Annotated in this window: 50 protein-coding genes and 1 pseudogene (1 of these 51 cut by a window edge); 30 read left to right on the forward strand and 21 right to left on the reverse strand. The window is 69.4% G+C overall.

Features of this window, described 5'->3' with window-relative positions; genetic code table 11:
* Positions 1-116: 116 nt before the first annotated feature.
* Positions 117-527 carry a hypothetical protein gene (locus tag Q7A36_RS42095; protein WP_305106302.1) on the forward strand — a complete coding sequence of 137 codons (411 nt, stop codon included), beginning with the start codon at positions 117-119 and terminating at the stop codon, positions 525-527.
* Between the two features lie 49 nt (positions 528-576).
* On the opposite strand, the gene Q7A36_RS41625 is transcribed toward Q7A36_RS42095, so the two are convergent.
* On the reverse strand, positions 577-927 hold the full coding sequence (locus tag Q7A36_RS41625) for a transposase (RefSeq protein WP_370655702.1): 351 nt from the start codon (positions 925-927) through the stop codon (positions 577-579).
* 661 nt (positions 928-1588) lie between these two features.
* On the opposite strand from Q7A36_RS41625, the gene Q7A36_RS24065 reads away from it, so the two are divergent.
* Complete coding sequence (locus tag Q7A36_RS24065) at positions 1589-2818, forward strand: acyl-CoA dehydrogenase family protein (RefSeq protein ID WP_305106304.1); 1230 nt, start codon at positions 1589-1591, stop codon at positions 2816-2818.
* A 46-nt stretch (positions 2819-2864) separates the two neighbouring features.
* Here Q7A36_RS24065 and Q7A36_RS24070 read toward each other — a convergent pair whose 3' ends face one another.
* Genes Q7A36_RS24070 through Q7A36_RS24095 form a run of 6 tightly spaced genes read right to left on the reverse strand, consistent with a single transcriptional unit; the run spans position 2865 to position 9759 of the window.
* Positions 2865-4091: an SfnB family sulfur acquisition oxidoreductase gene (locus Q7A36_RS24070; protein ID WP_305106305.1), complete on the reverse strand. Its 1227-nt coding sequence runs from the start codon at positions 4089-4091 to the stop codon at positions 2865-2867.
* The gene (locus Q7A36_RS24075; protein ID WP_305106306.1) at positions 4088-5425 is read right to left on the reverse strand and encodes an NtaA/DmoA family FMN-dependent monooxygenase; all 1338 of its coding nucleotides are present in this window, start codon (positions 5423-5425) and stop codon (positions 4088-4090) included. Before Q7A36_RS24075 ends, Q7A36_RS24070 begins: the two co-directional genes overlap by 4 nt.
* A gap of 31 nt (positions 5426-5456) precedes the next feature.
* A complete protein-coding gene (locus Q7A36_RS24080; RefSeq protein WP_305106307.1) occupies positions 5457-6461 on the reverse strand; it encodes a type 2 periplasmic-binding domain-containing protein in 1005 nt (334 codons plus the stop codon).
* A gap of 25 nt (positions 6462-6486) precedes the next feature.
* Positions 6487-7176, reverse strand: coding sequence for an ABC transporter ATP-binding protein (locus Q7A36_RS24085; RefSeq protein ID WP_305106308.1), 690 nt, complete (start codon positions 7174-7176; stop codon positions 6487-6489).
* 22 nt (positions 7177-7198) lie between these two features.
* Positions 7199-8104 carry an ABC transporter permease gene (locus tag Q7A36_RS24090; RefSeq protein ID WP_305106309.1) on the reverse strand — a complete coding sequence of 302 codons (906 nt, stop codon included), beginning with the start codon at positions 8102-8104 and terminating at the stop codon, positions 7199-7201.
* On the reverse strand, positions 8101-9759 hold the full coding sequence (locus Q7A36_RS24095; RefSeq protein WP_305106310.1) for a rhodanese-like domain-containing protein: 1659 nt from the start codon (positions 9757-9759) through the stop codon (positions 8101-8103). Before Q7A36_RS24095 ends, Q7A36_RS24090 begins: the two co-directional genes overlap by 4 nt.
* A gap of 642 nt (positions 9760-10401) precedes the next feature.
* Here Q7A36_RS24095 and Q7A36_RS24100 point away from each other — a divergent pair.
* From Q7A36_RS24100 to Q7A36_RS24140, 9 genes and pseudogenes are all read left to right on the forward strand, one after another.
* Positions 10402-11574 carry an LLM class flavin-dependent oxidoreductase gene (locus tag Q7A36_RS24100; protein ID WP_305106311.1) on the forward strand — a complete coding sequence of 391 codons (1173 nt, stop codon included), beginning with the start codon at positions 10402-10404 and terminating at the stop codon, positions 11572-11574.
* A gap of 2 nt (positions 11575-11576) precedes the next feature.
* Positions 11577-13160 (forward strand): annotated as a pseudogene (locus Q7A36_RS24105) (ABC transporter substrate-binding protein).
* Positions 13157-14743 carry an ABC transporter substrate-binding protein gene (locus Q7A36_RS24110; RefSeq protein ID WP_305106312.1) on the forward strand — a complete coding sequence of 529 codons (1587 nt, stop codon included), beginning with the start codon at positions 13157-13159 and terminating at the stop codon, positions 14741-14743. Before Q7A36_RS24105 ends, Q7A36_RS24110 begins: the two are co-directional and overlap by 4 nt.
* A complete protein-coding gene (locus Q7A36_RS24115) occupies positions 14740-15714 on the forward strand; it encodes an ABC transporter permease (protein WP_305106313.1) in 975 nt (324 codons plus the stop codon). The genes Q7A36_RS24110 and Q7A36_RS24115 overlap by 4 nt, the downstream gene beginning before the upstream one ends.
* The gene (locus Q7A36_RS24120) at positions 15711-16559 is read left to right on the forward strand and encodes an ABC transporter permease (protein ID WP_305106314.1); all 849 of its coding nucleotides are present in this window, start codon (positions 15711-15713) and stop codon (positions 16557-16559) included. The genes Q7A36_RS24115 and Q7A36_RS24120 overlap by 4 nt, the downstream gene beginning before the upstream one ends.
* A complete protein-coding gene (locus Q7A36_RS24125; protein WP_305106315.1) occupies positions 16556-17530 on the forward strand; it encodes an ABC transporter ATP-binding protein in 975 nt (324 codons plus the stop codon). Before Q7A36_RS24120 ends, Q7A36_RS24125 begins: the two co-directional genes overlap by 4 nt.
* A complete protein-coding gene (locus tag Q7A36_RS24130; RefSeq protein WP_305106316.1) occupies positions 17527-18507 on the forward strand; it encodes an ABC transporter ATP-binding protein in 981 nt (326 codons plus the stop codon). The genes Q7A36_RS24125 and Q7A36_RS24130 overlap by 4 nt, the downstream gene beginning before the upstream one ends.
* Before the next feature lie 16 nt (positions 18508-18523).
* Positions 18524-19897, forward strand: coding sequence for an LLM class flavin-dependent oxidoreductase (locus Q7A36_RS24135; RefSeq protein WP_305106317.1), 1374 nt, complete (start codon positions 18524-18526; stop codon positions 19895-19897).
* On the forward strand, positions 19894-20559 hold the full coding sequence (locus tag Q7A36_RS24140) for a dimethylsulfonioproprionate lyase family protein (protein WP_305106318.1): 666 nt from the start codon (positions 19894-19896) through the stop codon (positions 20557-20559). Before Q7A36_RS24135 ends, Q7A36_RS24140 begins: the two co-directional genes overlap by 4 nt.
* Here the strand turns inward: Q7A36_RS24140 and Q7A36_RS24145 are convergent.
* From Q7A36_RS24145 to Q7A36_RS24175, 7 genes are read right to left on the reverse strand one after another with little or no spacing between them, the layout of a single operon-like run.
* The gene (locus Q7A36_RS24145; protein WP_305106319.1) at positions 20499-20864 is read right to left on the reverse strand and encodes a 4Fe-4S dicluster domain-containing protein; all 366 of its coding nucleotides are present in this window, start codon (positions 20862-20864) and stop codon (positions 20499-20501) included. The genes Q7A36_RS24140 and Q7A36_RS24145 overlap by 61 nt on opposite strands.
* Positions 20861-21709 (reverse strand): FAD-binding protein, encoded by an 849-nt coding sequence (locus Q7A36_RS24150; RefSeq protein ID WP_305106320.1) that lies wholly within the window; start codon positions 21707-21709, stop codon positions 20861-20863. Before Q7A36_RS24150 ends, Q7A36_RS24145 begins: the two co-directional genes overlap by 4 nt.
* Positions 21710-21736: 27 nt before the next feature.
* Positions 21737-22483, reverse strand: coding sequence for an FAD-binding protein (locus tag Q7A36_RS24155; RefSeq protein ID WP_305106321.1), 747 nt, complete (start codon positions 22481-22483; stop codon positions 21737-21739).
* Between the two features lie 50 nt (positions 22484-22533).
* A complete protein-coding gene (locus tag Q7A36_RS24160; RefSeq protein ID WP_305106322.1) occupies positions 22534-23445 on the reverse strand; it encodes a TauD/TfdA dioxygenase family protein in 912 nt (303 codons plus the stop codon).
* A 33-nt stretch (positions 23446-23478) separates the two neighbouring features.
* Positions 23479-24309: an ABC transporter permease gene (locus Q7A36_RS24165; protein ID WP_305106323.1), complete on the reverse strand. Its 831-nt coding sequence runs from the start codon at positions 24307-24309 to the stop codon at positions 23479-23481.
* Positions 24309-25112: an ABC transporter ATP-binding protein gene (locus tag Q7A36_RS24170; protein WP_305106324.1), complete on the reverse strand. Its 804-nt coding sequence runs from the start codon at positions 25110-25112 to the stop codon at positions 24309-24311. The genes Q7A36_RS24165 and Q7A36_RS24170 overlap by 1 nt, the downstream gene beginning before the upstream one ends.
* The gene (locus Q7A36_RS24175; RefSeq protein ID WP_305106325.1) at positions 25109-26113 is read right to left on the reverse strand and encodes an ABC transporter substrate-binding protein; all 1005 of its coding nucleotides are present in this window, start codon (positions 26111-26113) and stop codon (positions 25109-25111) included. Before Q7A36_RS24175 ends, Q7A36_RS24170 begins: the two co-directional genes overlap by 4 nt.
* An 816-nt stretch (positions 26114-26929) precedes the next feature.
* Between Q7A36_RS24175 and Q7A36_RS24180 the strand changes: the two genes are divergently transcribed.
* The 13 genes from Q7A36_RS24180 to Q7A36_RS24240 all read left to right on the forward strand — a co-directional run bounded on the left by Q7A36_RS24180 (position 26930) and on the right by Q7A36_RS24240 (position 40313).
* Entirely contained in the window at positions 26930-27910 is a 981-nt protein-coding gene (locus Q7A36_RS24180) for a tripartite tricarboxylate transporter substrate binding protein (protein ID WP_305106326.1), read from the forward strand.
* Positions 27911-27935: 25 nt separating this feature from the next.
* Complete coding sequence (locus Q7A36_RS24185) at positions 27936-28928, forward strand: ABC transporter substrate-binding protein (protein ID WP_305106327.1); 993 nt, start codon at positions 27936-27938, stop codon at positions 28926-28928.
* The gene (locus tag Q7A36_RS24190; RefSeq protein WP_305106328.1) at positions 28925-29767 is read left to right on the forward strand and encodes an ABC transporter permease; all 843 of its coding nucleotides are present in this window, start codon (positions 28925-28927) and stop codon (positions 29765-29767) included. The genes Q7A36_RS24185 and Q7A36_RS24190 overlap by 4 nt, the downstream gene beginning before the upstream one ends.
* Positions 29764-30468 carry an ABC transporter ATP-binding protein gene (locus tag Q7A36_RS24195; RefSeq protein WP_305106329.1) on the forward strand — a complete coding sequence of 235 codons (705 nt, stop codon included), beginning with the start codon at positions 29764-29766 and terminating at the stop codon, positions 30466-30468. The genes Q7A36_RS24190 and Q7A36_RS24195 overlap by 4 nt, the downstream gene beginning before the upstream one ends.
* 16 nt (positions 30469-30484) lie before the next feature.
* Positions 30485-31837 carry an LLM class flavin-dependent oxidoreductase gene (locus Q7A36_RS24200; RefSeq protein WP_305106330.1) on the forward strand — a complete coding sequence of 451 codons (1353 nt, stop codon included), beginning with the start codon at positions 30485-30487 and terminating at the stop codon, positions 31835-31837.
* A 50-nt stretch (positions 31838-31887) separates the two neighbouring features.
* Entirely contained in the window at positions 31888-33519 is a 1632-nt protein-coding gene (locus tag Q7A36_RS24205; protein WP_305106331.1) for a TIGR04028 family ABC transporter substrate-binding protein, read from the forward strand.
* Complete coding sequence (locus Q7A36_RS24210) at positions 33516-34439, forward strand: ABC transporter permease (RefSeq protein ID WP_305106332.1); 924 nt, start codon at positions 33516-33518, stop codon at positions 34437-34439. The genes Q7A36_RS24205 and Q7A36_RS24210 overlap by 4 nt, the downstream gene beginning before the upstream one ends.
* Entirely contained in the window at positions 34439-35239 is an 801-nt protein-coding gene (locus Q7A36_RS24215) for an ABC transporter permease (RefSeq protein ID WP_305106333.1), read from the forward strand. The genes Q7A36_RS24210 and Q7A36_RS24215 overlap by 1 nt, the downstream gene beginning before the upstream one ends.
* Positions 35236-36834: a dipeptide ABC transporter ATP-binding protein gene (locus Q7A36_RS24220; protein WP_305106334.1), complete on the forward strand. Its 1599-nt coding sequence runs from the start codon at positions 35236-35238 to the stop codon at positions 36832-36834. The genes Q7A36_RS24215 and Q7A36_RS24220 overlap by 4 nt, the downstream gene beginning before the upstream one ends.
* Positions 36831-37841, forward strand: coding sequence for a putative FMN-dependent luciferase-like monooxygenase (locus Q7A36_RS24225; protein ID WP_305106335.1), 1011 nt, complete (start codon positions 36831-36833; stop codon positions 37839-37841). Before Q7A36_RS24220 ends, Q7A36_RS24225 begins: the two co-directional genes overlap by 4 nt.
* 13 nt (positions 37842-37854) lie before the next feature.
* Entirely contained in the window at positions 37855-38436 is a 582-nt protein-coding gene (locus Q7A36_RS24230; protein ID WP_305106336.1) for a CMD domain protein, read from the forward strand.
* 16 nt (positions 38437-38452) lie between these two features.
* Positions 38453-39025, forward strand: a complete 573-nt coding sequence (locus Q7A36_RS24235) for an alkylhydroperoxidase domain protein (RefSeq protein ID WP_305106337.1) — start codon at positions 38453-38455, stop codon at positions 39023-39025.
* A 339-nt stretch (positions 39026-39364) separates the two neighbouring features.
* A protein-coding gene (locus Q7A36_RS24240) for an IS630 family transposase (RefSeq protein ID WP_305106338.1) occupies positions 39365-40313 on the forward strand; the annotation gives its coding sequence in 2 pieces (ribosomal slippage) (positions 39365-39700 and positions 39702-40313; 948 coding nt in all).
* Positions 40314-40354: 41 nt separating this feature from the next.
* On the opposite strand, the gene Q7A36_RS24245 is transcribed toward Q7A36_RS24240, so the two are convergent.
* Genes Q7A36_RS24245 through Q7A36_RS24275 form a run of 7 tightly spaced genes read right to left on the reverse strand, consistent with a single transcriptional unit; the run spans position 40355 to position 49494 of the window.
* Entirely contained in the window at positions 40355-42073 is a 1719-nt protein-coding gene (locus Q7A36_RS24245) for a hydantoinase B/oxoprolinase family protein (protein ID WP_305106339.1), read from the reverse strand.
* Positions 42070-44157: a hydantoinase/oxoprolinase family protein gene (locus tag Q7A36_RS24250; protein ID WP_305106340.1), complete on the reverse strand. Its 2088-nt coding sequence runs from the start codon at positions 44155-44157 to the stop codon at positions 42070-42072. Before Q7A36_RS24250 ends, Q7A36_RS24245 begins: the two co-directional genes overlap by 4 nt.
* Positions 44158-44170: 13 nt before the next feature.
* Positions 44171-45094 (reverse strand): ABC transporter ATP-binding protein, encoded by a 924-nt coding sequence (locus tag Q7A36_RS24255; RefSeq protein WP_305106341.1) that lies wholly within the window; start codon positions 45092-45094, stop codon positions 44171-44173.
* The gene (locus Q7A36_RS24260; protein ID WP_305106342.1) at positions 45075-46055 is read right to left on the reverse strand and encodes an ABC transporter ATP-binding protein; all 981 of its coding nucleotides are present in this window, start codon (positions 46053-46055) and stop codon (positions 45075-45077) included. The genes Q7A36_RS24255 and Q7A36_RS24260 overlap by 20 nt, the downstream gene beginning before the upstream one ends.
* Positions 46052-46918: an ABC transporter permease gene (locus Q7A36_RS24265; RefSeq protein ID WP_305106343.1), complete on the reverse strand. Its 867-nt coding sequence runs from the start codon at positions 46916-46918 to the stop codon at positions 46052-46054. Before Q7A36_RS24265 ends, Q7A36_RS24260 begins: the two co-directional genes overlap by 4 nt.
* Positions 46915-47901 carry an ABC transporter permease gene (locus Q7A36_RS24270; protein ID WP_305106344.1) on the reverse strand — a complete coding sequence of 329 codons (987 nt, stop codon included), beginning with the start codon at positions 47899-47901 and terminating at the stop codon, positions 46915-46917. The genes Q7A36_RS24265 and Q7A36_RS24270 overlap by 4 nt, the downstream gene beginning before the upstream one ends.
* The gene (locus Q7A36_RS24275; protein ID WP_305106345.1) at positions 47902-49494 is read right to left on the reverse strand and encodes an ABC transporter substrate-binding protein; all 1593 of its coding nucleotides are present in this window, start codon (positions 49492-49494) and stop codon (positions 47902-47904) included. It abuts the gene before it with no gap.
* A gap of 821 nt (positions 49495-50315) precedes the next feature.
* On the opposite strand from Q7A36_RS24275, the gene Q7A36_RS24280 reads away from it, so the two are divergent.
* The 6 genes from Q7A36_RS24280 to Q7A36_RS24305 form a co-directional block, all read left to right on the forward strand.
* Positions 50316-51905: a rhodanese-like domain-containing protein gene (locus Q7A36_RS24280; RefSeq protein ID WP_305106346.1), complete on the forward strand. Its 1590-nt coding sequence runs from the start codon at positions 50316-50318 to the stop codon at positions 51903-51905.
* An 89-nt stretch (positions 51906-51994) separates the two neighbouring features.
* On the forward strand, positions 51995-52972 hold the full coding sequence (locus Q7A36_RS24285; RefSeq protein WP_305106347.1) for a Bug family tripartite tricarboxylate transporter substrate binding protein: 978 nt from the start codon (positions 51995-51997) through the stop codon (positions 52970-52972).
* Positions 52973-52998: 26 nt separating this feature from the next.
* On the forward strand, positions 52999-53970 hold the full coding sequence (locus Q7A36_RS24290; protein ID WP_305106348.1) for a Bug family tripartite tricarboxylate transporter substrate binding protein: 972 nt from the start codon (positions 52999-53001) through the stop codon (positions 53968-53970).
* A 199-nt stretch (positions 53971-54169) separates the two neighbouring features.
* Positions 54170-55168: a tripartite tricarboxylate transporter substrate-binding protein gene (locus tag Q7A36_RS24295; protein WP_305106349.1), complete on the forward strand. Its 999-nt coding sequence runs from the start codon at positions 54170-54172 to the stop codon at positions 55166-55168.
* Positions 55168-55965, forward strand: a complete 798-nt coding sequence (locus tag Q7A36_RS24300) for a class I SAM-dependent methyltransferase (RefSeq protein WP_305106350.1) — start codon at positions 55168-55170, stop codon at positions 55963-55965. Before Q7A36_RS24295 ends, Q7A36_RS24300 begins: the two co-directional genes overlap by 1 nt.
* 35 nt (positions 55966-56000) lie before the next feature.
* Positions 56001-56788, forward strand: partial view of a flavin-containing monooxygenase gene (locus tag Q7A36_RS24305; RefSeq protein ID WP_305106351.1) — the 5' portion only. It continues 646 nt past the right edge of the window; the window shows 788 of its 1434 coding nt (coding positions 1-788); its start codon is at positions 56001-56003; its stop codon lies beyond the right edge, outside the window.

Consider the following 56788-nt stretch of genomic DNA (forward strand, 5'->3'; position numbering starts at 1 on the left):
AGTCGTGCGGTTTCGAATGAACCGGTTCGAAATTGGAACCCGTTCAATTCTCACCGAAAAACAAAGCCTTTCCAATTGGGCGCTGCGACTTTGACAGGACGAAGGTGGATCAGGCAGTGACGGGCAGGATCTCTGGGCGTGTAGTCTCCAAGGCCTCCCTTCTCCGCTTTGCCGCGTCGGCAGAAGAGGTATCCGGACAGCATGCACGGACTGCCGACTGCCAGGGTGGTGACGACAAACCGCGTGTCGGTGCCGAGCGGTCCGGCCTCGATGCGGGCGATGATGCGCTCGACCCACGACTAGCTGCGAGCACCTTCAAGAAACGCCTTGTAGCGGCGCAACTTGCCGCTGCCCGGGCGGGCAGCCTGTCGGACTGCGGTGCTCTGCTCGAGCGCCAGGACGTGCTGGCGCAGTGTGCTGCTGGTGATCACGCCCAGTATGAATTCGGGGCGGGCCTGGCAGCAGAAATCCCGCACCTCCGGCGTGCAGAAATGGCTGTCGCCGCGGAGCAGGAATTCGATCCTTGATCATTGGTAGCAATTCGCGTGGATGAGGCGCCGGACGAAGGCACAGGCCTCAAGGCCGGTCGGGCGATGGGCTGGGCGAAGCATGGCGCAGGTGCCGGGCAGGTTCTTCAACCGCGAGATGGTCGGCTGCGAGCACAGCGCCGCCACCCCGGGCAACCGGTCGAGCGCCAGCTCGAAGGCCGGGTCGTGCCGTAACGCCGTTGCCGTCCTCGTAGCCGGCGGCGATCATGGACAGACGGAAGCGGATGATGTCGGCCAGCCAGTGCGTGACTGGCGCAGGCGCCCGTCGATTTTCGAGGCAAGCCGCGAGCCGGTTGGCGGCGCCGAGGCTCCGCTCAATCTCATGCAGCGCCAACACGCCGCCAGTCGAGAACGACTGCCCGCCGTCGAAACGGGCCACCCGCGACTTGCCGTCGACCGGTGACGGACGGGCAGCGGCAGGGCGTTCTCAACCTTGACGGGCATGACCTCCGGCAGGCGAAGGCTTCTGAGGTCGCCGCCGAATCTTGCATAGCCTTAACGGCTTGCACCGTGCCCGTTAGATCGCGTGAATGATCCGGGTTGGCGATCAGGCGCCTCTCCACACCCCACAGGAGCAAATGAGCCATCGGGGAACGCCTTCTGAGCGACTCACAAGAATGATCACACGGCACCACCATCGACGGGTTTACAACTATTATTTTTCGCGTTATCAATTTTCACACTACGTTATAACGTAAAATGTGAGCGTTTGCGACAGCGGGGAGCAGGCCGCGTGAACAGGATCAGGCCGCTGGTACGACAGAGTCCCGGTGCGGCCCATGCTCGATGTCGGCGCTCCGCTGCCTAGCGCTCCGTCCATGTCACGGTGGACCGGCGGCGGTCCCGCTCGGTTGCCGTTGCCCCATCCTCCGGCTGTGCCTTCCGGTCAGGCTATCCCATAGCGCTGCCATGCGACGCACGGGACCTGCCACCATTCCTCCCAGTCGCTCCGGGGCACGCGGTGGTTTGACCACCTGCTCGCCACAGCGGAGGCCAGAGCCGGCCACCCCGTTCCTGCCACCCCGTGGAGGTCGCCACCCATGCCCGACACCCTAGCCTTCGCTGCTCTTGACGGCCCTCAGCCCGGCCCCTTGCCGCTCAACGCCTATCGTTCGATCTATGACGAGATCGCCGCCGGCGCCGCCCAGCGCGATGCGGAACGCTCGCATCCGCACGCTGCGCTCGACTTGTTGCGGCGTGCCCGGTTCGGCGCCATTCGCCTGCCGGTCGAGGAGGGCGGCGGCGGAGCCAGCCTGCGCGACGTTATCCAGCAGGCGATCCTGCTCGGCGAGGCGGACACCAATGTCGCGCATATTTACCGCAACCACTTCAGCTTCGGCGAACGCCTGCTGATTGCCTCAGGTGACCCGAAGCGCCTACCCTGGCGGCAGGTGGTGCTGGATGGCGGAATCATCGGCGTGGCGACGACCGAGATCGACCGCCCGGTCATTGGCGGTACCCTGCCGCTGCGGACCCGGCTGACCGCCGATGGCGAGGGCTACCGGCTGAACGGCACGAAATTCTACAGCACCGGCAGCTTCTATGCCGAACTGATCTATGTTCGCGCCATAGGGCCGGACGATGAGAACCTTGCGGTCATCGTGCCGACCCGGCGAGAGGGCGTCGAACTGGTCGACGATTGGGATGGCATCGGCCAACGCGTGACCGGCACCGGCACCACCAATTTCCACAATGTGCGGATCGAGGCCGAAGACATCGTCTTCGAACGTGAGACGCCGGACTATCTCCTGCCCTATAGCAGCACCGTCGCGCAGCTCTTCGTCACCGCGGTGAATGCGGGCATCCTGCGTGCCGCGCTGCGTGATGCAAAGGCGCTGATCCGCGGGCGGACCCGTAACTTCTACTACGCGCCGGCAGAGGTGGCGGCCGAGGACCCGATCCTCCAGCAGACCATCGGCCGCATCGCCGCCGATGCCTTCGCGGCCGAACTGGTGGTCCTGGCAGCGGCCGAGCACCTCGACCGCGCCGCCGAGGCGCGGTTGGCAGGACAGCCGGTGGCGACGGCGGCGCATGCCGCCTCGGTCGCCACGGCGAAGGCGAAGGTGATCGTCGACGAACTCGTCCTGCGCTCGACCAACGCGCTGTTCGACGTCGGCGGGGCGAGCGCCGCGACACGCCCGAAGAATCTCGATCGCCACTGGCGCAATGCGCGGACGCTCGCCTCGCACAATCCGGCTGCCTATAAGGCGCAGCTTCTGGGCAAGTATGAGCTGCATGGCACCCTGCTACCGGGCCTCGGCTTCTTCTGATCGCGTCGGGCGCCGCGAGGACCATCCTCGTGACGCCCGCCTGCCCCTATCCCAGTGTCGGCGTATAGGGATGGCCGAGTGTCCATGGGTCGCAGAGCCGGCCGTTCAGCACGAATTCGCCGAGGGCATGGTATTTCCAGCGGACGCCATCATGCAGGGTATGGGTCCTGGCGTTGCGCCAATGCCGATCCAGCCCGTGCTCGAGCAGAGTCGACTGTGTCCCAGCCAACTCGAACAGCTTGTTCGTAGCGGCAAGAGCGATCTCCGTCGTGACGATCTTCGCTTCCACCACCGCAATCAGCGCAGCGGCCGCATCGGTGGGCGCGGTGGAAGCCTGCGCCGCATCGACAAGCCGGCCGGCGCGTTCCACCAAGGCCTCGGCGGCATGATATTGGAGGGTGAGCGCGCCGATCTCCCGGAGTGCCAAGGGATCGTCGGTCGGCATGGCCACGCCGCTGCCACGCGCCGGATGCGCCAGCACCCTGAAGAAATGCAGCGTGTCGTCGATCGCCGCGCGAGCGATCCCGAGATCGATGGCTGTATGCACCAATTGCGATACCGCATTGCCGGTATCGACCGGCGCGCCAGCCTGGGCACGTCGCAGCACCCAGAGCGGCTCCACCGCCACATCCTCAATGATCACCGTGCCGCTTGCCGTGGTGCGCTGCCCGAAGCTGCTCCAGTCATCGACGATGGTCAGGCCCGGCGCCCCGCGCGGCACGAAGACCGTGACATGCGCACCGGCCTCGTCCGTCGCCGAGACCGGCACCCAGTGCGCGAACAGCGCGCCGGTCGAATAGAGTTTGCGGCCCTGCAGCCGGAGCCGGCCTGCAGTCCGATGGAGACTGGTGGCGTGGTCCTTCGGTCGCTTGTCGCCTGGCTCCGCCGTGGCATTCCCCATACGGTCTCCCGCGAGGACCCGCCGGAAGAAGAAGTCCTGCTGATCGGGTGTGCCATGCAGGCGCAACGCCTCCAGGACCGCGAAATGGTTCTGCGGAATCTGCCCGAGCGATCCGTCGGCCGCCGCTATCAGGGCGATGACGCGGGCCAGGGTGACGTTGGACAAAGCGGGCCCATCAAAGGACCGGGGAACCGTGATCGCCCAAAGGCCACTGGCGCTGAAGGCTTCCACCTCCGCCCAGGGCAGGATGCGGTCACGGTCGCGCTGGGCTGCACCGGGCGCAAATTGCGCGGCGAGCACGATGGCCGTCTCGATCGCCTCTGCATCGCCGGCGATGCGGCGCGCGGCGGGCCGCGTTACCGGGGCGTTCATGCCGGCACAGCTTCAGCACCGATGCGGCTATGCGGGCTGAGCGGCCGCGACAGACCGAAGTGGTCACGCAGCATCGTGCCGGCATAGTCCGAGCGGAAAATGCCGCGCCGGCGCAATGCGGGCACGACATGCTCGGCGAAATCCTCGAAGCCGGAGGGTATGACATCCGGCATGATGTTAAAGCCGTCGACGGCGCCGGACCGGAACCAGGCCTCGATTGACTCCGCCACCTGCTCCGGCGTCCCGATGAGGATGCGGTGGCCGGTGCCACCGCCTTGGGCGCGAATCAACTGACGAACGGTCAGCCGGCCGCGCTCCGCCAGCGTCAGCGCGCCGCGGAAGAAGGTGTGATTGTGGTCGGGCGGCAGCGGGATATCCGCCGGCAGCGGTTCATCCAGGCGCAGGCGTGCCGGGTCGATCTGCAGCGTGCCGGCCAGGCGGCCCAGCCCGTACTCGATCGGCACCAGGTCCCACAAAGCCTCTTCCCGGCGCCGCGCCTCGGCCTCGGTGCTGCCGAGCACGGTGACCAGTCCGGGGAAGATCAGGATATCGTCCCGCCTGCGGCCGAAGCGGCGGGCGCGGCGAGCGAGATCGGTGGCATATTCCTCGGCGTCCGCCAGGGCATGCGCCACCGAGAACACCGCATCGGCGTGCTCGGCCGCCAATTCACGGCCATCCTCCGAGCCACCCGCCTGCACCAGGATCGGCCGACCCTGCGGCGGGCGCGGCACATTGAGCGGCCCGCGCACGGAAAAATACGTGCCCTCATGGTCGATGCGATGGACGCGCCCGATATCGACGAAGCGCGCCGTGTCGGCATCACCGATCAGCGCGTCATCCTCCCAGCTATCCCATAGGGCCTTCACCACCTGGGTAAATTCGCCCGCACGGGCATAGCGGTCCTGGTGCGGTTGCACGCCGCGCTGGCCGAAATTCGCCGCCGTCTGCCGGTCGGCCGTGGTGACGACGTTCCAGCCCGCCCGACCATGGCTGGTATGGTCGAGGGTCGCAATGCGCCGCGCCAGGTTATAGGGCTCATTGTAGGTGGAGGAGATGGTGGCGATCAGCCCTATGCGCTCGGTCGCAGCGGCGATCGCCGCCAATAGGATGGTCGGCTCGAGCGATTGGAAGGGGCGGTACTCAGGCCGGTCGGACAGCGCGGGATTATCCGCCAGGAACACGGCATCGAAGGTCGCGCGCTCAGCCAGCCTGGCAGTGCGGATATAGAACGCGGGATCGGCGAAATCCCCCGGGGCTCCGCCTGGCCATCGCCAGGCGGAGCCATAGGTGCCGGCATTGAGGAAGTTCAGGTTCAGATGAAGCTGTCGGGACATGCGTCCGATATCCTGCTGGTGGCGCGACGGCTCAGGTCGTCGGTCCGGTCACCGCGTTGAAGCGGCGGCTGAACTCGACCGAAACATCGATGCGGCGGGGGATGTCGCCGCTTTCGGCGAGAATCTCAGCGAGCCGCTGCTCGCGGCGAATCAGCGCATCGTCCAGCGCCACGAAGCGGGAATTATGGCTCGGTGCGGAATAGGCGGCCCGTTCCGGTGTCTGCTTCAGCTTCTCCCGGAAGATCGCCTCGACGCTCGGCTGGTTCGCCGCGACCCAGTCCCAATGCTGCCGGATCCGCCCCAGCAAATCGGCCAGCGCCGCCGCCTTGCGCTCGTCGCGGATCACCTCGCCACGGGCCGTGAATACCGTGAGCGCTGGAATCTCGAGCTCATCACTGCGGATCAGGATACGCGCCTCGCCCTTGTCGATGCCGGGCTTCACCGGGCCGAGGCCGCCCGAATAGACGTCCGTGCGGCCGCTATTGAAGGCAGCCGCCGCCGCGTTGCCATCGACCAGCTGCACCGGCTGGATATCCTCCGGCCGTAGCCCCGCGCGGATACGAGAGGCGAGGTATTGCAGGTAATTGTAGCCGCCGAAGTTGAAGGCCCAGCGCTTGCCGCGAAGAACGGCGAGGGTCGCTATATTGGCGCTGCTGCGCACCGCCGTGACGATCGGCGGAAAGGCGGGGTCGGGGTTGCGCCAGCCAGCCACGATCTGCAGCGGCGCGGTTTCTTCAGTCCATTCCACGCGGGCCCGCGCCTGCTCGATGATGAGAGAGGTATCGCCCATCAACCCGACATCGAGCGCCTTCGAATAGAGCCCCGAAAGCTGTGCGGCGGGTCCCGGCAAAGTAGCCCATTGCAACTCGAAGGGCAGGCCGGCGAGGACGCCGGAGGCATTCACCGTCTCCTGTAGGGCGGTGTCCTGGGTGCCAACGACCAGGCGCAGCCGATCGGCCTGGGCGACGGCAAGCCGGGGCGAAGCAAGGCAGCTACCGGCCAGCATGGCGAGTGTGGCGCGACGGGATAGGGTCATGGGCGATCTCCTGGGTCCGAGACGTTCAATGCGGTTGGCCGACGCCGAGCTCGCCGAGCAATTCGCGGCGCAGCGCCGCGAAAGAGGGGTCCGATCGCTCCCGTGGCGGGGCGATCGCCACCTCGCGGTCGATGCCCCACCGGCCGCCCGACAGCACCAGCACGCGATCCGCGAGCAGGATCGCCTCATCGACATCATGCGTGACGAGCACGACCGCCGGATGGTGGCGTCGCCAGAGCTGTGCGACGAGCTCATGCATACGGATGCGGGTCAGCGCATCGAGTGCGGCAAAGGGTTCGTCCAGCAGCAGCAGATCGGGTTCCCGCACCAGGGCACGAGCCAAGGCGACGCGCTGTGCCTCGCCGCCTGAGAGCGTTCGTGGCCAGGCATCCGCCTGCGCCGCGAGCCCGACTTCCTCCAGCGCGGCAAGCGCCGCTTGCCGTGCGGCCCGCCCGCGCTCGCCCAGCACGACATTCTCCCAGACCCGGCCCGCCGGCACGAGGCGCGGTTCCTGGAATACCACAGAGCGTGCCCGCGGCACGCGCAGCCTGCCGCCATCGGCGCTATCGAGTCCGGCGAGCAGCCGGAGCAGCGTCGTCTTGCCGGTGCCGGACGGCCCCAGCACCGCGACGAATTCGCCGCGGCGCAACGACAGGTCGATACCGTCCAGCACGGCGCGCTGGCCGAAGACCCGGCGCACTCCCTGCAGCAGCACGGCTTCACCCCCGGCAGCTATGTCAGTTGAGGGCAATGTTTGGCCTCCAGGGCAGGGCCAGGCGTTCGATCCCGCGCATGACCAGGTCGGTGACGATGCCGAGCGCCGCATAAACCAGGATGCCGACGATGATGATGTCGGAGCGCTGGTTCATGTTCGCGTTGTTGAGGATGTAGCCGAGCCCGGTGCGGGCATTGATCTGCTCCGCCACCACCAGCGCCAGCAGCGACACGCCGGCGGAATAGCGCAGGCCGACCAGGATGGCCGGCAGCGAGACCGGCAGGATGACATGGCGGATGGTCCGCCAGCCGCCGAGGCCGAAGGTGCGTGCCGCCTCGAGCAGCTTCGGATCGATCCCGCGCACGCCGGCATAGGTATTGAGGTAGATCGGGAAGATCGTCGCCGCGGTGATGACGACGATCTTGGCGTATTCGTCGATGCCGAACCACACGATGAACAGCGGCACCAGGGCGATGAAGGGAATGGTGCGCAGCATCTGCAGCGGCGCGTCGAAGATCTCCTCACCCAATCGCCAGAGCCCGGAGACCAGCCCGAGCGTCAGGCCGATGCTGCCACCGATCGCCAACCCGGTCAGCGAGCGGGACAGCGAGACCGGCAAGGCCGCCTGCAGGTCGCCGAGCGTGAGCAGTTCCACGAAGGCGGCGGCGATCGCAGTCGGGGGTGGCAGCACCTCCGCGACCACCAGACCGGAGACCGATGCAAGCTGCCAGGCCACCAGCAGCAGGGCAGGCACGACGACGCGCAGCAGCCGGCCACGCCAGCGCAGCAGGCGGTCCCGCAGCCGCGACCGCTCGCCCACCGGGCTGAGGTCGATCAGCTCGGGCCATGGTCGGGCCTGCTGGCCTGCCATCGCTGCCGTCGGCGGCAGCGCCCGGACCGCGAGATCCGGGACGGTATTGCCGCTCATGCCGCGGAGCCGAAGCCCGCTGTTGCGTCGGCCGGCGGGAAGCGGCGGAACCGCGTCGTCCCGTCGCGCTCCAGCTGCTCGACCAGGCTGAGTTCCCAATCGAGATAGGCGCGGAAGGCAGCGAAGCGGTCGCCATCGGCAAGGTAGGCGCTGCGCGCGACATCCTCGGTCGGATGGAAGGCCGCGGCGCGTCCGGTCGCCAGCGGCCGTCCGGCCTGGGTCCAGCCTGCCGTGCCACCCGCCAGCACCAGCACCGGGCGGTCGGTCGCCCCCTGCAACTCCGCCGCGGCAAAGGCAGCCAGCAGCCCATCGGGCGAGGTCAGGACCAGGGCACCGTCGCCAGGCAGCGAGGCCGCATCCTCGACAAGTCGCGACCGTATGACGAAGAGCGCACCAGGGATATGTGCCTTCTCATAAGCGACGCTGCTGCCGAGATCGAGCAAGGTGACGTCACGCGCCTGCAGCCGTGTTGCCAGGGACGTCGCATCGATCGTCTCCACCGCAGGGATGGGTGCCGCCAGCAGGGACTGTTCCGGCCCGACGGCGAGCGGACCTTCCAGCGCGTCGGTCAGGACATAGACCTCCGCCTGGTTGATCTGGATGAGCCAGGAGGCGGTGATGGCGGCGCGCACGCCATCCGGCTCGTCGATCAGCACAATGCGCGCGCGCTGGGTGCCGACCCAGTCGCCGCTCTGCTGCACCAGCTGGCCGCCGGGCGCGGACCGCGAGCCCGGCAGGTGGCCGCGTTCGAATTCCTCCGTCGTGCGGACATCCAGCAGATAGAGGCTGCGCCGTTCCGCCGCGGCCTCCGCCTCGAAGGCGCGCAAGGCGGTGCGGTCAACCCGACGGATGCCGAAGTGCTCCACCAGGCGCCGGGTGGCCGCCTGCGCGCGCACCAGCGCCTTACCGGCCGGCGCAGGGCCGAGGTTGTCGCGGCCGCTGTCGAGTGCATGACCGGCGATCAGCCAGTCCATCGTGCCGTTGGCGAGCGACACCACGCGATTCGGCACGCCGGCATTGATGAGCGCCTGCGCTCCGATGATGCTGCGGGTGCGGCCAGCGCAGTTTACCACGACGAGGGTATTCTCGTCGGGCACCGCCGCATGGAAGCGATGGACCAACTCCGCCCCCGGCAGGTCGACCGCACCAGGAATGCTGAAGTTGCGGAACTCGGCGACCGGTCGGCTGTCGATCACCACCACGTTGTCGCCGGCATCGATACGAGCCTTCGCCTCGGCGACCGAGATATGCGGCGTGCCATATTCATGCTCGACATACTCGCCGAAGGCCTTGCCGATCACGTTGACGCCGGTGAAGAGTGCATATCCGGCCTCTACCCAGGAGGCGGTGCCGCCGGCGAGAATCGCGACGTCACCATAGCCCAGCGTGCGGAGCCGCTGCGCCGCACGCGCAGCGAGCGGACCACCATCGGCATCATAGACGACGACGCGGGTATTGCGGCGCGGCACCAGGCTGGCAACCCGCAGTTCAATCTGACTGAGCGGCAGGCTGACGCTGAGCAGGATATGCCCGTCGCGCGCATGTACCCCGGCTTCTCGTGCGTCGAGCAGGGCGATCTCCACACCGGGATCGACAAGCAGGGTACGGAGTGTGGTTGCGTCGATGGTGAGCGTTGACGTGGATGCTAGGGTCATCGCGGTGCCTCATGAAGGTGCTCGGGGACGTGCCGTCTTGGCAGCGCCGCTGCATGGGTGGCCTCGACGGCGCAGGGATATCCGGGACGCTGGTGCGCGGCTGTCGTTCATCCGGCGGGACATGCTCGGCAGCGGCGGCATGCAAAGATGCTCGACTCTGTTGCCTGGGACATCGACGGTGCCATGGTCACGCTGTTCACCATGCGGATCTGATGCACCCTAACTTCCACATTCATTTTTCGTCAAATTCATATTTACATCCTTTTGGATCGTGAATATAGGATGGTGGAGTTCCTCGCGGCAATCCGAGCAGGCGTGCATGACTCTTCCCAAACAATGCAAATCCCGGATCGAGGCACGATTCCGTCAAGCAGATCGGAATGTCTGTTTGGCCTGTCAGGCACCTCGGGTGCCTCTCGGTGACCGCGGGCAAGCCGACGGGCCAAGGTGCCCGCCACGTTTCAAAGGCGGTTTCTATTCAACTAATTTGAACCGTAATAAGAGTTTCGACGCAAGTTCTGGTCGTCGCGCGTTGTGTGACCGGCGGCCAGGCGAGGCGATAGTTCACCGCCTCTCGCGCGATGCCGGCGCGATAGCCGCGCCGAGAGTCGGGCGAGGTCGCAGTGCGATGGGGGCGATTGGATGATGGCCACGGAAGCCCGTCCGGGCCCCGCCGACTTCGCCGATAGTCCCTTGGCCCGGGTGCTTCGTCAGCCCCTGATCCTCGGCCTGTTCCTGCCGATCCAGGATGGCGGATGGTCGACCTCCACCCTACCGCGCACGACCACCTGGACCTTCGACTACAATGCGCAGCTTACCAAGCGTGCCGAAGCCCTGGGCTTCGATCTGGTATTCGGGTTGGCTCAATGGACCAGCAAGGGCGGCTATGGCGGCGCGATGCGGTATCGCGAGACGTCGCTGGACAGTTTCATGACAGTCGGCGCACTCGCCGCCGTCACTCGGCGCATCCTGCTGATCTCGACGCTGCACGTGCTCTACGGACCCTGGCACCCAGTGCATCTGGCGAAATTCGGCGCCACGCTGGATCATATCTCCGGCGGGCGCTGGGGCGTGAATGTCGTCACCGGCTATGCGGCCCGCGAGCCGCTGATGTTCGGCATGGTGAGGATCGAGCACGACCTGCGCTACCGCATGGCCGATGAGTTCGTCACCTTGCTCGAGCGCCTTTGGAGCGAGACCGAGAACCTGACCGTGCGCGGCGAGTGGTGGCAGATGGAGGATGCCTTCATCACCCCGAAGCCGCGCTATGGCAGGCCGATTTTGGTGAATGCGACCGGGTCGCCCGCGGGCATCGACTATGCCGTCCGCCATTCCGACCTGGTCTTCATCACCAGCCCTGGCGGCAATCAGCTGGCCGATGCGCTGGAGAGCCTGCCCGCGCATACCGCGACCCTGCGCGGGGAGGCCCGCAAGCTCGGCCGTTCCATCCGCACCATCCTCAACCCGATGGTGATCTGCCGCGAGACCGAGCGCGAGGTCCTGGCCTATCGCGATGCTATCGTCGCCGCCGCCGATGCCGAAGCGACCGAAGGGTTCGCAGCGCATGGCCGCGCCGGGGACGCCCAAGCCTGGCGCAACCAGAAGCGCTTGAATCGCCCGGTCGGCGGCAACCTGCATCTGGTCGGTACGCCGGAACAGATCGTCGACGGCTTCCGCAAGCTGCGGGCCGCCGGCTGCGACGGGCTGCAGATCACCTTCTTCGACTTCGCGCCGGACTTGGAACACTTTGGCGCAAAGGTTCTGCCCCTGCTGCACCAGGCGGGACTGCGACTGGCACCGGAGACAGACGCGTGACCATGACATCGTTGCGGCGCAGGACAGCCCTCTCGCTACTCCTCGCTGGTGGCGCTGCCACCACCGCGGCGCAGGGTACACCCATCCGGGGAGGTACCCTTGTCGCCAATATCGTGCCGGAGCCGCAGAATCTTGTCGGCGGCATCGCAATCTCCGCCCCGGCCGTGGCGATCTCGGCCAATATCTTCGACACGCTGGTCGAATACGGTCCCGATCTCAGCCTCAACCCTGGCTTGGCGGAAGCGTGGGAGGAAGCGGATGGCGGCCGCACCATTACCTTCCGTCTCCGCCAGGGCGTCCGTTGGCATGACGGCGCGCCCTTCACCGCGGCGGATGTCCGCTTCTCGCTACTGGAACTGATGCAGAAGGTGCATCCGCGCGGCGGCGCCTACTACGCCCAGTTGCGCTAGGTCGAAACGCCGGACGCGCATACCGTGGTCCTGCGACTGGCGCAGTCGGCGCCGGTGATCTGGTCGGTACTGGGCGGTGAGACGCAGATCCTGCCGCGCCATCTGTACGAAGGCACGCCTGTCCAGACGAATCCCTGGAACATGAAGCCGGTCGGCACGGGCGCCTTCGTGTTCAAGGAATGGGTACGCGGCAGCCATGTCCTGGTCGAGCGCAATCCGCACTACTGGGACCGCGAGAAGCCCTATCTGGGTCGCATCCGCTTCCGCTTCATCCCGGATTCCGGGGCCCGCGCCGCCGCGCTGGAAACCGGTGAGGTCCACTACACGCCGCTGAGCCCCGTCCCGCTGGCCGATACCGAGCGCCTGAAGCGCCTGCCGCAGCTGGTGATCGAAACCCGCGGCCAAGAGTACAACGCACCGGTCTTCTTTCTCGACTTCAACCTGCGCAAGCCGGTCTTCCAGGATGTCCGGGTGCGCCGGGCCGTTGCGCATGCCATCGACAAGGAGGCGCTGGCCAAGATTGTCTGGCAGGGTTTCGCGCAGCCTGCGACCGGCCCGGTGCCAAGCTATCAGCGTGCCTTCTACACGCCCGACGTCCCACGCTACGCCTTCGATCCCGCCCGCGCCGAGCAATTGCTGGACGAAGCCGGGCTACGCCGCGGCGCAGGGGGCATCCGGCTGCGCTTCACCCATGACACCATGCCCTATGGCGACGAATGCATGCAGAGCGGGGAATTCATCCGACAGTCGCTGCGCCGCGTCGGCATCGAGGTGACGCTCCGCAATCACGACCTGCCGACCTTCCTGCGGACCATCTTCACCGACCATGCCTTCGACACCTTCAAATCTTTCTATGCCGCCTTTCCCGATCCGCAGATCGGCGTGCATCGACGCTTCTGGAGTGAGGCGATCAAGCCGGGCACGCCGTGGTCCAATGGGTCGGGCTATGCGAGTGCGGAAGCGGACAGGCTGATCGGGGACATCCAGTTGGAAGGCGACCGGGACCGCCGCCAGCAGCTGATCTTCGCGCTGCAACGCCTGGCGCAGACCGACCTGCCCAGCATCAGCCTGCTGGAGCTGAAACCCTACCGCATCTTCTCCAGCCGGCTGCGCGGGGTGAATGTCGATCCGGACGGCAATGCCCGCTCGCTCAAGACCGTGTGGTTCGCCGCATGAGGCGCCGTGCATGGCTCGGCCACGGCGCTGCCCTGGCGGCGCTGCCCTGGCTGACGGCACCCGCCGTCGTCCTTGCGCAGGCTGCCGTTCGGGGCGGGACCCTGGTGGTCAATCTGGAGCCGGAGCCGTCGAGCTTCCTGTTCAACGCCGCGACCGCGACCATCCTGTTCGGATCGGTGAATGACGGGCTGGTGACCTATGATGCCGAGTTCCGCCCGGTGCCGAGCCTGGCCGAGAGCTGGTCGCAGTCGCCGGATGGTCTGAGCATCACCTTCCACCTCCGTCGCGGGGTGAAATGGCATGACGGCCACGACTTCACCTCAGCCGATGTCGCTTATTCGGTGCTGGAGGTGGTGAAGAAGGTCAATCCACGCGCCGGTGCCGCCTATAGCGCGGTGGTCGCGGTCGATACGCCGGATCCCCACACCGCCATCTTCCGGCTCTCCGAGCCTTCGCCCGTGATCTGGTCGATCCTCAGCAGCGCCGAGACCACGATCCTGCCGCGGCACCTCTATGAAGGGACCAATCCCCTCATCAATCCCTGGAATCAGAAATTCATCGGCACCGGGGCTTTCGTGTTCCGCGAATGGGCCAGGGGCCAGCATATCCTGGTGGAACGCAACCGCAATTACTGGCAGGGCGACGTGGTCCCCCTCGACCGCGTCCGCTTCCGGGTCATCCCCGATCCCGGTGCCCGGCTGGCCGCGTTGGAGGCGGGGGAGGTGCACTACACGCCGCTCAGTGTCGTGCCGCCCTCCGACGTCGCCCGGCTTCGCGGCGTGCCTGGCCTGACCGTCGAGACCCGTGGCTATGGCACCTTCGTCCCGGTCTTCTTCTTCGACTTCAATCTCCGCCGGCCGGTGTTCCAGGATCACCGGGTGCGGGCCGCCTTCGCACATGCGATCGACCGGCAAGGCTTGGCCGACACCGTCTGGTACGGCCTCGCCAAGCCCGCCACCGGCCCGATCCCGAGTGCTCAGGCCCAATTCCACACGGCGGAGACGCCGCAATACCCCTTCGATCCGGGCCGGGCGGAGGCGCTGCTGGACGCGGCTGGGCTGCGGCGCGGGCCGGATGGCGTGCGGCTGCGCATCAACCACTTTGCGATGCCCTATGGCGACGTGCTGCGGCGCGCAGCGGAGTACCTGCGGGAATCCCTGAAGCGCGTCGGGGTGGACCTGCAACTCGTCAATCTCGATGTCGCGCCCTTCCTCCGCCGCATCTATGCCGATCGGGACTTCGATACCTATAGCAGCTACTACTCGGCCTCGGCCGATCCGCAGATCGGCGTCACCCGCCGCTTCGCCACGGCGGCGATCCAGCCGGGCGTCGCCTGGTCGAACGGCACGGGCTACAGCAACCCCGAAGCCGACCGCATCATCGACGCCAGCCGGACGGAGATCGACCCGGAGCGCCGGCGGCACCTGCTTATACGCCTCCAGGACCTCGCCCAGCGCGACCTGCCCTCGATCAATCTGCTCGAATTGCAGCATTTTAGTGTCCTGTCGCGGCGCGTCCAGGGCCTCAGCACGGCGGTCGACGGCTATGCGAAATCGCTCTCATCGGTCTGGCTCGCGCGATGACGCCGCCGCGCTACCTGGCCGCCCGGCTGGCGCAAGTGCTGCCGGTCGTCCTGATGATCGTCACCGCCAATTTCTTCCTGATGCAACTGGCGCCGGGCGACATGGCCGATGTGATGGCCGGCGAGGCCGGTGCGGCTACCCCTGAATTCCTCGCCAGCCTGCGTGCGGCCTTCGGTGCGGACCAACCCCTGGCAACGCGCTTCCTGCAATACCTCGGCCGAGTGCTGACCCTGGATCTTGGCTTTTCCTTCCGGAACGGCAAGCCGGTGCTCGACCTCATTCTCTCCCGCGCCCCGGCCACGGCGCTGCTGCTCGGCAGCAGCTTGGTGGTCGCGCTCGCAGTCGGCGTGAGCCTCGGCTGGGTGGCGGCAAGGGGCCGCGGCGGCTGGGCCGACCGGGCGGTGTCGCTGGTCACCACCATCGGCTTCGCGACGCCGCTGTTCTGGGTCGGGCTGATGATGATCGTGCTCTTTGCCGTTGAGTTGCGCTGGTTGCCGACGGGCGGCATCTATGACGCCGATGCGGATTTGACCGGCATGGCCTTCCTGCTCGATGTCGCGCGGCACCTGGTGATGCCGGTCATGACCTTGGCGATCTTCTACGTCGCCATCTACGCCCGGCTCTCCCGCGCCGCGGTGCTGGAGGTGGAGCAACTCGACTTCGTCCGGACGGCGCGGGCGAAGGGGCTGTCCCGGCGGCGCATCGCCCTGGCCCATGTGCTGCGCAATGCGCTGCTGCCGGTGGTGACCATGACGGGGCTGCAACTGGGCACGTTGCTCAGCGGCGCGCTGGTGGTGGAGACGGTCTTCGCCTGGCCGGGCATGGGGCGCCTGACCTTCGATGCGGTCAACCAACGCGACCTCAACCTGCTGCTCGGCATCCTGTTCTGCACCTCGCTGCTGGTGATCCTGGTGAATCTGGCGACCGATCTTGTCTATGCCCTGCTCGACCCGCGGATCGAGTTGCGATGAGCGGCGGGCACAACGCTTTGCGGCGGCGCCTGCTGGGCGATCCATCGGTCCGTACCGGCGTCGCCATGCTTTCGCTCGCGCTGCTCACCGCGGCCGGTGCGGGCTGGCTCTTTGGCGAGGATCCCTTCGCCATGGTCGGCCGGCCCTTCCTCTGGCCGGGCACCGATCCGCGTCACCCGCTCGGTACCGACATGTTCGGGCGCGACATCCTCACCGGCCTTGCCCATGGCGCGCGGGTTTCCCTGCTGGTCGGCCTTACGGCCGCCGGCCTTTCCATCGGCCTCGGCGTCGCCATCGGCGTGACGGCGGGGTATTTCGGCGGCCTGGTCGACCACGCGCTGATGCGGCTGACCGAGATGTTCCAGACCATGCCGCCGCTGATCCTGGTGGTCGCGCTGGTGGCGGTGCTGCAACCCTCGATAGGCAGCATCGTGCTGGCGATCGGCCTGACCAGCTGGACGCAGAGTGCGCGCCTGGTGCGGGCGGAGACGCTGCGGGTGCGGGACAGCGAATTCGTCCAGGCGGCGCGCGTCATGGGAATGGGGCATGGCCATATCATCCTGGCGCATGTGCTGCACAACGTGCTGACCCCGGTGATCGTCACCGGCTCCATCCTCGTGGGCACGGCCATCCTGACGGAGGTGGCGCTGTCCTTCCTCGGCCTGGGTGATCCGAACGTCATGTCCTGGGGCAGCATGATCGGCGCGGGCCGGCAGGTGCTGCGCACCGCCTGGTACATGACGGCGCTGCCCGGCCTCGCCATCGTCCTGACCGTGGTCGCCTTCACCGCCATCGGCAATGGCCTCGGCCATGTGCTGAATCCGCGCGGGGAGGCGCCGCGATGAGCCAGGTGCCGATCCTCGAGGTCCAGGACCTGACGGTGCGCTTCGGTGCGCTGACCGCGGTGGACAGGCTTTCCTTCGCGCTCGCAGCGCGGGAGACGCTGGCGATCGTCGGTGAGTCCGGTTGCGGCAAGTCGGTCAGCGCCATGGCGATCCTGCGCCTGCTGCCGGCGACGGCGCGGCTCGGCGGGCGCGTGCTGTTCCGTGGCCAGGACCTGGTGCGGCTGGATGAGACGGAACTGGCGGGGCTGCGGAGCCGCGGCGCGGCGATGATCTTCCAGGACCCGCTCTCGGCGCTGAACCCGGTGATGCGGGTCGGCGAGCAGATCGCCGAGGTGGTGCGCCGCCATGACGGCGCCAGCCGGGCGGCAGCGCGCCGGCGCGCCCTCGAATTGCTGGCGCAGGTACGGATCACCGACCCTGAGCGGCGGCTGGACGACTACCCGCATCGGCTGTCCGGCGGCATGCGCCAGCGGGTGATGATCGCCATGGCGCTCGCCGCGCGGCCGGCGCTGCTGATTGCCGATGAGGCGACGACCGCGCTGGATGTCACCATCCAGGCGCAGATCCTGAAGCTGCTCTGGTCGCTGCAGCAGGAGCTCGGCATGGCCCTGATCCTGATCAGCCACGACCTCGCGGTCGTGGCGGAAATGGCCGACCGTGTGCTGGTCATGTATGCCGGCCGCAAGATCGAGGAGCAGCCGGCCGACAGCTTTTTCCAGCGCCCGTTGCATCCCTATTCCCGGGGCCTGCTCCGGGCCCGCCCGGTTGCCGGCCACTGGCAGGAGGATTTGGCGGAAATCCCGGGCGTAGTGCCGGCGCTGGATGCCTTGCCGGCAGGCTGTGCCTTCGCCCCGCGCTGCGCCGAGGCCATTGCGGCCTGCCATGCCGAAGCCCCGCCGCTCGCCCGGCATGGCGCCGGCTTCGCCGCCTGCATCCGCATTCCCCAGCTCGCGCTGCAGGAGGCGACATGACGGCGCCGCTACTGGCTGTCGATGATCTGGTCGTCGACTATCGCACGCCCCGCGGCACGCTGCGGGCGGTGGATCGCGTGAGCCTGGCGGTGGCGCGGGGCGAGACGCTGGGGCTGGTGGGCGAATCGGGCTGCGGCAAATCCTCGCTCGGCCGGGCGATCGTGCAGCTGGTCGAACCCAGTGCCGGGGCGATCCGGCTCGACGGCACCGACATCATCCGGCTGCCGGCCCGCACGCGACATGCCCTGCGGCCGCGGGTGCAGATGATCTTTCAGGACCCGGCCGGCGCGCTCGACCCGCGGCATCGGATCGGCTGGTCGATCGCCGCGCCCCTGCGCGTCGGTAGCAGCGGGGGCGGCCCCGCCGCGCGGCGCGCGCGGGTTGCCGAGCTGATGCAACTCGTCGACCTTCGCCCGGAACTCGCCGAGCGTCTGCCGCACGAATTGTCGGGCGGGCAGCGGCAGCGGGTCGGCATCGCTCGCGCCCTGGCGACGCGGCCCGACCTGATCGTCTGCGACGAGCCGGTATCCGCGCTGGACCTGTCGCTCCAGGCCCAGGTCATCAACCTGCTGCGGCGGCTGCAGCGCGACCAGGGCATCGCCTACCTGTTCATCAGCCATGATATCGGGGTGGTCGAACACGTCGCCGACCGGATCGCGGTGATGTATCTCGGCCAGATTGTCGAGGTGACGTCGCGCCAGGATCTGCGGCAAGCGGCGCATCCCTATACCAGGGCGCTGCTGGCAGCCTCGCCGGTCATTGACCCCGGACGGAGCCGGATCGGCAGCAAGAGCGTGATCGGCGGCGACCTGCCGAGCCCCTTCGCGCCGCCGCGGGGCTGCCGCTTCCACACACGATGCTCGCACGCCATGCCGATATGCCGTGCGCAGGAGCCGCCGCTGCTGGCAACCGCACCGGGCCAGCTCGCCGCCTGCTTCCTGCACGCCGCCAACCCGGCGACGGCCACCGCCGCCTGACGGAGCACGACGCGCGATGACCCGGGAAATCCGCCTCAACGCCTTCCACATGAATGCCCCGGGCCATAGCTGGCCCGGGCTCTGGGCGCATCCGCGGGATGCCTCGGCACGGCACGACACGCCGGAATACTGGACGCAGCTTGCCCGTATCGCCGAACGCGGCAAGCTGGATGCGGTATTCCTCGCCGATGTCATCGGCGTCTACGATGTCTATGGGGGTATTCCGGATGCCGCCTTCCGCGCCGGCGCCCAGGCGCCGACCCTCGATCCGTTTCCCGTGGTGCCGCTGATGGCGGCGGTGACCGAGCATCTTGGCTTCGGCGTGACCGCGACGCTCAGCTACGAACGGCCCTATCTGCTGGCGCGCCGCTTCTCCACGCTCGATCATCTCACCCGCGGGCGCATGGCCTGGAACATCGTCACCGGCATCCTCGACAGCGGCGCCAAGGGCGCCGGCCAGGCGGGTCTCGGCGCGCATGACGAGCGCTACGCCGCGGCCGAGGAATATCTCGAGGTCGTCTATGCACTGTGGGAGGGCAGCTGGGCGGACGATGCTCTGGTGCAGGACCGGGAGGCTCGGCAGTATATCCGCCCCGACCGCGTCCGTCGTATTTCTCACCGCGGCGCGCATTACGACCTGGACGCGATCCATCTGGTGCATCCCACGCCGCAGCGCACCCCGCTGCTGTTCCAGGCCGGCGCCTCTGCCGCCGGGCGGAATTTCGCTGGCGGCCATGCCGAGGCGGTCTTCATCAACGGCCATACCCGGCCGCTGGTCGCCGAGACGGTGCGCGATCTCAGGCGGCGGGCCGTGGCGCGCGGCCGCCAGGCCGATGACGTGCGGGTCTTCCTCGGCGCCAGCATCATCGTCGCGCCGACCGATGCCGAGGCACGCGACCGCCATGCGGAGTACGAGCGCTGGATCGACTATCCCGGCTCGCTCGCGCTGCTCTCGGGCTGGTCGGGCATCGACCTCTCGCGCTACGGTCTGGACGAGCCGATCCGGCATGTCACCGGCAATGCCATGCAGTCGCTGATCGAGGCGATCACCACCCGCAGCCCGGAACGCGCCTGGACGGTGCGCGACCTGGCGCATTTCGGCCAGGCCGGGGGCCGCGGCGCCTTCCTGGTTGGCTCGCCCACCACCGTGGCCGACGAATTGCAGCGCTGGGTGGAGGAGGCCGACCTGGACGGCTTCAACCTGACCCGCCTGGTCTTCCCGGAGGGGTTGGAGGCGGTGGTCGACCTGCTGGTGCCGGAATTGCAGTCGCGCGGCGTGTTCAAGACCCAATATGCCCCGGGACCGCTGCGGCAGAAGCTGTTCGGCGCGCCGCGCCTGCCGGACCGCCACCCGGCGGCGCGGCATCGCGCCTTTGGCCCCGACCGATGAGGGTTCCGGGCGAGCCCGCGCTGCGCGCGCTGATCGCCGCGCTCCACGACGACCTCGCGGCGCGCGAGATCACCGATGCCGATCTCGCTGCCGAACGCGCGGCGATCCTCGCAAGCTGGAACGCGCCCTTGCGGACTGCCGCCTCGTGCTCGCCGCATCTGCTGCCGGCCTGCCGGCATCTCGACGCGGCCATGGCGGCAGGCCGGAACCACCCCATCGTCTCGGCCATCGCCCCCTTCCTCCCGACGTTGAGCTGGCGCTACGGCTATCCCGAGCACCCTGAATGGCCCGGCCTTGCCGAACGGCTGGCCTTCGCGCCGCTGATCGGTGCGCGGGCGATCTTCACCGATGTCGCGGCGCATCTCGGCCTGACGCTCGTCGCGCCGGAGACCCACTACCCGCTGCACGCGCATCCGGCGATCGAGCTTTATCTGGTCCTGTCCGGGACGGCGGAGTGGCGGGTCTCCGGGGCACCCTTCACGCTGCAGCCGCCTGGCGCGCTCATCCTGCATGCCGGCGGCATCGGTCATGCGATGCGGACCGGGGCCGAGCCGCTGCTTGCGCTCTATGTCTGGCGTGGCGACCTGGCAACGGCGCCGGTCTATGTCGCGGAGGATGCCGGACCGGGCGGCGCCGGCCGTGCCTCCGCCGCCAGCAACTGAAAGGACAGGTCGGCGCCCCGTCCCGCCCCGCTGCCCGGTGCCCAGCCTATGGCACGGCGATAGCTGCCGAGCAGGCCGCGCGCCGTCACTTCCGCCAGGGTGATTCCGGTCGGCCCGTCCGGCTCGGGGGCCACATAGAGCGCATCCTCCGGGCACCAGAGCTCGCACATGAAGCAGCTCTGGCAATCGGCCTGGCGGGCGATGACCGGCATCGCGCCGGGCACCGTATCGAAGACGTTCACCGGGCAGGCGCGCACGCAGATATTGCAGCCGGTGCAGCGCTCGGCGCTGATCAGCTCGATCATGCCGCCTGTTCCAGGACCGGCAGTGGCGCGGCCGGCCGGGGCGCGGTCCAGACCGCATCCAGGCCGCCGGCGGTGACGTGGTGGCGCTGAGCGGCGTCCAGCGCCGGCGCATCCTCCCGCCGGTGCATGCCGCGGCTTTCCCGCCGCGCCAGGGCGCTGCGGTACATCCAGCGGGCGGTCGCCAGCATCGCCGCGGCTTCCCGCGTCCGCAGCGCCGCCTCGGGCGTCGCCGCATCGGCCATGCGGAGGCTGGCCCAGAGCACGTCCAGCCGGCCGAGACTGTCCTCCAGCCGATCCGCGTGGCGGAAGTAGTTGCGATCATAGGGCAGCACTTCCGCCCGCACGGCGGCGATGAGGGCGGCGGGATCCTGCGGCCGGTCGCGTCCCGCGGCCAGGGCGGCCCGGCCAGCGCGATGCAGCCGCCGCGGCGTCGCCCCGATGGCCTGGGCATGCCCGGCCGCGCCGAGGCCCGCCCTATGGCCGGAGGCCATCGCCCAGGCCGCGTTATGGCTGCCGCCGCCGGTGAAGCCGCCGCAGATCAGCTCCCGCGTCGCCGCATCGCCGGCGGCGAAAAGCCCGGGCAGGGTGGTCGCGCAGCGCTCATCCACGATGCGCAGCCCGCCGGTGCCGCGCACCGTGCCTTCCAGCCGCAGCGTCACGGGAAAGCGCTCGGTGAAGGGGTCGATGCCGCTGCGGTCGAAGGGCAGAAAGAAATTCGGCTGGGCCAGCCGCATCGCCCGCTGCGCCGCCGCATCCGCCTTATCGAGCCGGGCATAGACCGGCCCCTGCTGCAGCCAGCGCGCGATGACGGAACGCCCGCCCTTGGAGGAGGCACCGGGGATCACCGCGCCGGAAGGATCGGTGAAGCTCGCCTAGTCATAGAACAGCGTTTTGGTGACCGTGCCGAAGGCCGGGGATATGGCATAGGCATTGGAGAATTCCATGCCGGAGAACTCGGCGCCCGCCTCGGCGGCCAGCAGGTAGCCGTCGCCGGTCAGCACGTCGCAGCCGAGCCCGCGGCTGAGGAAGGCGCAGCCGCCGGTGGCGACGACCACCGCCCCCGCCTCCACCGACCAGCTGTCGCCGCGCTGGCGCCGTACCCCCGCGGCGCCGGCGACGGCGCCATGCTCGTCCAGCAGCAACTCCAGCGCCGGGCTGTGGTCCAGGATGCGCACGCCGGCCCGCAGCGCGCGCTGCCGCATCAGCCGCATGTATTCCGGCCCCTGCAGCGAGTTGCGTCGCGGCGCCCCGGCCTCGTCCTGCGGGAAGGGGTAGCCCCAGTCGGCGAGCTGGTTCACCCCGTCCCAGGCGCGGTCGAGCACGCGTCCCATCCACGCCGGATCGGCGAGCCAGCCGCCCATGCCCCAGCGCTGCCGCATCGCCGCCTGGCGCTGCACCGGGTCCGGCGGCACGTACCAGACCGCCGTACCCGCCGCCGCGGTGGCGCCGGAGGTGCCGCAGAAGCCCTTGTCGGCCAGGACCACGCGGGCGCCGGCCGCCGCGGCCGCAATCGCCGCCCAGGTCCCGGCCGGCCCGCCGCCGAGCACGAGCACATCGGCACGGCGCCGATCCGCGCCCCCGGCGGCAGAGCGGGCCGGTCCTGGTGGTGGCAAGGGCATCGCAGTATCCTTCCTGGCATCGATCACGGGTGCGGCGCGGGGCCGCCGGTTTAGGCGGCCTTGGCCTGCGGCGCGCTGCTGCGGGTCACCCCGTTGCGGCCATCGATGCCGACCGAGACCGGCCCGGCGATCACCACCCGGCGGACGATCCGCTCCGCATTGCCGTAATCATCCACCGCGCGGTGCTGGGTCGCGCGGTTGTCCCAGATGGCGACGTCGCCCTGCTGCCAGCGCCAGCGCACCACATTCTCCTCCCGCGTGATGTGGTCCTGCAGGACCTCGACGATCCGGCGCGAATCCGCGCTGTTGAAGCCGATCAGCCGGTCCAGGTGGTGGCCGAGGATCAGCGCCCGCTCGCCGGTGATGGGATGCACCTGCACAATCGGATGCTCGCTCTCATAGATCGTCGAGAGGATGACCTCGCGGTGGTACTGCTCGCGCGCCGCATCCTGCGTCACCCGCGTGCCGGCATAGTCATAGGCATTAGTGAAGCGCCCCCAGAGCTGGTCGGCGAGGGCGCGCAGCGGTGCCGGCAGGCTGGCATAGGCGGCCGCCGTATTGGCCCAGACCGTGTCGCCGCCGACCGGCGGGATGACCACGCCGCGCAGCACCGAGAATTGCGGGAAGGCGCTGACGAAGGTGACGTCGGTATGCCAGGCGCTGGCGCGGTTCCGCTTGCCGTCGATGTCGAGGACATACTCCGTGCCGTCCAGCGCCGGCGCGGTCGGGTGCGGCTCGATCGGGCCGAGCAGCGCGCCGAAGGCCTGGTGCGAGGCTTCGTCCAGCCGCTGCTGGCCACGGAAGAAGACCACCTTGTGCTTCAGGATGGCGTCGCGGATGCCGCGCACGACATTCGGTGCCAGCGTGCCGCCGAGGGTGATGCCATGGATCTCGGCGCCGATCGTCGGCGTAAGCGGGCGGATATCCAGGCCGATGCTGATCGGCTGTGCGGTCTCGGTCATGGTCTTGTCCCCTCTGGTTGGTTGCCGTGTGACTCAGGCCTGGTTCCAGCGCATCAGCCGGCGCTGGACCGCGACCAGTATGGCGTTCAGCCCGACGCCGAGCAGCGACAGCGTCAGGATGCCCGCATACATCTCGGGAATCTGGAAGTTGAACTGCGCGGCGTTGACCAGGTAGCCAAGCCCCGCCTTGGCGCCGACCATCTCGGCGGCGATCAGCACCAGCAGCGACAGGCCGGCGGCCAGGCGGATGCCGGTGAAGATGCTGGGCACCGAGGCCGGCAGCACCACCTTGCGGAACAGCGCGACGGGGCCGAGCCCCATGGAGCGCGCCGCCTTCAGCAGCAGCGGATCGACGGTGCGCACCGCGGTGATGGTCGAAAGCAGCAGCGGCCAACTGGCGGAATAGAAGACCATGGCGATCTTCGAGGTCTCGCCGATGCCGAGCATCAGGGTGAAGACCGGCAGCAGGGCCAGCGGCGCGGTGTTGCGGAACAGCTCCAGCAGCGGGTCGAGGATCTCCGCCAGCCGCCTGGTGCTGCCGATGACCAGGCCGGCCGGAATCCAAACCAGGATCGCCAGCAGCAACCCGGCCAGCACCCGGGTGAGGCTGGCCGCGAGATGCTCGAACAGCGCGCCCGACAGCAGCATGCGCCAAAGCGCGCCGAGAGCGAGGCTGAAGGGCGGCAGAAAGACGCTGTCCACCAAATCCGTCCGCGGCAGGATCTCCCACAGCAGGAAGAACGCCGCCAGCGCGATGGACTGGCGCCCCAATCGCGAAAGCCAGCCCCGCCGGGCACGGGAGGCCACCTCGGAGGCCGCTGCGGACCGGACCGGGTGCAACCCGGTGGAGAGAGCGGACGACATCACGCGACCTCCCGCTGCGGCATGGGCTGACGCAACTGCGCCCAGATCCTGTGCCGCAAGCGGCCGAATTCGGGGCTGGAGCGGAGATCGTCCTCATGGTCCTCGACCGCGAAGGGCACCGCGATCTCGTCGACGATCCGGCCCGGGCCGGCCTGCATCACCACCACCCGCCGACCGAGATAGAGCGCCTCGTCGATGCCATGGGTGATGAACAGGATGGTCTTGCCCGTCGACTGCCAGATCTGCAGCAGCTCGTCCTGCAGTGCTTCCCGCGTCTGCGCGTCGAGCGCAGCGAAGGGCTCGTCCATCAGCAGCACCTCCGGCTCCGCGGCGAGGCTGCGGGCGATCGCCACGCGCTGCTTCATCCCGCCCGACAACTGGTGCGGATAGTGCTCCTCGAACCCCGCCAGGCCGACCAGCGCCAGGTAGTCCCGCGCCCGGGCGCGGCGCTGCGCGCGCGGCAGGCCGATGGCCTCAAGGCCGAATTCGACATTCGCCAGCGCGGTGCGCCAGGGGAAGAGCGCGTAGCTCTGGAACACCGTGCCGCGATCCGGCCCTGGCCTTGTCACCGGCCTGCCGTCCAGCGTGATGGTGCCGCTGGTCGGCGTCGCCAGGCCCGCCGCGAGGTCGAGCAGCGTCGACTTGCCGCAGCCGCTCGGACCGACCAGGGCGACGAACTCGCCCGACGCGAGCGACAGCGTGATCTCCGCCAACGCAGTGAAACCCGGGGCGCTGCCGGAGGCCGCCGGGAAGGTCTTGGTGATCCGGTCGAAGTGCAGTTTGGCGGTGGCGGCGGCGCTCATCCCTGCCGCGCCTCATCACGGAAGGGGTTGAAGGCATTGGTCAGCACATCGGCCGGCTTCAGGCGGCCGATGCCGGCATCGCCGGCGCGGCCGAACCAATCGATGAAGAGGCCGAAATGCTGGTCCGCCAGCACCCCGCCGCGCCCCGCCAGGCCGGTCGACTTCCAGAAGGCGACGGCGCTGTCGTCCTCGGCGGTGCGGGCGCGCCGGCGGATGATGTCGCGGTAGCGGGCGACCACTTCCTCGCGCGGGTGGCTGGCGGCCCAGTCAATGGCGCGTGCCGTGCCTTCGACGAAGGCGCGCGCGGCATTCGGGTTGCGCTGCAGGAAGGGCCGCGTCAGCACATAGGCGGCGGTGGTGAAGTCGCCGAACAGGTCGAAGTCAGACCGCAGCAGGTGCAGTCCGCCGCGCGAGACTGCGCGATCGCGGAAGATCGGCTCGAACACCACGGCGTCGATCTGCTCGAGGCGCAGCGTCTGTTCGGCATTCGGTGGCGGCAGCACCACCAGCGTCACCTGCTTGATCTCGGCATCGGTCAGGCCGCCGCGCCGCAGGTATTCCTGAATGACGAACTCATAATGCGCGCCGAGCGTATTGACGCCGACCTTGCGGCCGATCAGGTCGCGCGGGCCGCGGATGCCGCTGTCCTCCAGCGCATAGAGGCCGCGCCAAGTCTGGCTATCCGTGCCGGCGAAGCCGATCACCGCACGGATCGGCGCATTGGCGGCGATCAGCTTCAGGATGGAACCGTTGAAGGCGCCGCCGAAATCGACATCCCGGGTGACGGTCGTCTGGATGTCCTGCGGCCCGCTGATGGTATTGCCGACCCATTTCAGCTTCAGCGGCGCGAGATAACCGAGATCCTCGGCGAGTTCGGGGAACAGCACCTGTCCCGCCCAGCCCTGGTAGCGCAGTTCCGCCACCTCCGGCGCGGCGGCGATGGCGGGCAGGGACAGCGAGACAAGGCCGGCGGTGGCCAGCAGACGGCGGCGGGTTGGCATGGGGCATCGCTCCCGGCTGCGCCATGATGCGGCGCAGGTTTGGTCTGACGGTGAGGTGAACTCAGGCGATCAGCAGCGACAGCGATCCGTCGTCCGACACGCGCGGTTCGCCGGCACCGGAATGGCGGCGATCAGGCGGGGTGGCGGGGTGAGGGGCGACATAGGGAAAACGCTAAAACACGAATAAATTGAGTTCAACAGATTTTTCCACCTCTAAATTTCGTGTTTATCGGTCCATCGAACACCATTTCGGGTCGCATCGCGGCGCGGCTGAGCCGCTGGCAGGCATACTGCTGTGCGTGTCGCCATCCGATCGGCCGGATCGAAGTGACCCACTCATCGGTGCCAATTGCCATCAACCGGGCAAGCGAGCACCCGCGCTGAGCGCCGACGCGCCCCGGCCGGACCCAGGCCTGCTTGGTCCGCGCGGTCGCCGGTGGATTGGGAGAGCACACAAAGCACCGCGACCGCATGGTCGCTTACGTCTGGACCGCCGAACAAGCCTGCATCGCCAGAGCGCCAGTATGGCGTGGCGGGATGGAATGGTGGATTAGAATAGGAATTTTTTAATATGGCGATATCCCCTCCCAGCTTCGAAATGGCCAGAGTCGAGCCGCATCGCTTTTATCGGGAATGACCTCCGGTCGCCGTGGGCAGGATGGGTGATCAGGTCGGGCCACCGCCGCTTGCCGGTCAGGGCTTATTTACGCCGAAGCGATAGTGCTATATCTTATATATCGATTCTAAACGCATATATCGGCACTCTACGCTGGCCACGACACCGCTCCGCCACCCGACCCTGCCCACGGACCTGCCATGCCCCTGTTCCGCCGCCGTCACCTTGCCCTTCTACCCGCACTGCTGACCCCACCCGGTCTGGCGCGGGCCGAGGACCGCTTTCCCTCCCGCAGCCTGCGGCTTGTCGTGCCCTGGCCTCCCGGCGGCGGCGTGGATGTGCTGGCCCGTCTCCTGCAACCCGCACTCGGCGCGCAATTGGGACAGACGGTCGTCATCGAGAACATCGGCGGTGCCGCCGGCCGCATTGGCACCCAGGCTGCGGCGCGCGCCACGGCCGATGGCCACACCTTGTTGCTGGCCAACGACACCTTCGCCGCCACCGAAGCGCTGGCCGCCCCCGGAGCGCCGGCGCTGCGGCACGCCTTTGCCCCGGTAAGCCTGGCCGCCACCGCAGCGCAGGGTGTCTTCACCCATCCGCGTTCGGGCCTGCGCAGCATCCGGGACTTCGCCGAGGCATTGCGCCGCCGTCCCGGCGGGCTGAACATCGGCATCCCCGGCATCGGTAGCTCGCAGCACCTGACCAGCGAGCTGCTGCTGCGCGCGGCCGGCAATCTGCGGGCGGAACATGTGCCGTATCGCGGTGGTGGACCGCTGCTGCAGGATCTGCTGGCCGGCACCATCGATGCCGCCGTCGTCACCTTCGCTGCCGCCGCGCAGCAGGCCACCAATGGCGACCTGGTGGCCTTGGCGGTCACCAGCGAGGCCCGCACCCCCGCTTTCCCGGCGGTTCCGACGGCTGCCGAGAGCATCGCACCCGGCTTCGTGCAGCCCACCTGGCTCGGCTTCTTCGCCCCCCTGGGCACGCCGGCAGCAGCCATCGCCCGGCTGCATGCCGCCACCCTCGCCGCTCTGGCTGATGCCGGTGTGCAGGAACGGCTACGCGCGCTGGGCTTCGAGCCGGCCGGGCTCGACGGCGAGCAATTCGGCGCATTGTTCGCGCGCACCATAGCGACCTTCAGTGACATCGTCGCCGAACGCGGGATCGTTGCGGAAAGCTGAGAGCACATCCTGAAGGAACAATCCAGTGCCTCATTCCCGCCTCCTCCTCCGCCGCCGACTGCTGGCCACCGCCGGCCTCGGGCTGCTGTCGCGGCCGGTCCTGGCGCAATCGGCCCTCAGGCTGGTGGTCGCCGACCAGAACCAGGTTCTGCAAACCATGCTGCCGCTCGCGGGCGAACAGGCGAAGCTGCCTTTCGGCGTCACCTATGCCAATTTTCAGGGCGGCCCTGCCATCCTCGAAGCCTTCCGCGCCGGCGCTTTGGACGTCGCGGTCATTGGCAACACGCCGCCGATCCAGGCGCATGCCGCGGGCGAGCGGCTGCCTGTCATCGCGGCGCGGCTCTCCTCTCGCCCGGACTACCAATTCGCGCTCCGACCGGGGTTGCGGCTTGCCACGCTGGCGGAATTCCGCGGTAAGCGCATCGCCTATGCCGAAGGCACGGCGCGCCAGCCCTTCGTGCTCGCGGCCCTGAAGAAGGCCGGGCTGAGCCGGCGCGACGTGCGCCTCGTACCGCTGCGGGTTGCCGATTTCGTCGATGCGCTGCGCAGCAACCAGGTGGATGTCGGTGCGCTGAACGAGCCGCACTATTCCCGCTACTTGGCCGAGGCCGCTGAGCGCGGTATCAGCACCGTGCCCGAGGCCGAGTTGGATGGCCTGCCGCGCCGCATCGCCTATCTCTATGCCAGCGGCACGGCGCTGGCGCAGCCGGCGAAATACGCCGCGCTGCGCGACTTCGTCCGCGCCTGGGTGATCGCCAGCCGCTGGATCCAGGCCAACAACCCAGCCTGGGTGGAGGCCTATTACGTCCGCCAGCAGCGGCTGCGGCGGGAGGATGGCGAGGCCGCCGAACGGTCCGAGGGAAGTTTCCGCTTCCCGCCACTGGGCGAGATGGTCCCCATACAGCAGGAGTTAATCGACCTGATCCACGCCGCCGGAGACCTCCCGCGCCGGCTGGACGCAGGGGAGGAGTTCGATCGACGCTTCGACGACGTGATTGCCGCTGCGGTGGCAGCATGAGTGAGGCGGTACGGCCGGCGCCGGCGCTGCACCGGGCGGCGGCGGAAGTCGCCGTGTCACGCCGCCCGGCGCTGGCCCCGGCGCGCCTGCCGCCCGGCGGCATGCTGCTCGGCCCGGTGCTGCTGGTGGCGCTGTGGGAAGCGGCATCGCAATTCGGCTGGCTCTCGCCGCGACTGCTGGCGGCCCCCTCCACCGCCGTGGCTACCGGCATCGTGCTGCTGCGCGACGGCGTGCTCGCCGAACATTTCCTCGCCTCCGCCCAACGCGCCTATGCCGGACTCGCCATTGGTATCGCGCTTGGGCTGATCCTGGCGCTGCTGGCCGGGCTGACCCGCACCGGCGAGGCGCTGCTGGACGGGCTGGTGCAGATCAAGCGCGCGGTGCCGACGCTGGCACTGATCCCGCTCGCCATCCTCTGGCTCGGCATCGGCGACGGGATGAAGGTGGCTCTCATCGCCAGTGCCTGCCTCATCCCGGTCTATATCAATACCCATGCGGCGCTGCGCGGGATCGACCAGCGCTATGTGGAACTGGCCCGCAGCCTGGAGCTGAACCGCGCCACCTTCCTGCGCCGGGTCGCCCTGCCGGGCGCGCTGCCGGGCTTCTTCACCGGCCTGCGCCTGGCGGTCACCACCTGCTGGACGGCGCTGGTGGTGCTCGAACAGATCAACACTACCGAGGGTATCGGCTACCTGATGAACCGCGCGCGCGACTACGGCCAGACCGAGATCATCGTCGTCGGCCTCGCGGTCTATGCCGTGCTGGGGCTGGCCTCGGATGCCGCGGTGCGGGCACTGGAACGCCGGGCGCTGCGCTATCGCCGGAGCTTTGGTTCATGAGCGCGCTGCGGTTGCGCGACCTACGCCGCAGCTTCGGCCAGCGCGAGGTGCTGGGGGGCATCACGCTCGACATTCCCGCCGGGCAATTCGTTGCGCTGATCGGCCGCAGCGGCTCGGGCAAGAGCACGCTGCTGCGCGCCATCGCCGGGCTGGACGACGGGGTCGCCGGCAGCGGCAGGCTGGAAGCGCCGGCGCGGCGTTCGGTGCTGTTCCAGGACTCCCGGCTGCTGCCCTGGGAGACGGTGCTGGGCAACGTCACCCTTGGCCTCTCGGGGCCCGGCGCGCGGCAGCGGGGGCTGGCGGCCCTCGCCGATGTCGGCCTCGAAGGCCGCGCTGGCGCCTGGCCGGGTGCGCTTTCGGGCGGCGAACAGCAGCGCGTGGCGCTGGCCCGTTCCCTGGTGCGGCAGCCGGCGCTGCTGCTGGCCGATGAACCCTTTGGCGCGCTCGATGCGCTGACCCGGCTGCGCATGCACGCGTTGCTGTTCCGCCTGGTGGAGCGGCACCGCCCCACCGTGCTGCTGGTGACCCATGACGTCGAGGAGGCGCTGGTGCTGGCCCAGCGCGTGCTCGTGCTGGACGCCGGCGAAGTGGCGCTGGACCTGCCTGTGCCGCTGTCCCACCCACGCCGCCGCAGTGACCCGCGCTTCGAGGACCTGCGCCACGCCTTGCTGGGCGCCCTCGGCGTGGCCATCGAAATCTGACAGCAGGACCCCGCCCATGACCCGCCAGCTGCACCTCAACCTGTTCATCCACGGCAAGGGCCACCACGAGGCCGCCTGGCGCCACCCCAGCGCCAGCCCGCGGGCGCTGACGGACATCGCCTACTACCGCGAACTGGCACAGGCCGCCGAGGCCGCGGCCTTCGACAGCATCTTCTTCGCCGACCACGTGACCCTGGGCGAGGAGATCGGCCACGCCGCCAAGGGCGGGCTGGAACCGATCACCACGCTTGCGGCGCTGGCCGGCGCCACCAGTCGCATCGGGCTGATCGCCACGGCCTCCACCAGCTTCACCGAGCCCTACAACCTGGCGCGGCAATTCGCCTCGCTCGACCATATCAGCGGCGGCCGCATCGGCTGGAACGTCGTCACCACCTGGGTGGGCGCCGCCGCCGGCAATTACGGCCAGGATGCGCTCGCCCCGCATGCCGAACGCTATGCCCGCGCCGAGGATTTCCTCGATGCCGTGACCAAGCTCTGGGACAGCTGGGACGATGCCGCGGTGCTGGAGGACCGCGCCGCCGGCCGCTATGCCGACCCGGCGCTGATCCGCCGCATCGACCATCAGGGACCGTACTACCGCGTCACTGGGCCGCTGAATGTGCCGCGCGGGCCGCAGGGGCGGCCGGTGCTGGTGCAGGCGGGGTCCTCGGCCACCGGCAAGCGCTTCGCCGCCCGCCATGCCGAGGCGGTGTTCACCGCGCATCTGGAACAGGCAACGGCGCGCGACTTCGCCGCCGAGCTGAAGGGCCTGGCCGCCAGCTTCGGCCGCGACCCGGCCGGGCTGCTGGTCCTGCCCGGCATCAGCCCGGTTATCGGCTCCACCGAGGCCGAGGCGCAGCGGCTGTGGCGCGAGCTGAACGACCTCACCGACGCCGGCGTCGGCCTGTCGCGCCTCTCGGCGCGGTTCGGCGGGCATGACTTCTCCCACCTGCCGCTGGACCGGCCGCTAACGCCCGAAGATTTCCCTGACCCGGCCAAGGTGCAGGCGGCACAAAGCCGTGCCCAGGTGATCGTCGGCCTGGTGGCGCGGGAGCGCCCGACCCTCCTGCAGCTGCTGCATGGCCTGGCGGGCGCGCGCGGCCACTTCACCCTGGCCGGCACGCCGGAGCAGGTGGCCGCGGTGATCGAGGACTGGTTTCGCGCCGGGGCAGCGGATGGCTTCAACCTGATGCCGCCGATCTTGCCCCAGCAGTTCAGCGTCTTCGTCGAGCAGGTGGTGCCGCTGTTGCGCCGTCGCGGCCTGTTCCGCACGGAGTACGGCGGCCGAACCCTGCGCGGGCATTACGGCCTCGCGCGGCCGGCCAACCACATCTTCGCCGCCCCCGCGCCGGTGCGCGCATTGGCCTGAGGCGCTGCCCGCCGCGCCGCCCATTTCCGCCCGCCCGAAAGGTAAGGCCCATGCCCGCCACGCCCACACGCCGCCGCCTGCTCCAGGCCGGCGCCCTGCTGTTGCCTGCCGCCGAGGCTGGCGCCCAAGGCAGCCAGCCGGCCCGCGGCGGCACGCTGATCTACCTGGAGCAGCAGAGCTACACCACGCTCTACCCGCCCGCCGGCGGCTTCTACCCGAATGGCGGCGTGCTGAACCAGATCACCGACAAGCTCACCTGGCAGAACCCGGCAACACTCGAGATCGAGCCCTGGATCGCCGAGAGCTGGGAGGTGAACGCCGACGCCACCCAGTACCTCTTCCGGCTGCGCCCCGGCGTCACCTTCTCCGACGGCTCGAAGCTCGATGCCGCCGCGGTGGCGCGCAATTTCGATACCTTCGGCCTGGGCAACCGCGAGTTGCGCCATCCGGTTTCCGAAGTGATTACCAGCTACCTGCGGTCCGAGGTGATCGATCCGCTGACGGTGCGCTTCGACTTCGCCAGGCCTTCGCCCGGCTTCCTGCAGGGCACCTCGGTCATCGGCTCCGGCCTGGTATCTTTGAAGACCCTGGCGCTGCCTTTCGACCAGCTGGGTGACGCGACGAAGATCATCGGCTCCGGCCCCTTCGTGGTGCAGCGGCAGGTACTGGGACGGGAACTCGCGCTGGCCGCCCGCACCGACTACGCCTGGGGCCCGAAGCGCCACCCGCACCAGGGCAGGGCGCTGCTGGATGGCCTTCGCATCATCGTCACCGGCGAGGATGGCGTACGCATCGGCGCGCTGCTGGCCGGCCAGGCGCATGTCATCCGCCAAGTGCAGGCCTATGACGAGGCGAAGGTGCAGGAGCGCGGCTTTCAGCTCTTCGCGCCGCCGACGCGCGGGGTGAACAACAGCATCGTCTTCCGCCCGGACAATCCGTTGGTGGCCGATATCCGCGTCCGCCGGGCATTGCTGCATGCCACCAACCGCGACGAGATCATCGCCACGCTGTATTCCGTCAATTACCCGCCGGCGACCTCGGTCATCGCAGGCACCGCCGAGGGCCATGTCAACCTGGCCGACAAGCTGGCCTACGACCCGGCGCTGGCGGACCGGCTGCTGACCGAGGCCGGCTGGCTGCGCAACGCGCAGGGCCTGCGGGAGAAGGAAGGCCAAGCCCTCGTGCTCAGTGCCTATGAATCCCCGCCGCAGCCGCGCAACAAGGACATGCTGCAACTGGTGGCGCAGCAATGGGGCCGGCTCGGCGTGCGGCTGAACGTGCTGGCGGGTGACCTTGGCAGCCGGGTGGCGGACAGCCTGGACCCGGCGAAGACGCCGGTGGCCCCCGGCATGGTCGGTCGGGCCGACCCGGACGTGATCCGCAGCAACTACCACCCGCTGACCCGCAACGTGCTGCTGCAGAAGGGCGGCGTCAGCCAGCATGTGAAAGGCTTCGAGGACGCGCGGCTGAACGCGCAACTCGACGCCATCGCCGCCGAGCCCGACCGGGCGAAGCGCCTCGCCCTGGTGGGCGAGGCGCAGCGCTACCTCATCGACCAGGCCTATGTCATCCCGGTCTTCGAGGAGCCGCAGGTCTTCGCCGCGGCGCCACGGGTGCAGGGCTTCGGCTTCGAGGCGGTGGGCCGGCCGAGCTTCTACGGCACCTGGATCGCCGCGCGATGAGGCGTAGGCTGGGCCAGGCGCTGCTGGTGCTGCTCGGCGCCTTCACCCTGGCCTTCGTGCTGCTGCAGGTCTTGCCGGGCGATGCGGTGATGATCCGCTTCCTCGGCACCGATATGGGGCTGACGCCAGACCAGATCGCCGAGCTGCGCATCGTCTATGGCGCCGATGCGCCGCTATGGCAGCAATACCTGCATTCGCTGGGCAATTTCCTCCAGGGCAGGCTCGGCACCTCCATCCGCGCCGGCGTGCCGGTGACACGGCTGCTGGCGGAGAACCTGCCCAGCACGCTGCTCCTCGCGACGTTGGCGCTGGCCGTCGCCGGGGTGCTGGCGCTGCTGCTGGCGGTGCTGGCCCAGGCCGCGCCCTTCGGCTGGCTGCGCGGCCTGGCGCGCTCGACCCCGCCCGGCTTCGCCGCGCTGCCGGTGTTCTGGCTCGGCATCATGTTGATCGAGATTTTCTCGTTCCAGCTTGGCCTGGTCTCCGTCATCGCGCCGGGGCCGTGGGAGGAGCTGGTCTTGCCGGTGGCGACGCTCGCCATACCGATCTCGGCGCCACTGGCCCAGATCCTGATCCGCCAGGCCGACCGAATCCTGGCCGAGCCCTTCGTCTCTGTGGCCCGCGCCAAGGGCGCGCGCCAGGGCTGGGTGCTGCGCCACCACGTGCTGCGCAACGCCGCGCCGCCGGTGCTGGCCATGGCCGGGCTGCTGTTCGGGGAACTGCTGGGCGGCGCGGTGGTGACCGAGGCGGTGTTCGGCCTCGGTGGCCTTGGTGGGCTGACGCAGCAGGCGGTGGCCAACCAGGATGTGGCGGTGCTGCAGGCGATCGTGGTGCTCTCGGCCGCTGTCTTCGTCGCCCTCGGGCTGCTGGTGGATCTGGCGCAGCCGTTGCTGGATCCGCGGCAACGCCGCGGGTTGGCGTGATGGGCGCGCGGCTGCCGCCGCTGGGCCTCGCTGCGGCCTGGGCGGTACTGGCGCCGGTGCTGGCCTGGGCATTGCTGCCGGGCCTCTTCGCCGCGCAGAACCCGCTGGAGGGATTGCCCGGCCAGCAGCTGCGGCCGCCAGATGCGGCGCATTGGTTTGGCACCGATGGGCTGGGGCGGGACCAACTCGCGCGGGTGGTGTACGGCGCGCGGGAATCCCTGCTGGGCGCCAGCCTCGCCGTGCTGGTGGGCTTCTCGGCCGGCACCGCGCTCGGGGTGCTGGCTGGTGCAGCGGGCGGGCTGCCGGAAGCGGTGGTGATGCGGCTGGTGGATACGCTGCTGGCCATTCCGTCGCTGCTGCTCTCCTTGTCGGTCATCGTGCTGCTGGGTTTCGGATCGGTGAATGCGGCAGTCGCCGTGGGCATCGTCTCGGTAGCGCATTTCGCCCGCCTGGCCCGGGCCGAGGTGCTGCGGGTGCGCCATGCCGACTATGTGGAGGCCGCCTTCGGCAGCGGCGGACGGTTCCTCGCGGTGCTGTGGCGGCATGTTCTGCCGAATGCCCTCACCTCGGTGCTGGCGCTGGCGGCGCTGCAATTCGGCTCGGCCATCCTGGCGCTGGCGACGCTTGGCTTCCTCGGCTACGGCGCACCGCCACCGACCCCGGAATGGGGGCTGCTGATCGCCGAAGGGCGCGACTTCCTCGGCCGCGCCTGGTGGCTGACCGCCGCGCCGGGGGTGGTGGTGATCCTGGTCGTGCTGGCGGCGGAGCGGGTGAGCCGCAGCATCGGGGCCAGGCTATGAGCCCGCCACTGCTGGCGGTCGATGGCCTCGGCATCCGCTACCGCGTCGGGCGCGAGGAACGCCAGGTGGTGAGCGACATCTCCTTCGGCCTGGAGGCCGGCGAGGTGCTGGCGCTGGTGGGCGAAAGCGGCTCCGGCAAGACCAGCATCGCCCAGGCGGTGCTGGGGCTGCTGCCGGGCAATGGCCGCATCTCCGCCGGGCGCATCGTGCTGGAGGGCACCGATATCGCGCATTGGCCGGAACGCCGGCTGGCACCGCTGCGCGGCGCGCGGATCGCCCTGGTGCCGCAGGATCCGGTCACCTCGCTGAACCCGGTGCGCACTGTGGGAGCGCAAATCGAGGAGGTGCTGGAACTGCATGGCGAGCGGGACCGCACCCGGCGCCGCACCCGGGTGCTGGAATTGCTTGAGCGCGTCGGCCTCGGGCCGGCAGCGCAGCGCACAGGGCAGTACCCGCACGAACTTTCCGGCGGCATGCTCCAGCGCGTGCTGATCGCCATTGCCGTCGCGCTGCGCCCGGCGCTGATCGTCGCCGACGAGCCGACCAGCGCGCTCGACGTGACGGTGCAGCGCCGCATCCTCGACCTGCTGGACGAGTTGCGGCGGGAGGACGGCACTGCGGTGCTGCTGGTGACGCATGACCTCGGCGTGGCCGCCGACCGGGCTGACCGGCTGCTGGTGCTGCGCCGGGGCCAGGAGGAGGAGAGTGGCCCGACCGCCCGCGTGCTGGGTGCGCCGCGCAGCGCCTATGCCCGGCAGCTGCTGCGCGACGCGCCCTCACTCGCTGCGCCGCCGCCGCGCCGGCCGGCGGACGGGCCGGTGCTGCTGCGCGTCGAGGCGTTAGCGCATGACTATCCCAACGGCCACCGGGCGCTGGACGGCGTTGCCTTCACCATCCCCCGCGGCGCCACCCATGCGCTGGTCGGCGAGAGCGGCTCCGGCAAGACCACACTGGCCCGCTGCGTCGCCGGCCTGCTGCGGCCCGGCCATGGCCAGGTGCGCCTGGAGGACACCGCGGTGGAGGCGCTTCGCGGCGAGGCGCTGCGGCAGTTCCGCCGCCAGGTGCAGCTGGTGTACCAGAATCCCTTCGCCTCGCTGGACCCGCGGCAGCGGGTGCGCGAGATCATCGAGGAGCCGCTGCGCAACTTCGCCCCGCTGCCGCGCGCCGAGCGTGCCAGGCGTGTGGCCGGGCTGGCCGAGCGGGTGGGCCTGGCGCCGGAGCTGCTGAACCGTCTGCCAGCCGCGCTCTCCGGCGGCCAGCGCCAGCGGGTGGCGATCGCCCGCGCCCTGGTGTTGCAGCCGCGCCTGCTGGTGCTGGACGAGGCGGTGAGCGCCCTCGACGTCTCGGTGCAGGCGCGCATCCTGGAACTGCTGGCAGAATTGCAGCGCGACCTCGGCCTCACCTACCTTTTCGTCACGCATGATCTGGCGGTGGTGCGGCAGATCACCGATACCGTCACCGTGCTGCGCCAGGGCCGGGTGGAGGAGGCGGGGCCGGTCGGCCAGGTCTTCGCCCGGCCACGGTCCGATTATGCGCGTGACCTGATCGCCGCCATCCCTGGCCGCACGGCCATTCCGGAAGGAGCCCTGTCATGAGTGCGACCCGCCGCCTCGGCTTCTTCACGCGCCTGCTGGATGAGGGCGATGCCGGCGAGCGCTATCGCCTCGCCGCCGTGCAGGTGCGCCACGCGGAGGCCGAGGGCTTCGACAGCGCCTGGGTGGCGCAGCACCATTTCCATGCCGATGAGGGCGGTCTGCCATCGCCCTTCGTGTTTCTCGCCCAGCTGGCCGGGCAGACCAGCCGCATCCGGCTTGGCACCGGGGTGGTGACGCTGCCGCTGGAACAGCCGATCCGCGTTGCCGAGGACGCCGCGGTGCTTGACCTCCTCTCCGGCGGGCGGCTGGAACTCGGCCTCGGCTCCGGCGGCAACCCGGACGCCTTCGCCGCCTTCGGGCTGAGCGATGCCGGGCGGCGCGAGGTCTTCGCCGAGCGGCTGGAGGCGTTGCTGAAAGCCTTGGCCGGCAAGGCGCTCAAGGGCGGCGACCCGATCTACCCATCCCGGCCGGCGCTGCTGGAGCGATTGTGGTACGCGACCTTCTCGGCCGAGGGCGGGCGGCGGGCCGGTGAACTCGGCGCCGGGCTGCTGCTGTCGCGCACCCAGCCGCGGCCGGCCGGGACGCCGGAGCTGAGCCTCGCTGCGATCCAGGAGCCGATCATCGAGGCCTATCTGGCGGCGCTGCCTGCCGGCGCCACACCGCGCATCCTGGCCTCGCGCTCGGTCTTCGTGACCGACCGGCGGGAGACCGCCTGGGACCACGCCGCGACGGGCCTGCCGCGCTTCCACGCGCGCCTCGTGCGGCTCGGCCGCGCCCCGGCCGGTGCCCCGCCGCCGCTGGAGGCGCTGGTGCGGCGGCAGGACGTGCATCTCGGCACGGCGGAGGAGGTGGTCGCCTCGCTGCGCGCCGACCCGGTGCTGCGGCAGGCAACGGATCTCGCGGTGCAGGTCCACTCCGTCGACCCGCCGCACGAGTTGACCCTGCGCTCGATCGAGCTGGTGGCGCGCCAGGTGGCGCCGGCGCTCGGCTTCGGGCGCGATGGCTGAGAGGAGATCAGCGATGAGCACCGACCTGGTGGACCAGCTCGCCGGGCTGCCGACCGATGCGCCGCTGGCCCTGCTGCGGTACCGCCGCGCCGACGCGCACACGCATACCGCGGCCAGCCATGCCGCGCTGTTCGCCCCGGCGGTGCCGGGCGCGGTGAGTCTCGTGGAACGGCGCGCCCTTGGCCTCTACGTGGCCGGGCTGCACCGGGCGGAGGAGCACGTCGCGCATTTCACCGCCACGTTGGGCGATGCGACGCTCGCCGCGCTGGTGGCCGAGGCGGTGCGGGAGACTCTGGCGACGGGCCCCGCCGGCCACTATCCGCCCGGGCCGTTGAGCCCGGAGGACACGCCGCCACCGGCCTTCGCACTCGGCGCCCCGCTCGCCGCAGCCCTCGGCCCGCGCCTGGTGGCCGGCTTGGCCCATGCCCATGCAATGGTCTTCCACCCGCGCGATGCGTCGCCCGAGGCCTTTGCCGCGCTCGCCGCCGCAGGCTGGGATGCCGACGGCATCGTCACCCTGTCGCAGATCGTCGCCTTCCTGGCCTACCAGATCCGCCTGGTGGCCGGGCTGCGCGCCCTGGCCGCATCAGCCTGAACCGGGAATCGCCGCCATGCCCGAAACGCCGAACACCTTCACCCGTGCCCAGCTGGATTGGCAGCCCTGGGTGGAACCGCCCGCCGAGGCGGCGTTGACCGAGCGCCAGCGCGTCGCGCTGTTGGACGCAGCGCGGGCGAAGTCGGCCTATTTTCGCCTGCTGGCACGCGACCCGGAGATCCTGGAGCACCGGACGCGCGCTGACTGGGACATCTTCCGCAATCCCGATGCCGGGCTGCCGCGCGCCGAGCGTGAGTTGGCAGCCACCGCCGCCTCGCGCCTGAATGGCTGCATCTACTGCGCCTCGGTACATGCCCGCCTCGCCGCCAGCTATGCCAAGCGCCCTGAGGATGTGGACCGGCTGCTGGCCGAAGGCGTCGGCGCGTCGCTGGGCGAACGCTGGGATGCCATCGTCGCTGCCGCCGCCGCGCTCAGCGAGACGCCGCCGCGCTTCGGCGCGACCGAGGTGGCGCGGCTGCAGGCCGTGGGGCTTGATGACCTTGCGATCCTCGACCTGGTCTCGGCCACCGCTTTCTTCGGTTGGGCCAATCGACTGATGCTGTCGCTCGGCGAAGCGGCGGCGCCCTGAAGTGATGTGTTGCGTCTGTTGCTGGATCGCTGACTAAAATTCCCAAGATGTTGGGCTCCATCCGCACCCGATCGAGCTCACGCCGCGGCCGCCCGATCGCTGCCTAGTCCGCTGGGCTCGGCCGCCACCGCAGAGACCGAGCGATCACCGCGGATTGCGGCCACGGCCTGGAGCTTGAACACCTCCGGAAGCAAACGGTGCTGTCTGTCGCTCACCACCATTGAAACCTCTCAGGCCGTTTGACCTAGAGTCTGTCAGCGTGGAGTTGAATCGGAAAGGGGTTCCGCGACGCGGGGCTGATGTGATTCAAGATTGCTGCTGGGCAGGAGGCCAGCGGCGATGGCTCGACCTCTTTCGCTGGACTTGCGCTCGCGCGTTGCGGCTGCGCTGACGGAAGGTGCGACCGTCCGAGAGGCGGCGGCACGCTTTGAGGTTTCGGTGGCCAGTGCGGTTCGGATTGGCCAACGCGCCCGCGCCGGGCAGGGTCTTGAGGCCAAAAAGCGCAGCGGCCAGCGCCCGCTCATGCTGCTGAGCGCGGTCGATGCGGTCACCACTCGGCTTGCATCGAAAGCGGACTGGACGGTGCGCGCCCTGGCCGCCGACCTGCGGACCGCGGGCATTGCGGTGTCGCACGACACCGTCTGGCGTTTCATGCGCCGCCAAGGCCTCAGCTTCAAAAAAAACCCTGCTGGCCAGCGAGACGGAACGGCCGGACCTGGCGCGCAGGCGGGCACGTTGGCGGCTGCATCAGCACCGGTTTGATCCTGCACGCCTGGTCTTCGTCGACGAAACCTGGGCCAAGACCAACATGACGCGCACCCGCGGCTGGAGCCCGCGCGGCACGCCGCTGCTGGCCAAGGTACCGCACGGGCATTGGAAGACGCTGACCTTTCTCGCCGGCCTGCGGCACGACCGCATCGTCGCGCCCTGCGTTATCGACGGACCGATCAACGGCCTCTCCTTCACCGCCTGGGTCAGCCAGTGCCTGGCGCCGACGCTGAGCCGCGGCGACATCGTCGTTGCCGACAACCTCGGCAGCCACAAAGGCAAGCATATCCGCGCAGCACTCCGAGCTGTCGGCGCCAAGCTGTTCTTTCTGCCCGCCTACAGCCCAGACCTGAACCCGATCGAGATGGTCTTCGCAAAGCTGAAGACCCTCCTGCGCAAGGCCGACGAGCGATCCCTCGAAGCAACATGGCGCAGGATCGGCGACCTGCTCGGCGCATTCACCGCAAAGGAATGTGCCGCATACCTCCGACATGCCGGATATGCTTCAATCACAGCCTGACAGACTCTAGCTGGGGTTTCCGTGAAAGCGGGTCAGGTCGCCTATTCAGGCCGGTCGCGCGTCGCGGCGACGTCGACCGCGCCGTCTGCATCCAGCACCGCGCCATATTGCGCCGCCGCCGCCTCCGCCGAGACGAAGCCATAGGCCACGTCCTGCGCCAGCAGCGCCGCATCGCGCCGCCGCGGATCGCCATGGCCGCCGCCGCCCGGCATCTCGACTCGCAGCCGGTCCCCGGCCGGGACGCTGTGCACCCCCTTGCCCGGCAGCTCCTTACCGGAGGTGAGCGAGATCCGCCCGGTCATGCCGGGGAGCCCGCCATCCCGGCCGCGCGGCGGGAAGATGACGCGGTCGAAATTCATTGCCGTGGCGAAGGGCAAGCCCTCCGCGCTCTCGATCTCCATCACCTGGCCGAGGCCACCGCGCTGGGTGCCGGCGCCGCCGCTATCGGTGCGGTATTCCTTCTTCCAGACCAGCACCGGCGCCAGGCTTTCCGTCACCTCCACCGGCACGTTGCGGACACCGCTGGGGAAGGCGGTGGCCGACATGCCATCCTGGCGCGGCCGCGCCCCGGTGCCGCCGGAATGGAAGCAGGTGAGGTTGAAGCCGGTCGCCTTGGCCAATACCTCGGGCGGCGCATCGACCCGCCCCGGCCCGCCCATCAGGCGGATATTCCAGAGGCAGGAGGTGCCCTCCGCCGGCACCCCGGCCGCGACCGCCTGCGCCAGGCAGCCCATCACCACATCGGGCAGCATCTGGCCGATGGTGCCACGCCCGGCGACCGGCGCCGGATGCTGCGCGTTCAGGATGCAGCCCTCCGGCGCCGTCACCCGGATGGTCGCCAGGGAGGCCGCGTTGTTCGGCACATGCGGCGCGACGATGACCTTCACGCCGTAGCTGGTATAGGCCTCGGTATAGCAGAGCGGCACGTTGATGCCGGTGGCGACCACGCCGGGGCTGCCGGCGAAATCCACGTCGATCCCGTCCGGCCCGATGGTGAGCGCGGCGTGGAACACCATCGGCGCCGAGAGCCCGTCCACCGTCATGGTATTGTGCCAGGTGCCGAAGGGCAGCCTGTGGATCGCCTCCAGGCTCGCCTTCCGCGATTGCTCCAGGATATGCTCGGCCAGGCCGTCCAGGCTCTCCATCCCGAACTCCGCCATCATCGCCAGCAGGCGGCGGCAGCCGACATCGTTGCAGGCGATCTCGGAATAGATGTCGCCGAGCACCTGGACATTCTCGCGCACATTGGCGGCGATGATGTCGACCAGCCACTGGTTCAGCCGGCCGGCATCGACCAGCTTGGTCACCGGCAGATAGAGGCCTTCCTCATAGACCTGGCGGCCGGCGCCGAGCACGCCGAGGCCGCCGATATCCACCACATGCAGGGTGCAGGCGAAGAGCCCCACCGGCCGGTCGCCGAGGAAGGTCGGCGTCACCACCACGATGTCGTTGAGATGCCCGGTCCCGAGCCAGGGATCGTTGAGGATGAAGACATCGCCCGGCACCATCGCCGCCAACGGCACCTTGGCCAGCACATGGCCGACGCTCTTCGCCATGGAATTCACATGGCCCGGCGTGCCGGTGACCGCCTGGGCCAGCATCCGCCCCTGGGTGTCGTAGACCCCGGCGGAGACATCGCCGGCCTCCCGCGTCGCGGCGCCGAAGGCGGTGCGGACCAGGGTTTGCGCCTGCTCCTCCACCACCGAGATCAGCCGGTTCCACATCACCTGGTACTGGATGCGCGCGAGATCGGCCTTCATGTCCCTGCTCCCATGCTCAGGCGGATGGCGCCGGAGGCGGCGAGGCTGGCGGTAAAGCCCGCCGCCACGATGGTCGTCGTCTCATCCTCCACCAGCACCGCCGGCCCGGCGATGCGCTGGCCCGGCGCGATGGCGGAGCGCCGATAGACCGGCACCTCGGCGGCCTCGCCGCGGTCGGGGTCGAAGAGCAGGCGCGTGCCGATCGACAGGGCAGGCGGGCCTGCCGCGGCCACTGCGGCAGCGCCGACCAGCCGGGGCGCCGGGGCCGCCGCGGTCAGGGTCCAGGCCGTGGTCTCGATCTCCTGCCCGGGGATGATGCGGCCGAACAACTGGGCATAGCCGGCCTCGAAGCGGCGCCGCAGCGCGGCCGGGTCGGTCGCCGTCGCCGCATCGGGCAAGGCGACCGAGATCTCGTGCCCCTGGCCGAGATAGCGCATCTCCACGCTGCGGCTGATGCCGATATCGGCCTCCGGTGCGCCGAGCCGCACCACGGCGGAGGCCTCCGCCGCCATCGTCGCCAGCATCGCCGCGATGGCCGCCGGATCGAAATCGCCCAGCCGCATGATCCGGCTGCGGACCACCTGGAAGCCGATCGGCGCGCAGAGGAAACCGACCGCCGAGCCGACGCCGGCGCTGGCCGGGATGATGACGTCGCGGATGCCGAGCTTGCGGGCCAGCCGCGCCGCATGCAGCGGCGCGCTGCCGCCGAAGGCGATCATGCTGCGATCGGCCAATTCGGTGCCGCGCTCCACCGCATGGACGCGCGCGGCATTGGCCATGTTCTCCTCCACCATCTCGCTGATGGCGAAGGCGGCCAGCGGCACCGGCACCTTGAGCTTCTCCCCCACGTCGCGGCCGATGGCCGTGGCGCCGAGCTTGGCATCGAGGGCGATGCTGCCGCCGGCGAAATGCGCCGGGTCGATCCGCCCCAGCGCCACATTGGCATCGGTCACCGTCGGCGCGGTGCCGCCGCGGGCATAGCAGGCCGGGCCGGGATCCGCCCCGGCGCTGCCGGGCCCCACCTGCACCCGGCCCATGGCATCGACCCCGGCGATGGAGCCGCCGCCGGCGCCGATCTCGACCATCTCGATCACCGGGATACGGACGGGGAAGCCGCTGCCCTTCAGGAAGTTGTATTGCCGGTCGACCTCGAAGCTGCGCGAGGCCATCGGCTTGCCGTCATCGATGACGCAGATCTTCGCCGTGGTGCCGCCCATGTCGAAGGACAGGATGCGGTCCAGCCCCAGCTCCTCCGCCACCACCGTCGCCAGGATGGCGCCGCCGGCCGGGCCGCTCTCGACCAGCCGGATGGGGTAGCGCATCGCGGTTTCCAAGGTGGTCAGCCCGCCGCCCGAGGTCATCAGCAGCACAGGGCAGCCATAGCCGGCCGCGGCCACCGCATCGCGGAGCTGTGCGAGATAGCGGGCCATCAGCGGCTGCACATAGGCATTGGCGCAAGCGGTGGTGAAGCGTTCGTATTCCCGCAGCTCGGGGCAGACATCGGCGGAGAGGGTGATCCGCACCCCGGGCAGCAGCCCGGCCAGGATCTCCCCCGCCCGCTGCTCATGCGCCGGATTGGCGTAGCTATGCAGGAAGCCGATGGCGATGCTCTCGACGCCGAGGCCATGCAGGGTCTCGGCCAGAGCGGGGAGGGCGGCCTCGTCCAGCGGCAGGCGGATCTGGCCCTTGGCATCCATCCGTTCCGGCACGCCGAAGCGCAGCGGGCGGGCGATCAGCGGCTTCGGCTTTTCCATGAAGATGTCGTACTGCTCGAAGCGGTGCTCATAGGCCATCTCGACGACATCGCGGAAACCCTCGGTCGTCACCAGCGCCGTCACCGCGCCCTTGCGCTCGATGATCGCATTCGTTGCCAGGGTCGTGCCATGCACGATCAGCCCGATCTCGGCGGGCGCCACGCCGGCCAGCTTGACCGCCTTCCGCATGCCCTCCAGCACGCCGAGCTCCGGCGCGTGGCGCGTCGTCAGCACCTTGGCGGAAACCCGCCCGCGGGGCGTTTCCACTACCACATCGGTGAAGGTCCCGCCGATATCCACCGCGAGCCGCGGCCGTGCCTCCGCACCCATGCTCCGAACTCCTTCAGGCGAAATGGCAGGCCGCGAGATGCCCGGTGGCGACGGACCGCAATGCGGGGTCCTCGGCGGCGCAGCGCTCGGCCGCGAGCGGGCAGCGGGCGCGGAACCGGCAGCCGCGCTCGGGCGCCCGGGTCAGCTCGCCGCGGATGACCGGCTGGCCACGCTCCCGCCGGGCGCCGGCCTGGGGCACCGAGGCCAGCAGCGCCCGCGTATAGGGATGCTGCGGCGCCCGCCACAACGCCGCATGGTCGGCGCTTTCGACGATGCGGCCGAGATACATTACCAGGACCCGGTCGGCGAAGTACCGCACCACCGAAAGGTCATGCGAGATGAACAGATAGGCCAAGCCGAATTCCCGCTTGAGATCGACCAGCAGGTTCAGGATCTGCGCCTGGATCGAGAGGTCCAGGGCGGAGACCGGCTCGTCGCAGATGATCAGCTCCGGCCGCAGCACCAGCGCCCGGGCGATGCCAATCCGCTGGCGCTGGCCGCCGCTGAACTCATGCGGGTAGCGTTCGAGCGCGGCGACCGGCAGCCCGACCTTGCCGATGATCTCCAGCACCCTCTGCCGGCGTTTGGCCGCATCCCGCTCGCCATGCACCGCCAGCGGCGTCTCCAGCAGGGTGCTGATGCTCTGGCGCGGATTGAGCGAACCGAGGGGGTCCTGGAAGACCATCTGCATCCGCCGCCGATGCGGCACCAGCGCCCGCTGCCCGAGCCGCGCCAGCTCGACTCCGCCCAGCCGGATGCTGCCGGCGCTGGGGTCGACCAGCCGCAGGATGGTCTTGCCCAAGCTGGACTTGCCGCAGCCGCTTTCGCCGACGAGACCGACGGTCTCGCCCGCCGCGACCTCCAGCGAGACGCCGTCCACCGCATAGGCGCCGCGCCCGTAGCGCGTGCGCAGGCCTTCAACCGAGAGCAGGGACATGCGCAACCTCCCGGATGCAGGCGACGGCGCGGCCTGCACCGATACGCACGAGCGGTGGCACCGCGGCACGGCAGGCGGCGATCACCTCCGGGCAGCGCGGCGCGAAGGGGCAGCCCGCCTCACCGGCCGCCGAGGCGACAGTGCCAGGGATCTCGACCAGCCTTGTGTCGCTGTAATGCGCGCCCTCGCCATAGCCGACCGAGGCGCCGAGCAGGCCGCGGGCATAGGGGTGGCGCGGTTCGGCGAAGAAGGGGCCGACCGCCGCCTGCTCGACGATCCGCCCGGCATACATGACCGCGACCCGGTCCGCCCATTGCGAGACGACGCCGAGGTCATGGGTGATCAGCAGCACCGCCATGGACAGCTGGCGCCGCAACCGGTCCAGCAATTCCAGCACCTGCGCCTGGATGGTGACGTCGAGCGCCGTCGTCGGCTCGTCGGCGATCAGCAGCTGCGGATTGCAGGCGACGGCCATGGCGATCATCACCCGCTGCCGCATCCCGCCGGAGAAATTATGCGGGTAATCACCGAAGCGCTTCGCCGCGTCCTGGATGCCGACGAGGTCGAGCAGCTCCACCACACGCTGCCGCGCCGCCGCCCGGCTGACGGCTTCGTGGCGCCGGATCGCCTCGGCGATCTGCGCGCCGATGGTCAGCACCGGATTCAGCGAGGTCATCGGCTCCTGCAGGATCAGCGCCACGCGCTTGCCGCGGATGGCGCGCAATTCCTGCGGCCGGGCGGTGACGAGGTCGGTGCCGTCGAAGACGACCTGGCCGCGCAGGATGCGGGCGCCGCGCGGCAGCAGCCGCATCAGCGCGAAGGCGGTCAATGACTTGCCGCAGCCGCTTTCCCCGACCAGAGCCAGAGTCTCGCCGGGATCGATGTGGAAGCTGACGCCCTGCACCGCGGTGAGGTGCGGGAAGCCCACCACCAGGTCATGCACCCGCAACAAGGGATTCATGGCTGTGCCGACCTGGGATTCAGCACGTCGTTCAGCCCATCCCCCACCAGGTTCAGCGAGAGCACCGTCAGCGCGATGGCCGATCCGGGCAGGGCGCTGAGATACCAGGCGGTGCGCAGCAGCGGCCGCCCATCGCCGATCATGCTGCCCCAGCTGACCAGGTTCGGGTCGCCCATATTGAGGAAGGAGAGCCCGGCCTCGGTCAGGATGGCATTGGCCACCATGACGGAGGCGGTGACGATGATCGGCGGCAGGGCATTCGGCAGGATCTCCCGCCAGATGATGCGCAGGCGCGAATAGCCGAGGCTGCGCGCGGCGGCGACGAAATCCGCCTCCCGCAGGGAGCGGAACTGGGCGCGCACCAGCCGCGCCACGGTGGGCCAGGAGGCGAGCCCGATGGCCAGCGCGATCACCCCGGCGGAGGGCTCGCCGATGGCGACGATGACGATCACCAGCAGGAAGGTTGGCACCGTCTGGAACAGCTCGGTCAGCCGCACCAGGACATTGTCCACCCAGCCGCCGGAATAGCCGGCGAAGGCCCCGATGGTGGTGCCGATCACCAGCCCGATCCCGGCCGCGGCGACACCGACCAGCAGCGAGACCCGCGCGCCATGCGCCAGCCCGGCCGCGACGTCGCGGCCGAGACTGTCGGTGCCGAGCGGGAATGCCGCATCCTCGCCGGGCCAGAGCGTCGGGATGCCCGCCATCTCCTGCGGGTCGCCCGGAAAGAGCCAGGGCGCAGCCAGCGCCACCAGCACAACCGCCAGCAGCAAGGCCAGGCCGATCAGGAAGGACGGGTTGCGCAGGAAGCCGCGCAGCAGCCGGCTCGGCGCCCGTGGCGTCACCATGGCCGTGGTGCTCATCGGGCTTCAATCCTCGGGTCGAGCCAGGCATGCAGCAGGTCGATCAGCATGTTGGAGGCAATCACCACCATCGAGGAGAGCAGCAGCACGCCGAGCAGCACGTTGAAGTCCCGGCCCAGCACCGCCTCCAGCGCCAGCCGCCCCATACCGGGCCAGCCATAGACCGTCTCCACCACCACCGCGCCGCCGAGCAGGTTGCCGAGATGCATCCCGGCCACTGTCGTCACCGGGATCAACGCATTGCGCAACGCATGCCGCAGCTGCACCGTGACCGGGTGCAGCCCCTTGGCTGCGGCGGTCCGCATATAGTCCTGCCCCTGTACCTCCAGCATCGTCGCCCGGGTCAGCCGGGCATAGATGGCGATGAAGAAGGAGCCGAGCGACAGCGCCGGCAGGACCAGGTATTGCGCGCGGTCGGCGAGCAGGGCGAAGCCACCGAGCGGCGCGCCCACCGTCATGTTGCCGCTGCTCGGCAGCCAGCCGAGCTTCACCGAGAAGACGACGATCGCCATCAGCCCGATCCAGAAGCCCGGCGTCGAATAGAAGACCAGCACCAGCACCTGCAGCAGTCGGTCCGGCCAGCGCCCGGCGAAGGCGGCCATCACCCAGCCGGCGAGGATGCCGAGCACCAGCGCCAGGCCCAGCGCCACCAGCATCAGCAGCAGCGTATTCGGCAGCCGCGCCATGATCAGCGTCGAGACCGGCATCCCGAAGCGGGCCGAATAGCCGAGGTCGAGCTGCGCGAGCCGCCCGAGATAGGCCCATAATTGCGCAGGTAGGCTCTGGTCCAGCCCGAACTGCGTCCGCAGCGCCGCCATGGACTCCGCGGTGGCCGAGCCGCTTTCGCCGGCGATCGCATCCGCCGCATCGCCCGGCACCAGCCGCAACAGGAAGAAGCAGAGCACGATGATGCCGAGGATAGTCGGCACCGCCTGCATGCTGGTCCGCCGCAGCGTCGCCGCGGTGCGGGTGAGGGCGCTCACCTAAGCATCCACCCAGGCCTCCGCCATGCTCGCCTCCACGCCATCGCCGGTGGTGGAATGGCCATGCGCGCGGATATTGTGCAGCGTGAGATAGACCGGCGAGGCCAGGTTGATGTCCGGCACCTCGCGCGCCACGATCTGCTGGAACTGCCGGAACATCGCCACCCGCTTCGCCGGGTCGTTCTCCACCGCAGCGCCTTCCAGCAGCGCATCGACCTCTGGGTTGGCGTAATGCGTACAGTTGGAGAAGGGCACGCCCTTGATGAAATTCTTCGACCAGTAGAGCCTTTGCACGCCGACCGTCGGGTCGAAGAGATTGCTCGCGCCATTGGTGGTGAAGGCGAAGTCGCGATCCGTATAGACGCGCTTGATGAAGGCGCCGATATCCTGCGCCCGCACATCGACGGCGATACCGATCCGCCCCAGCATGGCCCGCAGCAGCTCTGCCAACCGCCGCCCGTCATCACCGCCCGGATTGTAGTCCAGCGGCACGCGGAAGCGGATGCGATTGGCGCCGCGCGGAAAGCCGGCCTCATCCAGCAATGCCTCTGCCGCCTTCAGGTCCAGCGCAAAGGGGGAGGGGGCGGGGTCGTGGAAGGCCTTCAGCCCCGGCGCGATGGGCGAGGCGCATGGGACCGCAACACCATAGTAGATCGCCCGCACGATCAGCGCCCGGTCGATCGCATGCGCGATGGCCTGACGCACCTTGGCATGGCGGAAATATTCGTTGTCGAGGTTGAATTCGAGCCGCGTCACATTGAAGGAATAGGCATTGCCCGCGGTCTCGAATTTCAGGCTCGGCACCTGCCGCAGGCGTTCCACATCCGCCAGCGCGACCGGCGTCCGATAGCCGAGGTCGAGCTGCCCCGTCTCGAAGGCGGCGGACCGCGCCGCCGCATCCGGGATGAAGCGGACCACCAGCTGGTCGAGATAGGGTTTCGGCTGGTCCCAGTAATCCGGGTTGCGCTCATAGATCACATGGCTGCCGCGCACCCATTCCTTGAAGCGGAAGGGCCCGGTCCCGATCGGCGCGGTATTGTTCGGGCTGGCGGTCGGCTCCATGCCCTCGTAGCGGTGCTTCGGGATGATCGGCGTTTCGGAGGCGTTCAGTGCCTTGATGAGATAGGGCGCCGGCTTCGACAGCGTCAGTTCCACCGCCAGCGGATCCGGCGTGGCGATCGCGGTCACATTGGCGAAGGTGCTGCGCCCGCGCGGATGGTACTTCTTGATGGTCTCCAGCGAGAAGGCGACATCGGCGGCGGTGAAGGGCTTGCCGTCGTGCCAGGTGACGCCGGGCCGCAGCCTGAAGACATAGCGCAGTCCATCCGGCGCCACCGTCCATTCCGTCGCCAGGGAGGGTCGCGGATTGATCTCCTGGTCGTAGGTGAGCAGCCCCTCCGTCACCTTGGCGCTGACGCTGAGCGAGGGGGTGAAGACATTGGTGAGCGAGACCAGGGTCGTCGGCTCCGCCACCAGCCCGATGGTCATGCTGCCGCCACGGCGTGGCGCCTGGGCGAAGGCGGGCGCCGCGGCCAGCGCCACGCTGCCCAGCAAGAGGGACCGACGGGACAGGCGGGGTTCACGCGGTGCCATGCTCACCTCATGAGAAAGTCTCAGTCAAGCACGTCTGGTGCAGCGCAGCAAATTGAGCGAATTCAGTCCATGGAGCATGGGGTGCGACTTGGTCAGCATTCATCCTGGCGCAGTTCGACCAGGGTGAAATGCCGTCGGTAGACCGCACCTCGACGACGCCAACGCTTGATTCAGCAGCGCCTTCCCGGTGAGGTCCGGCGCAGCATGGCCCCGTGCCAGCCGAGGTCGTTGCCGCGATACCGGATCGCTACGTCACAGCAGCGCCCGCTGACCAGCCTGAACCGCCCCAGCTTTGCCGACGGCCTGGAACTTTGGGAACCCGGTTGACGAGTTCATTCAAGCGTCACGCCTGCTTCCTGCCCAGACAGAAGACCTGCGTCGGCAAGTCGACGGCCAGAAGCCTCACTGCCTGGCTGCAGGGAAGGTGTCGAAAAAACACTATCTAAAAAGGTGATTAAGCCATTAATTCGCGGCGCGTTTGATCGAGCTGCTCTCCTACCCAAACGCAACCTTTTGGGCACCGTACCTTGCTCGGACGTTCGGGCGCATTCATCGAATCGCACGAAGTCCTGCCCACCTTCTGCCTATCCAGAGCCGTAGCCGGAAAAATCACCTAAAATCGTGATATAGCCGATAATCACGATTGACATTAGATAGATGTTTTTTTTACGCTTCGTTTGGCGTGAAAATGGTCCCCGCCAGCCTGCGGGGCAGCCGCGTCGATGGCCAGGAGCGCCCGGAGCATGTCGTCTTCCAACCCTGTCTCACCCATCGCGGAGCCGCCCGAACCGACGGCAGCCATCTCACCGCGGATCACGGCCATGGCGCTGAAGGCGGCTCTGCGCACGCATGACGAGCTGGTGATCCTCGATGTCCGCGAGGAAGGCCGCTTCGCAGACCGCGGCCACCTGCTCTTCGCCGCCTCGGCACCGCTCGGCAGGATCGAGTTGCTGATCCGGCGCCTTGTGCCGCGCGACGACACGCGGATCGTGCTCACCGATGAAGGGGAGACGCTGGCCCATCGTGCAGCCAGCCTCTTGCGAGGCTTCGGCTATACGGATGTGTCGGTGCTCGCCGGCGGCATCGAGGCCTGGGCCGCGGCAGGCTACGAGCTCTTCACCGGCGTCCATGTCCCGAGCAAGGCCTTCGGCGAAGTCGTGGAACACGAACAGGGCACGCCGCGCCTGGAGGCCGCTGAGATCCATCGGCTCCGCGACGCCGGGCAGGACGTGGTCATCGTCGATGGCCGTCCCTATGCCGAATATCAGGTTATGAGCATCCCAGGCGGCATCGACTGCCCGAATGCCGAGCTGGTGTACCGTGTCCCGGACCGGGTTCCTTCGCCCGACACGCTCGTCGTGGTGAACTGCGCCGGACGCACCCGTTCCATCATTGGCGCGCAGACGCTGATCAATGCCGGCCTGCCCAACCGTGTCGTGGCGCTCAAGAACGGCACGATGGGCTGGGAGATCGCCGGGCTGCCGCTCGAATACGGGCAGTCCCGTACCCTGCCGCCGCCCGGGCCGGAGGGGCTCGCCTGGAGCCGCCACGCCGCGCTGGATCTGGCCCGCCGGGCCGGCCTGCGCTTCATCGACCGCGCCACGCTGGAGCGCTTCCGTGCCGAGGCCGGTCGCAGCCTCTATCTCTTCGACGTGCGCGGTCCGGAGGAATACCTCGCCGGCCATTTGCCGGGTGCGCGCTCGGCCTCGGGCGGGCAGCTCGTGCAGGAGACCGACCGCTATGTCGGCACGCTGCGATCCCGCATCGTGCTGGTGGATGATGATGCCGTGCGGGCGCCGGTCACCGCCTCCTGGCTGGTCCAGCTGGGCTGGCCCGAGGTCTATGTGCTGGAGGGCGGGCTGAGCGGGGCCCTGGAGGTCGGGCCGGAGCCGCTGCAGGTTCCGGGCCTCGCCGAGGCACGTGCCCCCTTCATCACGCCAGCCGCCCTGGCGGAGAGGATCGGCGCCGGTCAGGCCTTCGTCATCGACATCGAAAGCAGCCTCACCTTCCGCAAGGTGCATATTCCCGGCGCCTGGTTCACGACGCGGCGGCGCCTTGCCGAAGCGGCGGCGCAGGCGCCGGCGGAGGCGTTGCTGGTCGTCACCTCGGAAGACGGCATCCTCGCGCGCTTCGGCGCCACCGAGCTCGCCGCCGCGACGGGCCGCGACGTCCAGGCGCTGCTGGGCGGCACCGCGGCCTGGCGCGCAGCCGGGCATGTGCTGGAACAGGGCGACGCGCGCATCCTCACCACCGAGGACATCTGGTACCCGCCGCATTTCCGCTCGCGGGACCGCGAAGCGGGCATGCATGCCTATCTGCAATGGGAGCTGGATCTCGTCGCCCAGATCGCGCGCGACGGCGACGCCCGGTTCCACCTGCTGCCGTCTGCGTCACGGGACGTCGCGGCGTGATCGGGACCGCGCGCCCCCTGCGTGAAGGCTGTCGAAGGGGCTGACCCCGGCACCGCCCTCTCCCGCATCGAACTCCATCGGATCCCGCCATGACCCTGACCCGCCGCCGCCTCGCCACGATCGGGCTCGGAGCGGCCGCCGCCGGCCTGCCACAAGCGGCCCGCGCCGCCGCCGATGGCTATCCCAGCCGGACCATCAGCTATGTCTCGCCCTATCCGCCGGGCGGCACCAACGATCTTGCTGCGCGGATCCTGGCCCGCTTCCTATCCGCCCGCTTCGGGCAGCCAGTGGTGGTGGAGAACAAGGGCGGCGCCGGCGGCACCATCGGCAGCGACTTCGTCGCCAAATCCGCACCCGACGGCTACGTCCTGCTCAATGCCTCCAGCGGCAACCTCACTTCCGCGCCGCAGGTGCTGGGCGCGCCCTATGATCCGGTGAAGGATTTCGTGCCCGTCGGCTTCGTCGGCCACTGCCGCTTCGTCGTCGCCGTGCATCCGTCGCTGCCGGTGACGAGTCTTGCCGAGTTGCTGGATTTCGCGCGGGCGCATCCGGGCGCGATCAACTACGGCACCGCCGGCATCGGCACGGGCGGCCATATCGCGGGTGAGTATCTGCGCCTCCATAGCGGCATCGACATCGTCCACATTCCCTATCGCGGCAGCGTCTTCGCCCTCAACGACGTGGTGGCCGGCCGGATCCAGCTGGTGCTCGATCCGCTGGCCATCGGCCATGTGAAGGCGGGCCGGCTCCGCGCGCTTACCTATTTCGGCGCCTCCGATTCGCCGGACCTGCCAGGCGTTCCGTCGATCCAGGCCGCAGGCTTCCCCGATTGGGAGCCGACGAATTTCTGGCTTGCCGCCGCGCCGGCAGGCACGCCGCCCGGGATCGTCGCGGCGCTGAACCGGGCCTTCGTCGAGGCCGCGGAGGATCCTGCCGTCTCACGCGCCCTGAAGGAGCTTGGCGTCGAGATCCTGCCGCTCCGGCCCGGGCAGGTCGCCGCCCTCCTGCGCGACGAGACGGAGGTGAACCGCCGCGTCATCGCCCTGGCCGGCATCGGCGCCAGCTGAACCGGCCCGACAGGAGGAAAAGACGCATGATGCACCGTCGCGGTCTGCTGGCCGCCGCCGCCACCGCCCTGGCCACGCCGGCCCTGGCCGATTGGGCAGCGCAGCGGCCCATCACTTTCGTCGTGGCCTATGGTCCCGGCTCGGCGAACGACATCGTCGTGCGCCTCGTCCAACCCGGGTTGTCCGCCCGGCTCGGCCAGCCCGTCGTGATCGAGAACCGCGCCGGCGGCGGCGGCACGGTGGGCACCGCCGCCGTGGCGCGGGCGCGGCCCGACGGCCACACGCTCGGCCTCGCCTCCACCGCGACCACCGCGATCAACCCCGCGCTGTTCCGCGACCTGCCCTATGACCCGGGCCGTGACTTCGCCTTGGCCGGCCTGCTGGCGGAAACGCCCAACCTGCTGATCGTGCCGCCCACATCGCCTCATGCCAGCGTCCAGGCCCTGGCGGAGGGTATCCTCGCCGCCCGCGCCCCGCTGCGCCATTCCTCGCCCGGCAACGGCACGACGCAGCACCTGAATGCCGTGCAATTCTCCCGTCTCGTGCGCGGCGAGACGGAGCACGTGCCCTATCGCGGCCCGGCCGAGGGCGTGCAGGGTGTCGCCGCCGGCGAGGTGGAGTTCGGCTTCGCCTCGCTGCCCTCCGCCCTGCCCCAGCTTCGTGCCGGCCGGGTGCGGGCGCTCGGCATCACCGGGGCCGCCCCCTTTCCGACCGCAGCGGAGGTCCCGCTGCTGGCCGAGCTCGGCTATCCGCCACTGCGCGACGGTGGCGTCTGGTTCGGCATCGTCGTGCCACGCGGCACGCCAGCTCCGGTGCTCGACGGCTTGCGCAACGCCGTGGCCGCGGTGCGCGCCGATCCTGCGCTGGCGCCCCTGCTGATTGCGGCAGGCTATGCGCCGCTGCCGCCGCGGTCCCTGACGGAGGAAGAGGCCTTCGTCGCGCGCCAGATCGCCAGCTGGGGTGATCTGGTGGTCCGCTCGGGCGCCCGCATCAACTGACGCCACCTGGCAAAGCACCTGGCCGCGCCAGCACCGGGAGCGCAGCGCGCGCATTCGGCTGATCGCGGCATGAACGGAGATCGCGGCATGCATGGCCCGCATCAACTGGATCGGTCGCCCCTTGATATCCAGCAGGATGAAGGTCGGTCGGATAGCGGCGACGCCCGTTCGCGCATTGCCGGCGCCAGGGAGACGTCGCATGTCTGACCCCTTGCCGCCGCGCCGGTTCGGCCGGCGCGCGGCGCTGGCAGCCGCCTTGGCCGCGCCGGTCATGGCACCGGCGAGGGCGGATCAGTTTCCGAGCCGCGCCTTCCGCCTCATTGTCGGCGTCGCCGCCGGCGCCAGCCTCGATACCTTGGCACGGGGACTGGCGCGGGGGCTGAATGAACAGTTCGGCGTCGGCGCCGTGGTGGAGAACCAGGCGAGCGGCGGCGGCCTCACGGCGACCCTGCAGGTCGCCCGCGCGCCGGCGGATGGGCATACGCTGCTGATCGCCAGCGACAGCCTGATCCTGTCCGAGGCGCTGCTGCCCGAGCCCGGCTATTCCAGCGACCGCTCCTTCGCCCCCGTCACCCAGGCGATCCGCGCCGCGCAGATCCTGGTGACGCATCCGCGCAGCGGTATCCGCAGCGTCCAGGACTATGTCGACCGGGTACGCGCGGCGCCCGGCACGCTGAATCTCGGCCTGCCGGTCTGGGGCGGAATCGCCCATGTCGGCAGCGAGATCCTGAACCGCCAGCTTGGCGGGTTGCAGGTCGAGTACGTTCCCTATCGTGGCGGCGCGCTGACGACGATCGACCTGCTCGCCGGGCAGCTCGACGCCATGATCATCATCCTGCCGGCCATCACCGAGCATGTTCGCCAGGGCCGTATCGTCCCGCTCGCCGTCACCACCGCGCAGCGCGACCCAACCATGCCGGAGGTACCGACCCTCGCCGAGACCGTGGCCCCCGGCTACGAGCTCGACTCGTGGCAGGGCGTCCTGGCGCCCGCCGGCACGCCGCCCACCGTCATCGCGCAATTGCATGCGGCCATCGCCGCAAGCCTCGCCGCCGGCCCGGTGCGTGACCGGCTGGTCGATCTCGGCTTCGAGATCGTCGCCGCCCTGCCCGCGGAATTCGCGCGGCGCCTGAGCGATCAGGCACGGACGCTGAACGCAGCCGTGCGCGAGGCCGGCATTCGGCCGGAGCGCAGCTGATGCCGGACAGCGTGCTCTTCCCGGGCCGGTTTCGCGACCTGGCCGATGTCTATGCCGCCGGCCGGCCGACCTATCCCCCGCTGCTGGCCCGCCGTGTCGCTACGCTGGTCGGGCTGGATGGCCGGCAGGATGTGCTCGATCTCGGCACCGGACCGGGCTTCCTCGCCCTTGATTTCCATCCCTATGCGCGGCGGGTCACCGGCATCGACCCGGAACCGGAGATGCTGCGGGTTGCCCGGGCCGCCGCCGCAGCGGCCGCGGCCCGCATCGACTTCGTCGAAGGCAGCTCGAACGACCTCGGGCGCCATCCCGGACTCTTCCGGCTGGTGACCATCGGTCGCGCCTTCCACTGGATGGACAGGCCCCGCACGCTGGCGGCGCTGGACGACATCATCGATCCGCAGGGCGGCGTCGCGCTCTTTGTCGAACGCTATCCCGAAGTGCCCGCCAATGCCTGGCACGTGCCCTTCCAGGCGGTGATCGAGCGCTACGCTGTCACCGATCCGGCCAGGGAGGTGCTGGCCAGCGGCAAGGACCATGAGGCGGTGCTGCTGGCCAGCGCCTTCTCCCATCTCGAGCGCATCGCCGTGCTGGAACGGCGCGCGACGCCGGTGCAGCGGCTGGTCGATCGCGCTTTGTCCTTCGCCAAGGCCTGGCAGGGTCATCCCGGCTCCCGCCGGGATGACCTGGCAGGGGAGATCCGCTCCGTCCTCCAGGGCTTCGCGGAGGACGGCATCGTCCATGAGGTGCTTGAGGGGACCGCCCTGATCGCCCGTCGGCCCGGCGCGGTGTCCTAGCGGGCCTGCCCCGGATTCAACGACAGGAAGACGACATGACCGAGCACCCCTTATCCCCCGCCATCGAGGCGCTACGCCTCCTCGGCCCTTTCCCCGACAATTGGGTGCCCGAGCGGCCGGGCATCGACCATGACGTCGTCATCGTCGGCGGCGGGCATACCGGGGCGGCCTTTGCCTTCGCCCTGCAACGGGCCGGCATCCGTCGCTTCAGCATCATCGACGCGGCGCCCGACGAGGCGGGGTCCGGCATATGGCGGACGCGCGCGCGGATGACGCTTCTCAGGACGCCGAAGACCCTGGTGGGGCCCGAGCTCGGCGTGCCGGGGCTGAGCTTCCAGGCCTGGTACGAGAGCCGCCACGGCCGGCAGGCCTATGCCGATCTGCCGCGCATCCCGCGGCTCGACTGGGCGGATTACCTGTCCTCCTGGTTCCGCGCGGCCCTCGGCCTGACGATCCGCTACGGCACGCGGCTCCTGCGCATCGAGCCGGCGGACGATCACCTGCGCCTCCATCTGGACGACCATGGCCGGCAGCGCATCGAGACCGCGCGGAAGGTCATTCTCGGCAATGGCGTCGACGGCAGCGGCTATGCCTATCTCCCCGCGGTGCTTGCCAGGCTGCCGGACGCGCTGCGTGCCCATACTGCCGATGCCATCGACCTCTCGGCGCTTCGCGGCAAGTCCGTTGCCATCCTCGGTGGCGCGGCCTCCGCCTTCGATGCCGCCGGCGCCGTGCTCGAGGCCGGCGCGCGCGAGGTCCATCTCTTCGCACGCCGGGACCATATCGCCGCCACGCCCGTCATCCGCGCCCGTGGCTATCCGGG

Source organism: Paracraurococcus lichenis (genome assembly GCF_030657435.1).
Taxonomy (GTDB): domain Bacteria; phylum Pseudomonadota; class Alphaproteobacteria; order Acetobacterales; family Acetobacteraceae; genus Paracraurococcus; species Paracraurococcus lichenis.

Coding starts and splice junctions, on each gene's coding strand:
- Q7A36_RS24065 (WP_305106304.1), top strand. CDS start 1,589: ATGCCCGACACCCTAGCCTTCGCTGCTCTTGACGGCCCTCAGCCCGGC.
- Q7A36_RS24070 (WP_305106305.1), bottom strand. CDS start 4,091: ATGAACGCCCCGGTAACGCGGCCCGCCGCGCGCCGCATCGCCGGCGAT.
- Q7A36_RS24075 (WP_305106306.1), bottom strand. CDS start 5,425: ATGTCCCGACAGCTTCATCTGAACCTGAACTTCCTCAATGCCGGCACC.
- Q7A36_RS24080 (WP_305106307.1), bottom strand. CDS start 6,461: ATGACCCTATCCCGTCGCGCCACACTCGCCATGCTGGCCGGTAGCTGC.
- Q7A36_RS24090 (WP_305106309.1), bottom strand. CDS start 8,104: ATGAGCGGCAATACCGTCCCGGATCTCGCGGTCCGGGCGCTGCCGCCG.
- Q7A36_RS24095 (WP_305106310.1), bottom strand. CDS start 9,759: ATGACCCTAGCATCCACGTCAACGCTCACCATCGACGCAACCACACTC.
- Q7A36_RS24100 (WP_305106311.1), top strand. CDS start 10,402: ATGATGGCCACGGAAGCCCGTCCGGGCCCCGCCGACTTCGCCGATAGT.
- Q7A36_RS24110 (WP_305106312.1), top strand. CDS start 13,157: ATGAGGCGCCGTGCATGGCTCGGCCACGGCGCTGCCCTGGCGGCGCTG.
- Q7A36_RS24115 (WP_305106313.1), top strand. CDS start 14,740: ATGACGCCGCCGCGCTACCTGGCCGCCCGGCTGGCGCAAGTGCTGCCG.
- Q7A36_RS24120 (WP_305106314.1), top strand. CDS start 15,711: ATGAGCGGCGGGCACAACGCTTTGCGGCGGCGCCTGCTGGGCGATCCA.
- Q7A36_RS24125 (WP_305106315.1), top strand. CDS start 16,556: ATGAGCCAGGTGCCGATCCTCGAGGTCCAGGACCTGACGGTGCGCTTC.
- Q7A36_RS24130 (WP_305106316.1), top strand. CDS start 17,527: ATGACGGCGCCGCTACTGGCTGTCGATGATCTGGTCGTCGACTATCGC.
- Q7A36_RS24135 (WP_305106317.1), top strand. CDS start 18,524: ATGACCCGGGAAATCCGCCTCAACGCCTTCCACATGAATGCCCCGGGC.
- Q7A36_RS24140 (WP_305106318.1), top strand. CDS start 19,894: ATGAGGGTTCCGGGCGAGCCCGCGCTGCGCGCGCTGATCGCCGCGCTC.
- Q7A36_RS24145 (WP_305106319.1), bottom strand. CDS start 20,864: ATGATCGAGCTGATCAGCGCCGAGCGCTGCACCGGCTGCAATATCTGC.
- Q7A36_RS24155 (WP_305106321.1), bottom strand. CDS start 22,483: ATGCCCTTGCCACCACCAGGACCGGCCCGCTCTGCCGCCGGGGGCGCG.
- Q7A36_RS24160 (WP_305106322.1), bottom strand. CDS start 23,445: ATGACCGAGACCGCACAGCCGATCAGCATCGGCCTGGATATCCGCCCG.
- Q7A36_RS24165 (WP_305106323.1), bottom strand. CDS start 24,309: ATGTCGTCCGCTCTCTCCACCGGGTTGCACCCGGTCCGGTCCGCAGCG.
- Q7A36_RS24170 (WP_305106324.1), bottom strand. CDS start 25,112: ATGAGCGCCGCCGCCACCGCCAAACTGCACTTCGACCGGATCACCAAG.
- Q7A36_RS24175 (WP_305106325.1), bottom strand. CDS start 26,113: ATGCCAACCCGCCGCCGTCTGCTGGCCACCGCCGGCCTTGTCTCGCTG.
- Q7A36_RS24180 (WP_305106326.1), top strand. CDS start 26,930: ATGCCCCTGTTCCGCCGCCGTCACCTTGCCCTTCTACCCGCACTGCTG.
- Q7A36_RS24190 (WP_305106328.1), top strand. CDS start 28,925: ATGAGTGAGGCGGTACGGCCGGCGCCGGCGCTGCACCGGGCGGCGGCG.
- Q7A36_RS24195 (WP_305106329.1), top strand. CDS start 29,764: ATGAGCGCGCTGCGGTTGCGCGACCTACGCCGCAGCTTCGGCCAGCGC.
- Q7A36_RS24200 (WP_305106330.1), top strand. CDS start 30,485: ATGACCCGCCAGCTGCACCTCAACCTGTTCATCCACGGCAAGGGCCAC.
- Q7A36_RS24205 (WP_305106331.1), top strand. CDS start 31,888: ATGCCCGCCACGCCCACACGCCGCCGCCTGCTCCAGGCCGGCGCCCTG.
- Q7A36_RS24210 (WP_305106332.1), top strand. CDS start 33,516: ATGAGGCGTAGGCTGGGCCAGGCGCTGCTGGTGCTGCTCGGCGCCTTC.
- Q7A36_RS24215 (WP_305106333.1), top strand. CDS start 34,439: ATGGGCGCGCGGCTGCCGCCGCTGGGCCTCGCTGCGGCCTGGGCGGTA.
- Q7A36_RS24220 (WP_305106334.1), top strand. CDS start 35,236: ATGAGCCCGCCACTGCTGGCGGTCGATGGCCTCGGCATCCGCTACCGC.
- Q7A36_RS24225 (WP_305106335.1), top strand. CDS start 36,831: ATGAGTGCGACCCGCCGCCTCGGCTTCTTCACGCGCCTGCTGGATGAG.
- Q7A36_RS24230 (WP_305106336.1), top strand. CDS start 37,855: ATGAGCACCGACCTGGTGGACCAGCTCGCCGGGCTGCCGACCGATGCG.
- Q7A36_RS24235 (WP_305106337.1), top strand. CDS start 38,453: ATGCCCGAAACGCCGAACACCTTCACCCGTGCCCAGCTGGATTGGCAG.
- Q7A36_RS24245 (WP_305106339.1), bottom strand. CDS start 42,073: ATGAAGGCCGATCTCGCGCGCATCCAGTACCAGGTGATGTGGAACCGG.
- Q7A36_RS24250 (WP_305106340.1), bottom strand. CDS start 44,157: ATGGGTGCGGAGGCACGGCCGCGGCTCGCGGTGGATATCGGCGGGACC.
- Q7A36_RS24255 (WP_305106341.1), bottom strand. CDS start 45,094: ATGTCCCTGCTCTCGGTTGAAGGCCTGCGCACGCGCTACGGGCGCGGC.
- Q7A36_RS24260 (WP_305106342.1), bottom strand. CDS start 46,055: ATGAATCCCTTGTTGCGGGTGCATGACCTGGTGGTGGGCTTCCCGCAC.
- Q7A36_RS24265 (WP_305106343.1), bottom strand. CDS start 46,918: ATGAGCACCACGGCCATGGTGACGCCACGGGCGCCGAGCCGGCTGCTG.
- Q7A36_RS24275 (WP_305106345.1), bottom strand. CDS start 49,494: ATGGCACCGCGTGAACCCCGCCTGTCCCGTCGGTCCCTCTTGCTGGGC.
- Q7A36_RS24280 (WP_305106346.1), top strand. CDS start 50,316: ATGGCGCTGAAGGCGGCTCTGCGCACGCATGACGAGCTGGTGATCCTC.
- Q7A36_RS24285 (WP_305106347.1), top strand. CDS start 51,995: ATGACCCTGACCCGCCGCCGCCTCGCCACGATCGGGCTCGGAGCGGCC.
- Q7A36_RS24290 (WP_305106348.1), top strand. CDS start 52,999: ATGATGCACCGTCGCGGTCTGCTGGCCGCCGCCGCCACCGCCCTGGCC.
- Q7A36_RS24295 (WP_305106349.1), top strand. CDS start 54,170: ATGTCTGACCCCTTGCCGCCGCGCCGGTTCGGCCGGCGCGCGGCGCTG.
- Q7A36_RS24300 (WP_305106350.1), top strand. CDS start 55,168: ATGCCGGACAGCGTGCTCTTCCCGGGCCGGTTTCGCGACCTGGCCGAT.